Genomic DNA, 42,001 nt, shown 5'->3' with positions numbered 1-42,001 from the left:
CGAGGCTTGCGATACTTGAAACGGTGTTTGCAAAATGACAAACCCTTGCCAAGTTTTTCCGTCGTTTTTATAAACTGATAGGTGGTGAGATCGGTAGTTAAGCGTTAATAAGAGCCTGCTGCAACTCGGCGACCGATTGCGGACGATTTTCCGGTTGTAAGGCCATTGCCCAATCAACCGCTTTTAACAGATGCTCAGGGAACTTGCGTTTAAACGCTTTAACTGCCGGAACCAGGGTATCTTGCTTGGCTCGATCAAGCGCAGGAACCGGCGTTTTATTTTCAAGGCAATTACGCATCGTTGCGCCCACCGCATAAATATCCGTCCACGGCCCCAACTGGGCGCTTAAATCATGCTGTTCTATCGGCGAAAAACCTTTAGTCAAAACCTTGCTTTGTTTACTCAAGTGAGATTTCGGAAAGCTTTGGATAGCGCCAAAGTCGAGCAATAACGCATCATAACCGGGACGTACCAAAATATTAGAGGGTTTAATATCCAGATGAACAAACTGGTGGCTGTGAATATGGCCTAAGCCTGCCAATAACGTATTGAACAAGCCGAATAAAAAATCTTCGGTCACAGAGAATGATTTATTTCTTAACAGCTTGTCCAGCGTAAGCCCATAGTCGTAAGTCATCACCATGTAAACAGTCGAATTAGCTTTAAAAAAGCCAATGACTTCAACAATATTAGGGTGCTTTAACTGAGACAAGACCTTGGCTTCTTCAAAGAACAATACCCTGCCGCGCTTGAATAAAGCGGCAGTTTCTTCACTGTTGGCGACAACCACATTATTCCAGGTTCGGTGAGCGAATTTTCGCGGCAGATATTCTTTAATCGCAACCTGAACCTGATCCGCTATTTGCCTGGCTAAGTAAACGGAACTGAAGCCCCCGTGCGCTAACTCCCTCTCTATGACATACTGGTCTATAATGGTGCCGGTTTGTAGGTAATTCCACTCTTTGGGGTAAGTTTGCGGATCGTAGTATTCAGCCATTGTGTTGATTGTTTTGTACTAGAAGCGCGTTAATTATAGGTGAAAAATGATTAGAAGCATGACCGCATTTGCCGGTAATGAGATAGAAATCGGCGACTTAACGATAAATTGTGAATTGCGCTCGGTCAATCACCGTTACTGCGATATTACCTTAAGATTGCCGGACCGGCTGCGTTTTGTTGAAGCCGATCTGCGCTCGGCTATAGCAGCAAAAATCAGCCGCGGCAAAATCGAATGCACCTTGAGCTATAAGAAACAGGCTAAAAACGGACCAAGCTTCGTCATTAATAGCGATGCGGTAACTGCGCTGCTTGCCGCGGCCGCCAGCATTGAGCGGCAAATGATGGGCCCCTTGTCGTTCTCGGCTCTGGATGTGTTGTCATTTCCCGGTGTTCAGCAGGAGCCGGATATTGATAGAGAGCAACTTGCATCCGGCATTACTGCTCTTGTTGAGCGGACCCTGGCCCAACTTGTGGAAGTGAGGGAAAGAGAAGGCGCGCAACTTAAACTGCTGATTGAAGAACGTTGCGCGAACATGTTGATTTTTGTCGTTTCAGCCGGCAAACGCATGCCGGAAGTACTATTACTGATCCGGAATAAACTGAAAGACCGCATTAGCGAGTTGGTCGAGCAGCCTGACTTTGACCGTTTGGAACAGGAGCTGGTTTTATTGGCTCAAAAACTGGACATTACCGAAGAGCTCGACAGGCTTGAAACCCATATCAATGAAGTGCTGCGAGTACTCCAGCAAAAAGTCCCGGTAGGCAGACGGCTGGATTTTTTAATGCAGGAATTGAACCGCGAAGCCAACACTTTGGGTTCTAAATCAACCGACAAGGAAATGACCAAAATAGCCATTGAACTTAAAGTGCTGATCGAGCAGATGCGCGAGCAAATACAGAACATTGAGTAGCCCGGCCAGACTCTCTTTTGGAGTTTTTACAAGCCATGAACTTCGCTATTCCAATACATTATTAATTAACCGAAGCGCCAAATTATCTTAGCGCACCTGAGTATTGGCCGCCGCGCCGTCCACATCTACAGCCCGCTCTCTTTACAGAACAGTGACAGCATGCGCTTTCATGGTATACTCGCAAGCACTTGATAACCCTATTATTAATACCATGCAAGTGCTTACAAAGAGAAGCTTAAGAAGAGCACCGTTTCATAGCACATTTAACATATGTAACGTTTATATTGCCCGCACTGCGGATATGCCGGTCCATTCGTTACGGCCGGCTCAGCGGATTAAATTTTCGACGGCGTTTTTTCAAGCGTATTGATATATAGTCTGTATAGCCTGAGTTTAAACAATCGGCAGACAGTCGTGACTGAATTCATTGAAACAAACATTGTCTTGAATTTTAGAAGAATTAAAAAAATCATCTTCACGTCATAATAAATGCAATTTATATCATTCCTCATGGCGGATTCACTAGGAACTAAAGGGGAAAAGACACAATGACGCCTCCCGACTACGCATCCCGATTCTCTCGCAGCCTTTGGCTGACGTTAGGAATATTTGTCATTTTCGCTATTCTCTTTGTTGTCTATGTCAAAGCAGAAAAGCAGATAGACCGCGCCAATGAGTCGCGGCTTCAATCGCACTTGCTGGCGGATGAGTTGCGCCAATCGTCAGATGATCTTTCCCGTATGGTACATAGTTACCTAATCACCGGAAATCCTATTTATAAGCAACACTACCTGGAAATTCTCGACATTCGCGACGGTAAAAAGCCGCGTCCCGCTAATTATCAAAATGTTTATTGGGATCTGGTGCTGGCGGATGATCGGAGGCCGCTCCCATACACTGAACAAAGGATTGCCTTATTGGACTTGATGCGGCAAGCAGGCTTTTCCGAGGAAGAGTTCGCTAAATTGGCACAAGCTAAGGCCAATTCCGACGCGTTGACCGCCACCGAATACAGCGCAATGAAACTAATCGAATCCACAGCGGTCCCTACTGACGCCAATCGCCTGAAAGCAAGCCAAATGCTGAGCGATACGGCTTATTATCAGGCCAAAGCTAACATCATGCGGCCGATCGGCGAGTTTTACCAACTGATGAACCAACGCACTCTAAATGAGGTTAACGCCGCTGAGCATATGGCTATGCTTTTACGCATGGTGTTCATTTCATCCGGCTTGCTGCTGTTACTTGTGCTGTGGTGCACTTACCGTACTTTATATAATACGTTGGGCTCATCGGTCGGCGAGCTGTATAGACATATCACCTGTTTAGGCCGGGGAGATTTTTCATCCGCTGTCCCTGTCGCACAAGGTATGGAAAACAGCATCTTGGGCTGGCTATCGGAAACGCAGGTCAACCTTGCCTGGAGCGATGCTCTGCGTAAGGAAGCTGAAGCAAGAAACCGGCGCATGACTCAACTTTATGCCGCTTTAAGTCAATGTAATCAAGCCATTGTGCGTTGCAACAATGAGCATGAACTATTTACGATCATTTGCCGAGACGCGGTCACTTTCGGCGGTATGACGATGGCATGGATAGGGCTGTTGGACGAACATAGCCGTCTACTTAAGCCGGTTGCCTCTTACGGTACCGGTACTGAGTATCTGGCAGGAATACATATTTCAACTGACGCAAACGAGGCAGCCGGGCGAGGCCCAACCGGAATATCCGTGCGTAAAGACCAGCCGTTTTGGTGTCAGGACTTTCAGAACGATCCTGTGACCGCGCCTTGGCACGAGCGTAGCGCAAAGTTCGGATGGCGAGCTTCCGCCGCACTGCCGCTGCATAAAAACGGTGCGGTTATCGGCGTTTTTACACTGTATTCCTCCGAAGTTAACGCTTTCGATGAAGCGGCCCGTAACCTGCTGATCGAAATGGTGATAGATATCGATTATGCGCTGAACAGTTTTGAGCGCGAGGCGCAACGCAGGCAGGCTGAAAGTTTACTCGCGGATTCGCACAAACTGCTTAAAACCATCATTGATACGGCCCCGATACGGGTATTTTGGAAAGATACGAATCTCCGCTATATGGGCTGTAATCCTGCTTTCGCCAAAGATGCCGGAGCAGCGTCCGCGCAAGATATCATCGGCAAGGACGATTTTCAGCTGATCTGGAAAGATCAGGCCGAACACTATCAAACCGACGATCGTTGGGTGATGGATTTAAATATTCCCAAACTTGCCGTAGAAGAGCTGAAAATCATGCCGGACGGGACCGGCATCTGGCTGCGAACCTCGAAAGTGCGGCTTCAGAATGAGGTTAACGAAACTATTGGCGTATTAGGGATTTACGAAGATATAACCGAACAAAAGAAAATTGAAGAACGTATTCACTATCTGGCCAATTTTGATCCTCTGACTGGGCTGCCGAATCGTACCCAACTGAGCGATCATCTTAAATATGCACTCAGTTTAACGAAGCGCAGTAACGGAAGTTTGGCTTTGATGTTCCTTGACCTCGACCACTTCAAGGACATTAACGACTCACTCGGCCATAGTACCGGCGATGCGTTATTGATTGAGTTGGCCAAACGCCTGTGCAAAGTGCTTCGGTCGGAAGATATGGTGACTCGCCTGGGCGGGGACGAATTCATTCTGTTATTGCCCGGTGTCGATGCAAACGGTGCCGCTCAGGTTGCGCAGAAATTACTGGATGCGATTGCCGAGCCTTATCTGATTGAACTTTACGATTTGAGTTTGACCGCCTCAATAGGCATTGCACTGTACCCGGAAGATGGCGAGGATTTGGAAGCGCTCTCCAAGAGCGCAGACGCTGCGATGTATCGTGCCAAACAGGAAGGCCGCCAATGCTATCGCTTTTTTACCCAGGAGATGCAAGCGCGTTCGGCACGCAACCTGCTGTTGGTGAATGCACTGCATCACGCACTGGAGCTTGGGCAATTGCAAATCTATTACCAGCCGCAGATTTCGATGCGCGAAGGGCATGTAATTGGAGCCGAAGCTTTACTGCGTTGGCAACATCCTGAACTGGGTTTCGTATCCCCGGCAGAATTTATTCCGGTTGCGGAAGGCTGCGGTTTGATTCTGCCGATCGGCGAATGGGTGTTGAGACAGGCCGTACGGCAGGCTAAGACTTGGATGAATCAAGGTTTGGGTTCATTAACTATGGCAGTAAACCTATCCGCGGTGCAGTTCCGTCATTCCGATTTGCCGGAACTGGTCACACGCATCCTCGACGAGGAGGACTTGCCGGCCGAGTATCTGGAGCTGGAGTTGACCGAAAGCGTGGCAATGCACAACCCGCAAGGCGCTATCGCCATTATGGATAATCTGTACGACAGGGGTATCCGGATGTCGATTGACGACTTCGGTACCGGCTATTCGTCGCTGAGCTACTTGAAGAAATTTAAAGTCTACAAACTGAAAATCGATCAATCCTTTGTCCGCGACATCACCACCGATCCGGAAGACAAAGCCATCGTTAGTGCCATTATCAACTTGGCGAAGAGCCTTGGCCTGAAAACCATTGCCGAAGGCGTCGAAACCGAAGGCCAGCAAGCATTCTTACACGAACAGGAATGCGACGAAATGCAGGGTTATCTGTTCAGCAAGCCGGTACCGGCTAAGCAGTTTGAAGCCTTATTGAAGCAATGCTTTGTGCCGGGATAACTTAATGTAGTTTGGAGTGAGCAAGCCTGAGGGGTAAAAAATACAACGAGGTGCTACATTGGCCGTGAAAGGATACTGAAAGGTTGTAATGCTAAACTAAAGGTCGCCCGCTAAAACGCATTCTGAGACATCCGCGAAATAGCAGCATTAGGTTGTGGACTTACCATTGCAGTCGGCCATAATCGGTAAAAAGTATTTATACCCAGAGGGCATAAGTTTCGTTGAGCAGACAAGCTGCTCAACTCAGCTTTATAGTTTACAATTGCCAAGCCTTGAAACTACCCGATAACAGAGCATAAGGAACACTAAAAACCATGGGGATACTCAGCATACTGCTCTGGACTCCGGCTGCCGGAGTCTTGCTCTTGGTCTTGACTCCCGGCCGGAATGTTCAATTAATCCGCTATATCGCGCATCTGTTTGCCGCTATCGCTCTGTTACTGGTTTGCTGGCTACTCAGTATTTATAACGCGCACGATGCGGAGTTGCAGTTTAACGAATACTTTCCGCTTAACCCTAAGTTGGGTAGCGCTTATGCGTTGGGCGTAGACGGTTTGTCGATGCCGATGCTGGCATTGGCGACATTACTGACATCAATCGCATTATTGGTCTCACTGCGACTATCCCATGGAGTTAAGGGTTATCACATCTGTATGCTGCTGCTCGAATTCGGCATGCTAGGCGTATTCCTGGCCCAGGATTGGGCGTTGTTCTATATCTTCTGGGAAGTGACTTTAATCCCGCTATTCTTCTTGATTGGCCGCTGGGGCGGCAAACGCCGGCATACGGCCAGCCTTAATTTTGTGCTGTACACGATGGGCGGTTCGATTTTCATGCTGATCAGTTTGCTGGCGGTCAGCCAATACGATCTCGAACACGCCGGTTCGTTAATGTCGTCGATGCATCAGGCCGCGCAGGACATGCCGAGAATCGAGCAGATTCTGGTTCTGCTGGGATTCGTGATCGGCTTCGGCGTCAAGATGCCGATTTTTCCGCTGCACGGCTGGCTGCCGCTGGCGCATGTTGAAGCGCCGAGCCCGGTCAGTGTTTTACTGTCCGGCATTTTGCTGAAAATGGGCGCTTACGGATTAATCCGGGCGGTGGTGATGTTGCCGGAAGCCGCGAAACTATTGCAGCCGTTCCTGCTTTTCCTGGGCCTGTTCGGCATGTTGTATGGCGGCCTGTTAGCTTGGCGGCAAAGCGATCTTAAAGCGATGGTCGCCTATTCTTCAATCAGCCATATGGGCCTTGTCTTGTTGGGCATTGCAACCCTGAACCAAATCGGCATTACCGGCGCCGTGCTGCAAATGACGGCCCACGGCTTGATCGCCGGGGCGCTGTTTCTGTTGGTCGGCCTGCTGTACGAACGCACCCATACCCGCAATATCCAGGATTACAGCTCACTGATTCAAGTGATGCCGCGTTTTACGCTATTCATGACGTTAACGTTGCTGGCGGCGATGGGGCTGCCGGGCTCGGTCGGCTTTATTGCCGAATTGCATACGTTGATCGGCGGATACACTTCAGTGGCGGGTATCGGTATGAAGATGGGCTTAATGGCGTTTTTTAGCGTGAGCATTCTAATCGGGGCAGCCTACGCGATGCGTACAATCGGCCTGTTATTTACAGGCCCTGTAAAACCGCAAATGCAACAAGTGGACGATTTGCAGGCACCGGAATTATTGGCGGCTGGAATGCTGGTTACAGGCATCATATTGTTCGGTTTGTCGCCCGGTCCGCTGCTGGACTTGTCAGCGGCTACCGTCAGCAAGATGAACGGCGTGATCAGTCAACGGATTTTGTAGCGATGACACGGATACAACTGATTGACACGGATTTTATAAAATTGCCACACGCTTGTACGGCGATAAGTGCTTATACGTTTAAATCCGTGCGCTGAATTTAAAATAAAAAACAAACAACACGATGCAAAAGCCAGACAATTTACGTGAGCAAATCATTACCGCACTAAATCATCTGGATCACGTTCTGCCCGGACAGGCGCCGATCCTCGATTTCGTGCATCACAATACCCTGCATGGCTTTCAACATCTGCCGTTCGATCAGGCGCTGGCTGAGTTTGAAGCGTTGACTGGTATTGACTGTTATCTTCCCGAAGAGAAAAACCGCGATTTTTACCGGCAGGGACGTATTACCGAAAGCGACTTGTGCGCCGCTTTTGCGCAATACCCGAACTTGCAGACGGAGCGAATCGTTTGCGCATTGAAAGATAAAGCGATCACCCGGCAGGATATTTACCGCATTGCGTTGTTATTCGATTTACAAGCAATTAGCGTCAGCCAATTGAATTGGCAGATAGAAGAGCTGGCCGCCCTGGAGGCGGTGCAGGCCGATGTGCCGGATTCTATTCATCAGCACTTGATAGCAGCCGGCGACAACGCTATCCGGCTTTTATGGGAAAGTATTTTAACCAAGCTCGGGCTCGACCAGGCGGCCTTGCATCCGGAAAATATGCTGGATTTATCGCTGGAACAAGCCGAGCAATGGCTGGCAGCGGAAGAGCCCGGCGCAAAGCAGAGCGAAGATAGCATCTCAACGCATGGGCAAATGCGGCAACACGCCGCCGGGACACTGGATCAATTATTGGCCGAAGTCGGCGTCAGCATTAGCTTGCGCGGGGTTATCCTGGCATTGAGCGGCATAGACATCCTCGATTCCGTTCGCCCGCAGCTGATACGTTTTTGTGCGTCAGCACTGGATGAAGGCGTAGCGGCATGGCAACTGCCCGAACGTAGCCGCTTGGGTCTCTACCCCAGTTGGCGCGCAACGGCCCAGTATGACGCCAATCCTTTTTTGCATGCATTGCCTGACTGGCAGCAGATCATCGCCGAATTGCCTGAAGATGCGGCCGATACGATTATCCTGCAACTGAGCCATCTGGAAATACCGCAAACGCAATGGGAAGGTTATCTTCGCCGTCTGGCGTTGGAAATCCCCGGCTGGTCTGGAATGATCAACTGGCGGCAGCATCACCCTAACTACCATCCTACCAATAACGCCGCACCAACCTTGGCCGACTATCTGGCCATAAGACTGACGCTGGACAGGCTCTGGCTAAACCAGGTCTGCCGCGATAATTGGAAGATTGAAGCCAAGCTGGGCTCAATTCGCAGCTATTTCCGCAAAAACCTGTCGGAATTTATGGTGCGTAACCTCCTATACCAAGGTCATTTGCCGGAATATCTGGCGCACTTGACCGAATCGCTGACCTTGCATGCCGGCTCAGAGCGCTATGACCGCAACGACTGGCAGCGGCTTGCAGACCTGATTTGGACCTGGCGGTGCAGTCCGATAGCGGATAAAGCTGAGCTGAGCGGCTCGTCCGCTCATGCGAAACTTATGCCCTTTGGGTATAAAGCTGAGCTGAGCGGCTTGCCCGCTCAAACCCTACTTATGCCCTCTGGGTGTAAACACGCTATAGCCGCTCACTCGCCGCATGACAACGGCTGGCGTTTGTTCCGCTTGTGCCAACATCTGGGGCTTACTAACACAGACCTGCAACAACTGGACGTTAACGATCTTCAAGCCATGTTGGCGGTGCTGGATGAATTTACCCCCGCTGAACGCAGTAAAATCTGGCTGATCGCTTACGAGCATCATTATCGCGAGAGCTTCTTTCAGGCAATACGCGCCAACCACCAGCGCGGCCGTTGGGCCGGACGCGTACAGCGTCCCGACGCGCAAATTATTTTCTGCATGGATGACCGAGAAGAAGGTTTTCGCCGTCATCTTGAAGAACTCAATCCCGCGATTGAAACCCTGGGAGCCGCCGGATTTTTCGGCATTGCGATGAATTACAAAGGGCTGGACGACGGCAAGGTAACACCGCTGTGCCCTGTCGTGGTAACGCCTGCCCACGAAGTTCAAGAGCGCGCCCAACCGGGCAATGAATCCGTGTTGCAAAGCCATAACCGTGGCCGCAAGCTGGGGCAGTGGTTCAGTAATCAGTTGCATCAAGGTTTACGCCGGAACCTGTTGCTGTCGCAGCCGGTCATTAATGCGATTGCACCGGTTACTTTTGCCGGATTACTGGCTAAGGCATTGTTACCCAAAACCCAACAAAACCTGGTTTCCGGCATCGCCAGACTGGCCGTCCCGGACGTTAAAACGCAACTGCAGTTTACCGCTACCGATGCCTCAACGCTTGCTACGCCGGAGCGCCCCAAATTGGGATTTACCGATACCGAACAAGCCGACCGGGTTGCAGGCTTTTTACGTAATACCGGCCTGACCTATGGATTTTCGGAAGTGGTTGTCCTAATGGGCCACGGTTCCATCAGCCAGAATAACCCGCATCTGGCGGCTTACGATTGCGGCGCCTGTAGCGGCCGGCACGGCGGGCCGAACGCCAGGGTGTTTGCCGCAATGGCTAATCGCCCTGAAATACGCGAATTGCTGGCGGAACGCGGCATCAACATTCCGGACGATACTTGGTTTATCGGCGCCGAGCATAACACTTGCAATGAAGAAATCAGCTGGTACGACCTTGATCAACTTCCAGTCGAGCGGCAGGACGGACTCAAGAAACTTCAGCAGGAACTACGGCATGCTCAACGGATGTCGGCGCACGAACGCTGCCGCAGGCTGGCGTCGGCTCCGCGCAAGCCGACGCCCGAACAGGCCTTGGCGCATATCCAGGAACGTTCCGCCGATTTCTCCCAGGTTCGCCCGGAACTCGGCCATGCAACTAATGCGGCAGCGGTTGTCGGACGGCGCTCGCTAACTCAAGGCGCGTTTTTCGATCGCCGGGTATTTTTGATTTCCTACGACCCGACTCAAGACCCGGAAGGCAAAGTGCTGGAAAACATTTTGCTGGCGGTGGCCCCGGTCGGTGCGGGCATTAACCTGGAATATTATTTTTCCACCGTTAATAACGAACGTTTCGGTTGCGGTTCTAAAGTACCGCATAACGTCACCGGTTTTTTTGGCGTGATGGAAGGGGCAAGCAGCGATTTACGCACCGGCCTGCCTCGGCAAATGATTGAAATACATGAACCGATGCGCTTGCAGATTTTGGTTGAGGCAAAAACAGCGGTATTGGAAGAGATTTATCATCGTCAAGCAAGCATACGGGAATTGGTCGCGGGCGGTTGGGTGCATTTGAGCGCTAAAGACCCGGACAGCGGCGAGATTTTCGTGTTCCAAGCCAATGCGGGTTTTGTGCCTTGGCGGGCGGAAGCAAAAGACTTGCCGGTTCGCGGAAACTCGCCGGATTGTTACCGCGAGCAAACGCTGCCGGTAGAGCCTGCCCTAATTAAACAGCCTATTATAGAGAGCGCTACGAATAGCCCTCTCCCTCTGGAGAGGGCTTTTTCTCCGCATTAATTGAACCCCCATCTACATGTCCTTGAATCTTAATTTAATATGGATGCATTAGTCGTTTTAATTCCGTTAATGCCGTTGATCGGCGCTTCGGTTATCGGTATCGGCCACCTGTTCGGCGCGATCGACGGTGAACAAAGCGAGACCGTCACAGCCGACATTGCCAGTTGGACGGTTTTTATGTCCAGCCTGCTGGCCTTGATTCTGCTGGGTGCCGACTTACTGGGTAAAAATACCGGCTTTTACAATGTAGGACAGTGGCTAAGCAGCTATACGCTGGACATACATATCAATTTTGTCACCGGCGGCTTTAATGTCCGTCTGGCGGCGTTGTTTTCGCTACTGTTGGCGATAGTCACCCATTTTTCGGTTAACTATATGCATCGGGAGGCCGGTTACCACCGCTTCTTCTTTACGCTGAGCCTGTTCTGTTCGGCAATACTGTTGCTGGTGCTGTCGGGCAATACAATCGGTACTTTTATCGGTTGGGAAGTCGCGGGATTGTGTTCTTACTTTTTGATAGCCTACGCTTACGATCGTCCGGTTGCCTCCGCGAATGCGACACGCGTTTTTATCACCAACCGTATCGGCGACGCCGCGTTCTTGTTGGGTTCGGGTTTAAGTTACGCCTGGGGCGGAGGCGTTAACTGGAACGCTATCAATACGTTAGCCGCGCAAATGAGTCCAGGTGAAGCGGCTGCAATTACGTTGTGTTTTTCGGTAGCCGCTTTTGCCAAATCGGCACAGCTGCCGTTCACGTCTTGGCTGGCCAGGGCAATGGAAGGGCCTACGCCATCGAGCGCGGTGTTTTACGGTGCGGTTATGGTACACGCCGGCGTCTACCTGATCATTTTGCTGAGACCTGTTTTTGAGCAGGCGCCGTTGGTGATGGCAATAGTTGCTATCGTGGGTTTGGTCACAGCCGTTTATGCTTTTGTGGTCGGCTTGACGCAAACCGACGTTAAAAGCTCGCTGATTTTTGCAACGTCCGGCCAGTTGGGCTTGATGTTTCTGGAATGCGGCCTGGGCTTTTGGCAACTGGCCGAATGGCATCTTTGCGCTCACGCGGTGGTTCGCTGCTATCAATTCCTGACGGCGCCGTCACTGATGCATAACATGCAAGGCCATTATATAGAGACTTCACGGCGCCAATCTTCCTCGCCTGCTCGCCGCCGTCATCTGCGCCGCGTCGGCGACGTTCCGCCCTGGGTTTATGTCGCGTCATTACAACGGTTCTGGCTGGACCCGATTATCGACTGGGCGCTGCTCAAACCGGTGCGCGGCCTGGCGCATGATCTTAGCTATTTTGACGATCATATCGTTGACCGCGTGATGGGGTCTCCCGCTCCGGCAATCAAAGCGATATCGTCACTGGCTCAACTGGAAGAGCGGAGAATAGGCGCTCACCTGGAAAGCGATTCGGATAAGTTTGCTCAAGGCAGCGGGCTGGCCGGAACACTGACCGAATGGACAGCCGCCGTCGTGCACTGGTTTGAAGATCATTTCGTATTACGCGGCATTGGCAGGAATACCGTCAATTACGGCCGCGAGCTTGGACATATCGCCAACATGTTTGAACAATCAGTGCTCAGGCCCCGTTATCTGCTGTTGTTTGTGTTTATAACATTGCTCGTTGCATTTTGAGGATCTGATGGATATTACGGTTACACCCTGGTCGGAATCGGCGGCCTTTCCTCTATTGACAGTGCTGACGCTGGTTCCGCTGGCAGCCACAATCGCTATCCTGTTTTCGCCGTCGTCGAAAGTTGCATTGCGTTTCGGTTTTACCGGAGCGGCACTGACGCTATTGCTGAGTATCTACCTGCTGTTTGTTTTCGATTCAGCGCTTCCGGGTATTCATCTGGTTGAGGATGTGCGTGTTGCAGGCCTGAGTTACCGTGTCGGCGTTGACGGCACCAATGTTTTATTTATCCCGCTAACGGCTGTTTTAACTTTCCTGGCGTTGATTTATACCTTAATCACCCGCCATGTGGGCGACCGTTTGTTTATTGCCTGTCTGCTAGGCTATGAGACTGTGCTGATCGGTGCGTTTGCCGCGCTGAACGTGATGCAGTTCTGGATATGGTGCGTGCTGGAGCTGATTCCCGTGGCGCTGTTGACGATACACGCCGGCACCGGGCAAAACCGGCGCTGGGTTGTCGCGCAATTGTTGCAATACTGGGTCAGCGGTTTGTTGATGACCTTGGCCGGTTTTTTATTGCTGGCCTTCGGCTTGATCGATTCCGCGCATCCGCTGACGTTCGACTGGCTGACGCTAAAACAGAATAACGCTTACCTAAACGATGAAGTATTGATTTTTGTGCTGCTGTTTTTCGGCTTCTCGGTTCGTATGCCTTTATTTCCGTTTCACGGTTGGCTGCCGGTATTGGCGGAGCAAGGCACGGTCGCCAGCGCGGTCATTTTTCTGGTGGGTTTGAAACTGGGCATTTATGCGCTGATTCGTTTCATTTTGCCGATGGTGCCCGGCGTTGCCGAGCAATGGTCCGGTTTCGTGGTCACTTTGGGGCTAATCAGCATTTTTTACGGCGCATTGCTGGCGCTGATGCAGATCAATATTCGCCGCTTACTGGCTTTTGCGGTGATCAGCCAAACCGGCATGTTGGTCATCGGCGCTTTCTGTTTTAACGAGAACGGCTTGGAAGGCAGCTTGTTGCTGTCGGTAGCCTACGGCCTGGCGACAGCCGGCATGCTGTTCAGCGTCGGCTTGATTTATGAGCGTTGCCGAACCTCCTATCTGCCGCGTCTGGGCGGGCTATTCGATACTAACGGTACGCTGGCGTTATTGTTCATGATTTCCGCCTTAAGCACGATGGTAATGCCCGGTACGCCCGGATTCGATGCCGCGCATTTGCTGGTCGAAGGCATTATTGAGGAAGACGGCTGGCTGCTTGCCATCGCTATTTTGATCGGCAACGTGATGTCCGCCGCGTTCCTGTTATGGGCTTTCCAACGGATTTTCATGGCGAGTCCGAAGCGCGCCAAACAGCCCTATAATTGCGCCCACCATCCGGTTTTGAAGGAGCGAATTATTACGCTGGTGATTTGCCTGCTGCTGATAGGCACCGGTTTTTACACAACGCCGTGGTTGAATTTCATCGACCAGGATGCAGCCGCTATCGGCAAACAATTTCCGATGCACGGTTCGCAGCAGCCGGCCGAGGGTTCGGGCGCCGGTACTAAGGATGATCAACATGAGTAATGCAAATTTTCCGATCCTAAGTTTGATCATTTTTCTCCCGTTATTGGGAGCGCTTGCGGTAGGCGTTATCGCTAATATCCGTCTGGCCAAGATTGCCGGATTAGCGTTTGCGGTGATCGAACTGATCGCAACAGCAATAGTGCTGCTGTTGTTTAATGCCGATATTGGCAATACCTTTCAACTGGTCGAACATCACGCCTGGATACCAAGCATGAATATCGAATACCTGGTTGGCGTGGACGGCATTTCGGTATTGTTTTTGCCGATGTCCGCCTTGCTGACCTTGATGGTGATCATTGCTTCATGGAATTCGGTACAGCATCAGGCCCGCTTCCATCTGGCTTTATTGCTGGCTTTGGAAGGCATCACCGTTGGCGTATTCCTGGCGCTGGATATGGCGTTGTTCTTTTTATTCTGGGAACTGACCTTACCGCCGATTTTCTTTTTAATCGGTTTGTGGGGAGTAGGTTCAGGGCGGCGCGGCGCGGCGATAAAATATACGCTGTTCATGCTGTTTAGCGGCGTGCCGCTACTGTTTGCGACTATCATACTGGCAGTCAATCATGCCGCTTCGGTAGGCGGCGGTATTCCTCAAAATCTGGCTTTCAGCCTGCCGGTATTACTGGAAACGCCATTGCCCGATAACCTGCAGGCATTGGTGTTTTTATTATTATTGCTCGGTTTTGCCGTTAAAGCGCCGTTAGTACCGTTTCATACCTGGCTGCCCACCGTGGCGATGGAAGGGCCGACGCAAATGGCGGCCTTGTTGGCCGGCTTGAAACTTGGCGTTTTCGGCATTATTCGTTTTGCGATGCCGCTGGCCTCTTCGGCCGCCGTTCAATACAGTTGGATGTTAGGCATACTCGGCGCGATTACGCTGGTTTACACCGCATTGATTGCGTTGCAGCAAACCAATCTGCGCCGTTTGTTGGCTTACGCCAGCGTCAGCCATGTGGGCTTGGTGATTGTCGGTATCGCATCCTTGAATATGCCGGGTTTTCAGGGCGCTATTTTCCAACTGTTGAATTTTACGATGATTGCGGGATCTTTGATGCTGGCGGCCGGATTTATCCAGCATCGTTTGGGCAGCACCGAAGCGATTCATCTGGGCGGTTTGGCTAAAGCCATGCCGCGCTTGACCAGCTTTTACTTTTTATTCGCGCTGGCCAGTATAGGTTTGCCCGGAACCAGCGGGTTTCCTGCCGAATTATTGTTGATTATCAGCACCATGCTCGCGCATCCGAGTATCAGTATTGCCGCCCTGAGCGGCGCGATACTCAGCGCCGCCTATATGCTGTCTTTTACCCGCCGCGCTTTCTTTGGTCCCGTTACTCAGGCCGGCGTTAAACAGGTGCAGGATTTGCGCCCCAGGGAATTGGCCTTATTGTGCGTACCGGCATTGTTGATATTGGTCTTTGGTTTTTTTCCGAACAGCGTGTTGAAGATCAACCGCGAAACGGCGGAGACTTGGTTGTCAAGGCTGTTGGATCAACCGGTATTGGCTAACGATGTTCAGCGGAACTAGAGTATTTCTTTATTACTTAAAGAGCCGCTAAAGCGACGTTTATTTGAATCGGGGTCTCGCCCCCCGAAGGCGAGATACTTTTCGCTACGAAAACCATCCGTGGTTTTCGCCCTGCGGGCCAGCCTTATCGGCTGTTCAAATTCGCTCCTGGCGAATTTGTGCTCCGCCAAAAGAAAGTATTCAAAGAAAAGGCGGCCCGTTGTCGGTGCTCGGCGCGGCAAACGGGATTCCATCCTTGCCAGAATAAGCTTCTATTGCTTAACAGAAAGGGTTAGCAGTGGATTAATTCTAATTAATCGAGAATTGCTCTAAATGAAACTTTCTTCCTAAATCGATGAATATCTACCTATTCAGGAGGCTTTTAAAAATGAAAAAGATCGTCAAATTAGCGGAGGGTTATTTGCCGACGATTGCCGCTGTCGTTGCGACAGCTTGCTTTCAAGCCGGTCAAGTTTACGCCGGCGATACAATCGACGGCCAGAGCTTGAATTTGCCGAGCGTGGACATAGCCGGCAAAATCAATCCGACCGGTCCTGCCGGCATATCGTATTATCAAGTTTACGCGGTCGGCTCATCCAATGCCGGCTGGGAATATCTGAAAGACCTGCAAACCGCAACAACGCAAGATCATGGCGGCTCCCGGATAACCGTAGTGACTTTTCAATACGGCTACGGCCAAGCGAGTGGCGGCACGCTTAACGCTGCGGCCGGAACTCATGAGAAAGTCAGCGTATGCGGCCCTTCCGCGGCGCTGTATTATTGCGGAACCGGGGACAAGATCACCGGCTATCTCGATTATTATTCATTCGATGGCGCGCAAAACGGGTATTTTACCGGCAGCGCATCATCTTCAATTCCGCCCCTAGGAACTTGGACCGATAGCGTTTATATACAGTAAGCCAGCATATGCAATATCGCGCTGGGTTTGAAATTATCGTTTCAATACTTCAAACTTTGTTGTAGCATTGAAAAATGGATAAAAATACTGCAACCTCAATTTTTGAATCGCTCTCATCCGGCGTCCGTCTGGATATTTACAGGCTGCTTGTAAAAGCCGGACCGTTCGGTTTGGTAGCGGGCGAAATCGCAACGGCGCTGGAACTGCCGCCAACCAATTTGTCGTTTCATTTAAAGGCGATGACCCACGCCGCACTGCTGAGCGTAACCCAGGAAGGCCGCTTTCAACGCTACCGCGCCAACCTGCCGTTGATGCAGGATTTGATTGTTTACCTGACCGAGGAGTGCTGCTCCGGCCATTGCTTTTCCGAAGCGCCGGAACCCGGCTGCTGCGGCACTGAAACGGATAGCGATCAAATACCATGAATGTCTTTTTTCTTTGTACCGGCAAATCCGCCCCCCTGTTACCTTGAACTTTAAGAGGCCAAACGTGTCCGACTTATTGAATGACTTACCCAACATCGAGCGCGGCCTGTTCCGCGTCCCGGACCTGCCCCAGTTGCGGCCGGCGGCGCCTGCCACGCACGCTCCGCGCTTCCTGCTGTTGTACGGCTCACTGCGCGAACGCTCATTTAGCCGCTTGCTGGCTGAAGAAGCCGCCCGGCTGCTTCGGGCCATGGGCGGCGAAGTGCGGATCTTCAACCCCAGCGGCCTGCCGCTGCCTGACGATGCGCCCGAGACGCATCCCAAGGTCGCCGAATTGCGGGAACTGACCCAATGGGCCGAAGGCATGATGTGGTGTTCACCGGAACGTCACGGCGCCATGACCGGCATCATGAAGACCCAGATCGACTGGATTCCGCTGTCGATTGGCGCCATCCGCCCCACCCAGGGAAAGACGCTGGCGCTGATGCAGGTGTGCGGCGGCTCGCAGTCCTTCAATGCGGTCAATCAAATGCGCGTGCTGGGCCGCTGGATGCGCATGCTGACCATCCCGAACCAGTCGTCCGTCGCCAAAGCCTTTATGGAATTCGACGATAATAACCGGATGAAACCCTCGGCTTATTACGACCGGGTTGTGGACGTAATCGAGGAATTGTTCAAGTTCACGCTGCTGACACGGGACGTGGCGCCTTATCTGGTTGACCGTTACAGCGAACGGAAGGAAAGCGCCGAAGAACTGTCCCGGCGCGTTAATCAAGCGGCTATCTAATTGTTATTGACTGTGTTTAATGGAGGCTCCTATGAAAATCATCCAAGTATTCGATCCGGCGTTGTGTTGCAGCACCGGCGTCTGCGGCGTTGATGTCGACCAGCAATTAGTCGACTTTTCCGCCGATGTCGATTGGGCCAAACAACAAGGCGCACAAATAGAGCGCTTCAATCTGGCCCAGCAACCGATGGCTTTTGCTGAGCGCGCGGTCGTAAAAAGCTTCCTTGAGCGCTCCGGCGCCGAGGCTTTACCGCTGATCCTGGTCGACGGCGAAGTGGCGTTGGCCGGCCGCTATCCTAGCCGTGCCGAACTGTCGCGCTGGGCCGGGATCGTCAAACCGGCGATTGAAATCAAACCTGCAGGCGGTTGCTGCGGCGGCAGCAGTTGCTGTTAAAAAATAGCAGAGAGCCATGGCTGCTATGAAATTTCTCGACCAAGCCCCGCGCTTCCTGTTTTTTACCGGCAAGGGCGGCGTCGGCAAGACTTCGATAGCCTGCGCGACCGCAATTCAACTCGCGGATGCCGGCCGGCAAGTGCTGCTGGTCAGTACCGATCCGGCTTCCAATGTCGGGCAGGTGTTCGGCACCGCCATCGGCAACCGAATCACCGCGATTGCCGCCGTGTCGAATCTTGCCGCGCTGGAAATCGATCCCCAGGCTGCCGCCCAAGCCTACCGCGACCGTATCGTCGGCCCGGTGCGCGGCATGCTGCCGGAAACGGTCGTGGCCGGCATCGAAGAACAACTGTCCGGCGCCTGCACGACCGAGATCGCGGCGTTCGATGAATTTACCGCGCTGCTGACCGACTCGGCATTAACCTCCGATTACGACCATATCGTGTTCGATACCGCGCCGACCGGGCATACGATTCGGCTGTTGCAACTGCCCGGCGCCTGGAGCGGCTTTCTCGAAACCGGCAAGGGCGATGCCTCTTGTCTCGGTCCTCTGGCCGGTTTGGAAAAACAGCGAGCCCAGTACAAAGCGGCGGTCGAGGCCTTAGCCGATACGCAACGCACGCGCTTGATGCTGGTGGCCCGCGCGCAACAGGCGACTTTGCGGGAAGTCGCTCATACTCACAAAGAACTGGCCTCGATTGGGCTGTCGCAGCAATACCTGATCGTCAACGGCATCCTTCCAGATAGCGAAGCAGAAAACGACCCGTTGGCCGCCGCGATCCACGAGCGCGAACAAGCCGCCCTGAATGCGGTCCCGGCGGTTTTGCAGCAACTCCCTTGCGATTATGTGCCGCTTAAACCCTTTAATCTGGTCGGCCTCCCCGCCTTACGGCAATTACTAAGCGCTACGCCGGCGCAAGCCCAAGCTTCTATCGATCCGGCAGTTGAACTCGATGAACCCGGCTTGCCGGAATTGATTGACGGCATTGCAAAGAATGGGCACGGCTTAGTGATGCTAATGGGCAAAGGCGGCGTCGGCAAAACTACGCTGGCTGCCGCGATCGCCGTCGAACTGGCCCGTCGCGGCTTGCTGGTGCACCTGACCACCTCGGACCCGGCCGCTCATTTGAGCGAAACCTTGAACGGAACAATCGGCAGCCTGAACGTAAGCCGGATCGATCCGCATACGGAAACCGAGCGCTACCGGCAGCATATTTTAGAGACCAAAGGTGCCAAGCTGGACGCCCAGGGCCGGGCCCTGCTGGAAGAAGACCTGCGTTCGCCGTGCACCGAGGAAATTGCGGTATTCCAGGCTTTCTCGCAGGTCATCCGCGAGGCAGGCAAGAAATTTGTAGTGATGGACACAGCGCCAACCGGCCACACCTTGCTGCTGCTCGATGCAACCGGCGCCTATCATCGCGAGATCAACCGCCAGATGGGAAGCTCCGGCTTGCACTACACGACGCCGTTGATGCGCTTGCAAGATCCCGAGCTGACCAAAGTGCTGATCGTCACGCTGGCGGAGACTACGCCGGTTCTGGAAGCGGCCAATCTCCAAGCCGACCTAAACCGTGCCGGCATAAAACCTTGGGCGTGGATTATCAATAACAGTATCGCGGCGACTTCAGTCACTTCGCCTTTGCTGCGCCAACGAGCCATGAATGAGCTTCGCGAAATCAACGCGGTCGCCAATCAGCATGCCCGGCGTTATGCGGTGGTTCCGCTGCTTCGGCACGAGCCGGTAGGCGTCGAACGCCTGCTCGCGTTAACCGGCGAGAATAGCAGGCATAGCGAAAGCTAATTGGAGTGCAAGCTCTGCTTGCATAGCCCGCACTCCGGCATTGAAACAAAAGTTGAAAACGTATATTCAGCTTTATACATTTAAGGAAATTAATGCCTAACCAATATCAACTAAAAAAAATCATCCTGATCGACAGCTTTTGGCCGGGCAAAACGGTTTTGCTTAAACTGGAAGGCCACACCAACTTGAGCGGCACCAATGGCGCCGGCAAGACCACTTTTTTACGCTTGATGCAATTATTCTGGGGCGAGCGCCCCAGCAATATCGTCGGCGGCAGCGGCAGTAAAAAAGGCTTTCTGGATTATTACCTGCCGCGCGCCAGCAGTTACCTGGTTTACGAATACCAACGTATCAATGAACAGGTGTGCCACGTCATGGTGCAAAGCGACGGCCGTGCGGCCAAATACAAATTCATCGACGCGCCGTACCGACAAGATTATTACATCAATGAAAACGGCTACCCGCGCGATGCACACAGTGTCGAGCGCCTGTACCGTCCGACGGCGGAAGTCTCCAAGTTCGTCGCGGTCGACGACTATTGCAGCGTCATCCAATGCCATCAACTGAGCGGCGGCAAAAAAGACCTTCGTCTGTTGCAAAGCCGCTACGCGATGGCCTCCACGCCGATCAATCACATCGAGAAAGTCATCGGCTCGGTGATCGAGAAAATCGGCGATTTCGACGTGATTAAACAAATGCTGATCGACATCTCGCGCGGCAAGCTCAGTCAGGCATTCTTCCAAAACGAAGACGAGCAACAGCCTTTCCAACTAAACAAACAACACATCGACGCCTGGCTGGCCGACCTGAACGCGTCCAGGGAAATCGAAGCCAAGCTCGGCGATTTCGACCGTTTGCTGCAAACCGTAGCGGAATTGAAGCAAACCTTGAAGTCTTTGTCGCATCTGCATTTTCTGGCGCAAGGCCAATACAAACATTGCGAGCAGGAAGCCAAAGCGCTGGACAACAGCATCAAACAGTTAAGCGGCCAGCGCGACCAACTGCACCAAGCTCACAAGCAACAACTGGAGCCTAAAGACGATGAGTTGATCGAAGCCAACAGCCGCCTGAAAGACTTAAGCCACCAGATCGGCATGCTGGAAGCGAAAAAACTGGATTTTGAAGAGCAAGGCGCCGAAAGCTTTACGCTGAAAGCCGCCAAAGCCGAGCAATACGCTAAAGAACGGCAAGACATCCAGGCCGAGCTGGAAGCGCTGGAGCACAAAGCCCAGGAAATCAAACGCTTCTACGAAAAACAAGCAAGCGAATTGCAGCACCGGCACGAAAAACAAATCCAGCTCTACCAACAGCAGCGTTCCGACGCGCAACTGCGGCAAAGCCAGCACTTACGGGAAGCGGATGCCGAATTCCAGCAGCGCAAGGAGCGTTTGTTTCAGGATAAAGAAGCGCGCCTGCATCCTGTCAAAGAGCAACGCGGGCAATTTTCGACCGAGTTCCAAATCAAACAAAATCAACAGAAAAATCCGCCGGTTCCGGCCGCGTTGGCCGAACAACAGCAGAAAAACCGGGACGCGTTGGAAGCGGCCGGCCAAGCCACCAAGCAGGCTTATCAAATCCAGGCCAAAGCGCAAAACGATTACCAACAGACACTGAGCCATTTCCAGCAAACCGAACAAGAGCTTAAGGACAAAAAAATCGAACTGAAACGCAGCCGCGAGCTTCATGCCGACTGCCAGAAACGCCTGCGCCCGGAGCCCGGTTCGCTGCAATATTTCCTGGAACAGGAAGCCGAAGGCTGGCAACAGAACATAGGCCGGGTCATCGCGCCGGAATTGCTGGACCATAGCGGCCTGAATCCGCACTGGAGCGGCCAGCCGGGCAGCGACTTTTACGGACTTAGCATCAACCTGGAGGTTTTGGCCGATCGCAGCTATTTGACGGCCGACAAGGCGCAGTTGGAACAACAGGAAAAAGCCCTGTTCGAGCAGGTGACTAAACTCGGCAAGGAATGCGACGGGCTCGAATCCGGCTTGCATGCCGCCAATAAACTGCGCGAGCAAGCCAAATCGGCATTTGACGCCGCGCAACAGCGCGTGAAGCAGGCCGAGAGCCAGGAAGAAACCTTGCGCAACGAAGCCAATGCGCTGGCCGACCAGGTCAAAGCCGAAACCGAAAAAGCCCGGCAGCAACTGGAACAGGAAATTAACCGCTTGTCCGCCGAAATCAAAACCTGCGACCAAGCCCTGGCCGGCATCGAAGCCGAACACAAGCAGGCGCTGGAAGCCTTGCAGGACGAGCATCTGGCTCGCAAAGGCATCATCGAATCCGACTGTAAAAACCTGCTGGAGACGATAGCCGAGCACATCGAAACCGATAGCGTGCAGTTCAAGCAGGAGCAACAGCGCATCGAGCAACAACTGAAAAGCGATTTAAAAGCCAGCGGCAGCGACGATACCGTCGTTACATTGAGCGCCAAACTGAAGGAAGCCGAGCGCCGCGAAAAAGAAGCGCGAAGTTTCCAACGCAAAGCCGAAGAGTACCAAGACTGGCTGCAAAACCGCTGGCAACAACATCCTGAACTGTGCCGGCAGCGCGACGACTGCCAGCGCCGAATCCGGCAGTTGCAGGACGAAATCGAGCGGCTGAAACAGGATTATCAACGGCAACGGGCGCAGTTGAATCAACAAATCGGCATCCAGGAAGAGCAACTAAAGAAAAACAACAGCCTGTTGGCGCAACTGGAGCAATGTACCGATCAATTGCGGGGCTGCGCGCCGATCCGCGCGGAGGACCAGCCCGAATACGCGCCCGGCACGCTGCCGCGGCTAACGCAGGATACCCTGAAAGCGCGCAAGCGCCAGGAGCGCGACATTCAAAGCGGCAAGCAAGCCTTGGTGCAACTGTTCAACAAACACCAGCGCAGCCAATTGGCCGAAGCCTGGTCGGAAGCGGTCAATGCGGCCGCCCACGGCAGCGAACTTCCACAAGCCGAAATGCTGAGCATCGAACAACCTTTGCTGAACGTGCTGCAAATGGTCGGACATGTCAAACAGGCCACCGCTCAGCAGATCGAATTGCATGCGTCCAGCGTCAACAACTTCTACCAGCACTTGCATAACTTCGAGAACGCGATCAGACATACCGGCAGCGAGTTGTCGAAATACGTCAGCGAGGAACGCTATTTCGCCGCGCTCGGCGAAATCACCGTCAACGTGCGCTCTAAAATGAGCGACCTGGAATATTGGCAGGCATTAAAGAAATTCGGCGACCATTACGGCCAATACCGCGACAACGCCGACTTGATCGGCCATAACGACGTTCCGGACGCGCTGGTGCAAGCCATGGGCGAGTTGACCGCATTGCTGCCGGCAACCGGCGTCAAAATCAAACATTTGGCGCTGTTCGATATTGAATTCAGCATTTCCGAAAACGGCCAACTCAAGCACGCCCGCAATGCCAAGGAGCTGAAGGACGTCAGTTCCACCGGCCTGTCTTACCTGGCCTTGATCACATTCTTTACCGGCGTTACGTCGATGTTGCGCAAGCAAAGCCCGACAGTAGTCTGCTGGCCGATCGACGAACTGGGCGACCTAGCGCCGGAAAACATCGAAGCGATGATGCAACTGCTGGCCAAACAGAATATCCAAATTTTGTCCGCGACGCCGACTGCGGACCGTCACGTGCTGGGTCTGTTCAAGCGCCGCTATTTGATAAACCAGCAAAAACTGCACGAAGTGGAATTGCCGCAAAGCAAGTTGGATCAACTGCTGAACACCTTAGCCAAGGAGACCGCCGATGTTTAAGCAAGTCGTGGAAGCGTTACTGAACGGTCAATTCATCTGCCCGACCGCGTTCCCGGATGCGTTCGAGTATTTATCGCACGCAACCAATGCCGACAAGATCAATACCTTCCTGAAGCCGCTGGACCGGGAATTGCTGAATCTGGACGGCGAACTGTTTTACGCCGCTTACACCGTGGTCGACGACAGCAATCGCGCCGCGATCCGGGACGCGTTTTCCGAAGTGCGCTCGCAATTGCGGCCGGTCGTCGAATGGATGGATATGGTCATGACCGCGTTGGGCCAGGACATGCCGATCCGCGCCCGCGACGAAATCCGCCTGCATCAATTGCTGCAAGCGATAGAGCATGAACCATCGCTGTCGGAACAATTGAACCGGCTGACGCAGTTGACGCTGTTCAAGACCAACAGGCCCGGCTTGAACGAGCAATTAGCCTGGGTGCTGCAAAAACTGGAACAAGCAGGTTACCTGGTCCGGCCCAATCCCCAGGCCTCGGTTTATATCGCGACCGGTAAAATCAACTACCTGCACGGCCTGATCGCCTTTTTGAACGATGCCGAAAGCCTGGATTTGGACCAGCACGCCGCCGGCAATAACGACGGCGAGCAGCAGGAACTGTTCTTATGAGTTTCGACCATGACCAAATTGCCGGCCTGATCCGCAAGCTGGCCGGCGCCGATCAATTGTTGGCGCAAACCTATATCAACGGCAGCGTATTCGCCGGCGACGATAACCGCGCTGCCATCGACGGCCTGAAAAAATCCGGCCTGTTGCGCACCGCCGACGCCAGCGACGAATATCGCTTAACTTCCGACCTGAAACGGCTGATCGACCGCATGCTGCTGCGCAACCAGCGCTATCAGCAAAACCTGAACATGGCCAAGTTGATCGCCAGCGTCGAGGAAGGTATCGACGACTACCGCCGAGCCTTGGAACAAAACCAACAAGACGAGGCCCAATACCATCTGGAGCAAATCGACGACACACTGTACGAAGCGGTCGAAGCCTTGGAAAACAGCCTCGGCGTGATGTTTGCCGCGATTACCAGCCAGTTCGGCTTCGTCAGTTCGTTGAACGGCAAAATCAGGCAGAATCAACGGGCGCTGGCCTATGCCCAACAACTGGTGCAGGAACTGAACCACGTCCGCATTGACGAGTGCTACGACTGGCTGAGCTGGACCGCGATACCGCCGGAGCTGAGCCGCAAGATCATCCGGTTTATCGATCAATATAAAAGCATCGTCGAACGCCTGACCGGCATCGTCGGCCGCATGAAGGCCCTGTTGTTCAAATTAAGGCAGCAGGAGCAAACCGCCAACCGCTGCCGGGCGATGGCCCAGTTCTTGAGGCAACATCCTGAATGGTCGCCGCTGGACTGGAGCGCCGAAGCCGCCGTTCCCGATTTGTTGCGGCGAGGAACAGGGCTGAAGCTTGAGCCCTGCATTAACATGGCCAGCCCTGCGTTGCAGGCCGAGCTGACCGCGATCGTCCAGGAACTGCGCCGTCAACCCAAACCGGTCGCACCGCTGGCCAGGGACCACTCAACATCGCCTGTGGACACGCAGCCTCCGGGGCAAATCGAATACCAACGCGACCTTTACGAAAGCCATATCGAAAACCTGTTTGCGCATGCGCTGGAACAGCAAGGCCGCAAGGTTTCGGCCCTGCACTACTGGGGCGAACAAGGCCTGGAGGTTAAAGCCGAACTATGGCTGGACATGGTGTTCGCGCAATACTGCTGCCTGCCGCAGCGCATGCGCCGCGCGCTTGCATTGAATATGCAAGGCGAGAAACTGGAAGGCTTCGACGGCAATCAAATCATTGAGGAAATTTTGTTGCAACGGGTGGCCTGAGAAATGGATCAGCGAAAGATGTATCAATGGATCAGCGCATTGGTCAGGGACAAACCGGATCAAGACAGTAAACGCCGAACCAGTCCGCTTAGCCAAGAGGTGATGACGCGTTATGGTTGCGGCTATGTCAGCAAAAATAATGCGATCTTCAGTGCCGAACACAAACGCCGCCTGCGTCAGCAGGTCATCGATGAACTGGGCCTAGATCCTTACATGATCGAGCAATTGCCGGACGACCGCCTGGAAATGGCGAAATACCATCACAACGAAAAACTGGCGGCCAAGACGGCCGGCAACGATCATCTTTTGCTGAACAGTGCCGACGGCGTGCTGCGCATCAACGGCCTGGAAATGCAGCTGTATCCGGAAAGCATAAGTTCCGCCGGCCTGATGTGCCTGAATTCCGGCATCCGCTCGGTCGAACACGATACCGTCGTTATCGTCGAAAACCTGGCTATCATGTCGTTATGCCACGACTGGCAAATTCCGGCCATCGATAATCATAGCTTATGGGTCTATCGCGGCGACTATAAAACCGGTGCCACGGCCGGGACTTGCTGCGACTTTATCAAACGCTTCGGCGACGGCAAGACGGTCGTCGTTTTTAGCGACATGGACCCGAAAGGACTGGAAATTGCCCTGACCTTCCCTTTTGCGAAATTCTGGCTGGGTCCCTGCGAGGCTTCCCGGCGGCAGTTGCTTAACACCCGCTATGCAAATCCCGACGGTTATGACGAGCAATCCGCAGCCGTCAGCTATCTGCTTCGGCAATCGGACTCGAATTTATTATCCGAGCCGTTTAAAGACCTTATTTCAGTGATACGCGATCAGCACAGCTCGTTCCGGCAAGAACAGACTTATAGTCATGATGTGCCGTTGGAACTGGTTTCGATCTGGGCATGAATACCAGCGTTAAATAGACGCCATTGCCCGCTCTTCGTTCCCACGCGCCGACAATTCCGTACTGGGCGTTGGGAGAGAAACAGACCTTCTAGGTTTTACGACTGCCATGGATGGTGGAAGTGCTGGGAGCCGCCGGGAGCGGCTCCAGTAAAAACCTGGAAGGTCTAACTCGCGCAACGCGTGGGCACGAAATAATATCAACAAGTGGTGTGGATACTTATGACCAGGAGAAGACTCAAACATGTTGTCGCCAACTGAGCTGGATGCTACTGCAACAGTTTTCATCGGACTGGCGTGGGTATTTTTTGTTGCAGGCGGCTTTATCTGCGTGCTTAATTTCAAGCTGTTTCTTGACTGGGTCGTCTATCGAATGAAGAAACTTCCCGAAGAATCTTACAAATACATATCGCCCATCCCGATTTTAGGATCGCTGTTCGTAGCCCTGACGCTTGGAACGCTAGCATCGATTCAGGCGACCAAGATAATCGGAGCGGTTTTAATTGCCATGGATATGGGTGGAATTCACTGGATGGTTTTGGGTATTTGCTATCAAATGTTGCGCTCGGCGTATAGGCGAATCAGGAAGTGAAGTTGTTCATGGAACTCGGGTAATGATATAGACGTATCTCGTCAAGGTTGGCGAATAATCGGCTCCCAGATCTTGTTGGCGGATTCGCCGTTAGGCAATCCGTCACAATAGCGAACGTCTGTCATCGGTGTTGTACGTGTGTGGCGGTTTGCTACGCGAAACCACCTTACAGAGTTTTACATCCAAATGGCTTGCCCTACTACGTTGCGTAAACGTTGTATCCACTTATCTCCAATACCTTCTAATGATTTCAATTGTTCGTCACTTGCGTCCGCTAATTTCCCAATCGTATCAAAATTCGCCTCTTTTAAGGTTTCAAATTTACCATCTGTAAGTCCGTAAGGATAAGCTTTAGATTTTTTTAGTTGCTCTATACCTGAATTCAAAATAGCGGGCTCCTTTTCTTTGGGCAGCTCAGGTAATTGCATTTTTAACGTGTTGCTATTTCGGTGTATTTCTGATGTTTCATTTTTTTGTTTCCATGCATCAAATAAATCTATAGAAAGACGAGCCCCTGAGGTTTTTTCTAGCAAATTACACAGATTTAAAATGTATCGTGAGCCTCTTCCTCCTGATTTCATTGCCCGAGAAACTTCTCTTCTCGAAATAAAACCCGTGTATTCAAGAATTTCAAATAACTTTGCATATTCTTGTACTAAGTCTCTATGAATTAATACAGAGGTTACAACATCAGTTGCTTTTTTGTTATCAGTAACATAAGCAAATAACTTTTCCGCTAACTCTCTGCTTGGTTCTATTAAGGATTCATAAATACCTAATTTTGGTGATAGCTCCTCAAGTAAAGGCCAATAATAATCAGAAGCTAGAAATAGTAAACATTGCGTTAATTGTGATAATTCAATTTTGTTATTGTCTTCCGTTAATTTATTACATGCAAAAACTAAAGCTCGCATATTCCCAGCAACTGTTCTTCCTAGAAACCACGCTAGCGCATTATCTTTTTGCAGGATTGACGAGGTATTTTCTAATAATTGAGGATAACGAGCTTTAATTACATCCTCGAAGAAAATACTGAAATCAGGCATCCTCTCATCTCTTGCAATATCTATAACTGTGGCATCATTATAGACATCAAATCTAGTGCCAAATTTTGTGACACCTGGATAGATAGCTGCCTTACAAGCAACAGTACTGCTTGAAAGTGTTCTAAAAATATCGAAAAATTCGGCTAATGAAGTTTCACGACCTATATGTGCCGCATCATCAAAAAACAATATAATTCGCTTTTTTAATGTACTGCTTAATTTAACTAATGCTTGCTGAACTTCTCCTACATCGGGATTTACAGATAAATCAAATCGTTCTAAACGCTGTTTCTCTATTTCTTGTGTAATTGATTGCAACAAAAGACGGCAAAATATTTCCTCATAATCTTTTCCTTGACTACGCAATAAAGGTAAATGTCTTAAACTCAGGTAAACACTAAAAATAGTACTATACGAAGCTTTAATTTGATTATGAGCCTTTATAAGTAAAGCACTTTTACCGCTCCCTCGCCCACCTCGAATTAAAACAGGGCCATGCGCAATTAAACTTCGAATTATTTTCTCCTCGTATTTTGAAAAAACATGAATTTCATCAAAATGATCAGGGCTACAATCCTCTGCCGCTAAAATAAATCTATATTGTTCTGTTTGATCTTCAGCCATTTTAAGACATATCTCTTTGTTCAATATCAGTTAAAAATTCAAGAAGTTTTTCTTTATTTATTAATGCAGCAGACGTAGGAATATAATGGCTTATCAAAGCTAATCTAGTAACCAATATAACTGTTCGTTGCAATAAATTTTGTACTGTGATTGCATCGTAAGCTACTGCATGAGGAATAATAAACTCTTGGTGGATTCCTTTAGATAAAGAAGAATAAAGTTCTTCAGCCTCTTTTCTTAAACTTTGACAAATACCTTCTGGTGGGATGCTTGCCAAATCTCTTAAATAAGTATGGCTTTCGTCTACTGTATCATCTAACAGACGTTTAAAAGCTGGTATCCAATATATATCCCACATATAGTCAGATAATAATGGACTCGTTAAATTCTTATCTTCTACTTTATTCCATAGCTGATCTTTTGGTACTGTATTTTTAGGTAAAATATCTCCCTTCCATTCAATTGATATTTTATGACGAATACCTAAATCAAAAGTAGGTTGTTCTTGATAACGCTTTAAAAGCAGCAAGCGGTAAGGCGTTATTCTTCCAATTAATGCTATACAAGATGCTTCCAACAAAGCTCTTCCACAATAAGCCCCTAACGTAACAATATCTTCTGATTCTTCTCGCTGCAAAAAATCAAAACATCTTGTTGAAAAATCATCTATCGTAGAAGCGAGAAGATCAAGAACTTCAGATAATTCACCTAAATCTCTATAGTCTCCACATAAAAGCTCACTAAGTTTGCTCATATTCTTTAGCAACTTCCATTCTATTTAAATAAGATTACTGGTCATTTTTATAGCTGTTCATCCTCGAACGGCGATTTGTTAGCGCAAAATCGCCGTTCGAGGTACGGTTACTACGCTTAACCTCTTTTAGTCAATACACGTCTGCTATTGCTCATCAAACAAACGTTTTCTGGACAAGTTAAGAAAATCAGCCGCTATTACGTGTCGCAAATGACGCTATATAAATATGCCATAGTTCACCAAGAACACGACATTTACTTTGCTAACTACCAGCCTCAGCCAAAATTGCCCGAATTGTTTCCATCGTCATAAACAAAGTCATCGGTTGTAAAGGCGATTCCACGAAACCTCGTGAAAGGTAGAACTGCTTGGCTTGGTCGGAAAGCGCATGAACCAATAGCGCAAAAACACCGGCATTACCGGCGACATTGACTGCCCGTAGCATCGCATCGCGCAGCAGCGCCTGCCCGATTCCCTGATTGTGGTAACGCTTATCGACGGCAAGCCGTCCCAGCAGCAAGACCGGCAACGGGTTGGGCATGTTGCGCCGCATCGTCTTGGGTGCGGCCTCGTGGCTGATCGCTCCGGCCGATAGGCTGTAGTAAGCAATAACATCCGCGCCTACGCATAACACAAAGCAGCGGGAAGCGCCGGAGGCATGATTCTTAAACGCGCGCTTTTTGAGCCACTCGTTCAGGGACGGTTCGCCGCTATCAAAATCGGCCAACACATGGTCAGCCTTAATCGGCGCGGGCGGCGTGAAATCAAGCGCGCTCATTTCTCCCAGGGCACTTTGGTTTTGAGCAAACGGCGTAGCTTGTCTGTCGGCGGCAATGGCTGATCGAGCAGTGCCTGAAATTTAGCAAAGGTGCCTTCATCGACGGTAAAGAATGCTTGGTCGAGCAGCACGTCTTCCGCTTCACGGCAGGCGGCTTCAAGCATGAAATCCGAGCGGCTGCGGCCCAGGCGATTTGCGGCTTGGTCGATCAGATCGCGCTGTTTGGCCTTGGCGCGGATGTTGATGGAAACGGAAGCTGCTTCTTTGGTTTGTACATTTGGCATGGCTATACTCCTTTGTATATAGCCTGAGAATACATTGTTGTACAACTTGTAACAAGTAACTCTGCTAATAACAGGAAATGCTTTTTAACGTTTTCCAGCAAGTTGCGCCAATGCGCTTTCAATCCAGCTAAACCCGATCATTTCTTGTTCCAGGCGAAGATTCTTGCGGATGCGATTATCGCGCAGGTCGTTGAATAAATCCCGTTCGTCCGCGGTCAGCAGCGGCAAGTCGTGCAGCACTTGATTGTCCTCCGTCCCCCACAAGGGCTCGTGCGCCATCAGCGTGGCGCGATCCATCATGAACGATTCGACATGGGCGAATTTGCCGCGCAGTTGGTTCAAAATCGCGAAGCCGTGGGTGTCGATGTCGCCCCAGTAATAAACGACGCAATCGGCCAGCCACCGGGCCTCGGCAAGATTATCCCAACCGTAGCCTTTGCCGAAGATCACCAGGCTGTCCGCCAGGGGCGGGAATGCCAAGAAGTTGGTCTCGTTTTCGGTAATGAAAATCCGGCCGGCAAGCGCCGGAAGTTCGGCAAAGCTGTTGCTGTCCAAGGTAATGTCAGGCATGCCGATGCCGGCTATCGGCGATTTGGCCGGGTCCAATACCCGGAAACGTATGCGGGCCGGTTTGTCCAAAAAACCGTAGCGCGCGGCGAATTGGCCGGCCCCGGTCGCGCCGGGCTGTATGGAATCCGGCGGCAAGCTAAGGTCGAACAGTTCCGCCAATACGCCTTTATGCGCTTCGATGAATTTGCTGTGCACGCCCGGCACGTCGACTTGCCGCAAATAAACGCCCGGACGCGGATGCCGCTGCATCCACTCGACGATATCGAGCAGTAAATGCCAACGCTCGCCCAGTTCCAGTGCTTTCAGCGGCCGCTTGGCCAGCCAGCTCAGCAACGCAGGCTGCCGTTGTCCGGTCAAGTCGAGCAGAGCGCGAAAACGGGCGGCTTCGTTGCGCTTGCCGAGCATGGCCAGCGCATCGTCCAAGCTATCGATCCAGGCCTCGGCGGGAATCGAGTTGAAGCCGACGACGCGGTGGGCAAACGAGCGCAATTCGATCCGGCAATAAGGCGCGGCCATGATGTCTTTCGCCCACAAGCGCACGGCTTCGTAGCGGTCGGCGATCTCGGACGAAGTCGGGCCTTTCAGCGTCAACCGCTTCGGGAAGCCGCTATCCGCATCCTGCATCCGCGCCAGCAGCTCGCCCCGATCCCAACATTTTTGCAGCTGGGCGCGCAAATCGGCCGGGCGGGTCCAGGCCGGTTTCATGCGTTTTGCCTGCGCGCGTTTTCCTCGCGGTATTCCTCGATCGATAAATTGCGCAGTTGCGACGCACGGCCCTGGTCGTTATAGACGAAGCCGACGCTGGAAACATGCGGTTCTATGATGTGGATTTTTTGCAGCGGCGTGACGATCAACAGTTGCAGGTTCAGCTTCTCGAACAAGCGCAAACCGTATTGCGCCGACTCGTCCGAACCCCGGCCGAACGCTTCGTCGATGACGACGAAACGGAACGAACGCGAACGCAACGCGCCCCATTCCAAGCCGAACTGGTAGGCCAGACTCGCGGCCAGGATGGTGTAGGCCAGTTTCTCTTTTTGCCCGCCGGATTTGCCGCCGGAATCGGAATAATGTTCATGCTCGGTGTCGTCGGCGCGCCAACGTTCGCTGGCGGCAAACACGAACCAGTTGCGGACGTCGGTCACTTTCGCGGTCCAGCGCTTGTCTTCCTCCGAACGCCCGTCCCGGCCGCGGAAGCGGTCGATGATGTTTTTCACTTCGAGGAATTTGGTTTCGGAATATTGCGCGTCCTCGGAGCCGGTCAGCGAACTTTCGGTACAGGTTCTGAGGTCGCGCTGGAAATCGCGAATGTCCGCATCGGGGCTGGCCTGGGAGACGAGCACGATGTAACGCCCCTGGTTGTAGTCGATCTGGGTCAGCGATTCGTTGATGCGCTCGATCCGCTCCTTGATAGTCTCGCGTTCGCGCGCCAATTGCGCGCTGAAGTTGGCGATTTCGTTGATGGTATTGACGTTTAAGAGTTCCTTGAAGCGGGCTTCGAAACGCGGCAAGTCGTCGCGTCCGAGCTTGTCGAGCAGGTTTTGATATTCGAAAGCCGCTTCGATGTTAGCGTCGAATTCGGCGGTTTCAAGTTTGTATTGCTCCTTGAACGCCATCATCGCCTGGATGATTTTATCGCTCAGCCGCTTCAGTTTGCGATCCTCGCCGTCTATTTTGTCCTGCAACCATTTGCGCGTTTCCTGCTCGCGGTTGTCGCAGGATTCAACGCTGAGTTGGTGATCGCCCAACGCTTGGCCGCGTATCTCGTCCAGCCTGCCGAGCAACGCCGAAATGTCGCCGGCCGCTTGCAGCGCGGTCTGTTGCTTCAAGCTATCGGCATCCTGTTGCTTTTGTTCGGTCTTAGAGCGTTTGTCCTTGGCGGTCTCAAGTCCCATTTCGGTCGCCGCTAATTCGTTCTGCGCCTGTTTCAGTCGCTCGGTCAGTTGGCGCAACAAATCCGACGCCGATTCCAGACTTCGCAGCTCTTCGCTTAGCCGGGCAATGTCGGTAGCGGCCGACGGCCAATCCAGGTCTTCGTAATTGCCGAATTCTTCCAGCCGCGTTAACGCTTCCAAGCGCGTTGCCAAGGCTTGCCGCTGCGCCTGGAGTTTGCCGATTAGGCTTCCTGTCTCGGCCATCTTACTTTCCAACTGCCGGGCCTGTGCTTCCAACGCGGCAATTTTGGCGGTATTGGTCCAGCCGAGCACATAGCGGCTACGATCGTCGAGCCGGTGGCGATCATCCTTTTCATGGCGTCCGCTCGGGTCCTTGATTTGGCCGGCCATGGTAATGGCCCGGGTTTCCCGCCGGAATTGCTCTTGCGTTATGCAGCAAGCCACGTCGAAACGATACGCCAATTCGCGCTCCAGCCAATCGTAGAATGGCGAGTCGGGCTTAATCGAGAGCTTCCGCACCAGAGAATCGCGATGCAAATCGGGCAAGTCGCCGCGCCGGTTCGGGCGGACATGGAAATAAACCAGGCGTCCTTTCAAGTGATTGCGCTCCACCCAATCGACGACGGCCGCGTAATGAGCATCCGGCACCAACAGCGACAGACCGAAACCGCGCAGCAAGCGTTCGGCCGCGCCTTCCCAGTCGCGCTCTTGTTCGTGGACTTGCAGCAACTCGCCGGCAAACGGCATTGCGTCCTCGGACAAATCCAGCGCCTGGCACAAGGCCGCGCGAATCCTGATCTGCGGTTCGTCGATATTGCTGCGCCGCGTTTTCAGGCCGGCAATTTCGGCGTTCAAGGCTTGATGTTGTTCGCGGCAATTGCGAAACGCAAAATCGTGCTCGCGCTCCCGGTTTTCGACATCGGCCGCGCTTTGTTTAAGTTCTGCAACCAACGCCAACCATCGTTTGCGTTGCGTCAAAAACGCCGGCTCGTCTTCCGCCGGACTTTCGCCGACTTTTTTCACCAGTTCGGCATAACGGTCGAAGCGTTGTTTACGCCGGTCGCGGATTTGCTCTTTCTGTTTGATTTCGGCATGCAGGCGTTCCAACCGGTCGCCGCCGTTTTCGGCCACGGCGGATTTCAATTCGTCGATCCCGATACGCTGCTCGTCGCGGCGGTTTTCCAGGCGCTTGACCTGGCTGTCCTGTTTTTCCCAGTCGTCTTTTAACAACGTGATGCGCTTGTTGAGCAACGCCAGTTTCAAGCCGGCAAAATAGCTGCGCAAGGCTTCCCGCGATTGCCTCAGCTCATCGATGTCTTGCGCCAGGCCGGCATGATGCTGGCAATCGGCGATCAACGGCGTCAGCAATTCCACTTGCCGCTTGGCTTTCAAGACCGCTTCGTGAGCGCGGTTAAGATCGTCGAAATGCGTGATCAACGCGCCGATGCGGGAGCTGACGTCGAAAGGCTCCAGCATGTGACTGCGCACGAAGTCGGTTAAATTGCCGACCGATTTCATCGACACGGTTTGATGGAACAGTTCCAGGGCTTGTTCGTTGTCGATGCCGAAACGGCGCCTGAACCAAGCGCCGTACTTCGGGAAAGTGTCCTCGATTTCTGCGCCGATGCCGCGCAATTTTTTCCGCAATTGCCCAATGTCGGAACCGAAGCGGGAGAAGTCGCCGGCGATGGACAACTCGCGCTCGATGCCGACAAAGAAGCGCGCCGGCTGGCTTTGCGCGTCCTTGAGCCAAAACACTTGCGCCAGGGTGACGGTCTGGTCGTAACCGGCGTTATGGAACACGCCCAAAATCACCGAATAACTGTTCGGGTCGCGTAGCGGCACCGGTTTGGCGGTACCGGTTATTTCGTTGCGTTCGGACTTATAATGGCCGAGCACGTAAGAGCGCAACGACCGCTCCTTGCTGTCGGCGCCGGCGGCCTTGTTATAAGCCACCCGATTGGCCGGCACCAGCAGCGTCGTTACCGCATCGACCAAGGTCGATTTGCCGGAACCGATGTCGCCGGTCAACAGGCCGTTTTTGCCGTCGAGCTGCAAGGTCCAAACGCGACCGTCGAAAGTTCCCCAGTTAAACACTTCCAGACGCTTCAGCCGGAAACCGGACAAGGCGTCGTCGGCGACAAAGTCCAATTCGAGCGTGTACGGCTCGTTCATAAAGTTTCTCCCTCTACACTGTCCTTGCCGGCCAGTTGCTGTTGATAAACCGCCAATCGGGCATCGAAATCCGCGAGCCATTGCGCATCGACAAAGGCTTTTAAAATGCGCCTGACTTCATAGCCGGCCGGCCCGCTAGCCGTTTTCAGCCGGCGCAAAAACCCAAGATCGACCACTTTATTGATATGGGTTTCGATTTGGTCGATCAGCCGGGCTTCATTGCTGCTGTCCGGCAAAAACACCCGGACCAGTTCGACAATTTCGTCGCGCGACAAGACCAGGCGAGTATCGCCTCCGCCGGCGTCGAATTCGGCCAGTTTCTTGCGCAGCAGCACCAGCACTAAACTGACCGGAAACGATAACGGCCGGCGCGCGATCAAACGCGGCAATTTATCGGTTTCGGTTTCGCCGTCCTCCGCTTTGGCTTGCAGGAAGGCATAGCCTTCGGCTTCATCCAGCACCAAAGCCAAGCCGAGCACGGCCATGTAGTCGCGCACCTGGGCTTGCAGATTCAGCAAGGCCAGCCACAGGCGTTCGTCGGCCTCGCGGTAGATAACGCCCTTGAGCAAAGTAATGGCCAGCGCGGACAGCCCTGTACTGTTGTCCGTCGTGGACTGTTGTTGATCCATCGTTACCTCACGAAAATGACCCGCGGCAGGCGGGCGCGTTTGCTACGAACGGCGCCGTCCGCAGCGATGCTTGTCCAAGCGATCGACTCGGAAGTGTCTTCGTCGACCACGGTTTTGAATGTTTCGCTGCCCAATTGCAGGTAAGCGACCAGCTCGGCCAGACCCTGGCGCAAAGGCTGCATTTCGGTCAAGTCGCGCAACGTAACTTGCGTTTTGTCCTGCAACGCATGGCGGATGTGCCGGATCAATTGCGCTTTGTCGATGACGACCTGCGAGTACAGCGCGTCGATGTCGACGTCGGCATCGCCGGTTTCGAGTTCGATGTTCGCAATCACCGGCTTGACGGTCGGCGCATGGAGCGGGCGCTCCATCGGCAATTCCGGTGCGGCGGCGGTATCGGCAATAGCCGCTATATCGCCGGCCGGCGGCGTGTCGCGCAAGGCCAAGGCCTTGGCTTCGATATGATGCAGAATGTCCATGATGCGGCGATTCTCCAGCCAGGCTTGGTCGTCCAGAAATCGCCTGAGCTGCTGCGACAACTGGGCTATCGTGCGTTGCGTATGTTCTCCGGCTTCCAGCCAATCGTAATGGATGCGCCGCGTCCGAGCGTCGGGCTTTAACTGTTCGATCGGCGCCAGCGACAAGACTTGCGCGAGCAGTTCGGTCAGTTCTTCCTGGCGCCGGCTGGACATCAAAAAATCCCAGAATGCCCTAAAGCTCCTGCCCTGATCGGAATCGGCTATCGCATCGCGCTCGCCCATGATTTCTTCCAGCAGCGCGCCCTTGGAACCTTCCCACAACGCGATACGTTCGCGCACCCGCCGGTCCAGCAGCCGGAAATTATGTTCCACTTCGCGAAAGTCACTCAACAGCTCCCGCGCCAGTTGCATGAATTGCTGGAAACGGTCTTTTAACGCGGTATCGTCCAGCATCGCTACGTCGCCCGCCAGCACTCTGATGATCTCGGCATCGATGTCGTCGCGGCGTTTGTGCAACTCGGCGATGCGCTTGGCCGGATCGGCTTCGCTGCCTTCGCTGATCTGTTTGAGCAGTTCGAACAAAGTCAACAGGCGCGACTCGGTGCCGACAAAACTGCGCTCGGCCAACGTACCGAGCCAGGCAATCGCTTTTTCGGTTGACGGCGTTAAGTCGAATTGCGGCTCGTCGGCGCCGTGTTGATAAAATTTGCGCAGCCAGCCTTTATCGGGGTTAGCCCAATCGTTCAGGTAATCCGCCGCCGGCTTTGGAAATACGTCCTGCCCCAGCCTTTCCCGTAAAGCATAAAGCTCGTCTTCCAAGGCTTCGGCCAGGTCGGCCGCTGCAATGACCCGTTTGTTAGGCGCGACAAACGTTCTATGCAAAAAGCTGGCAACCAGTGGCGCATGATCCGAACGTAAAAGGCGCCATGCCGGATGGTGGTTGCGCAGGGCATCCAAAGTAGAGTAATCGATGGTCATGTTACGGCTTGCAAGGCCACTCTTGTGCAAGCGCCGCCTTAACCAACGCTTCGCCGCTAGAATCCAACGATTGCGGATGCTCGTTTAAATACTTAGTCACAACGTTTGCGGCTTGGTCTGACGATATGTTTTGCGGACAAAACAGGCCCGAGCCGATATTGGAATCGATAACGCCCATGATGTAATACACATACGCCCCAGCATCGTATAAGTCGGCATCGTCTATATCGCCGCTCTTATAAGCCCTGGACTTGCCTTGCAGCTTATGCCCATCGATAAAAGCGTTGAAACCGGCGTTTGCCGACATGGGTATCAGCATTGCGGCTATCAGGATTAGCTTTACGGCTTTCATGTTTGCACTCTATATATTTTGTTCATAAAAAATTTTATGCTTGGATTATTACGTAGCGATAACCACGCCATCCAGAAGCTTGATGAAATTCCGCTTGGGCTTGAAACGGGCTCGTAGCTCGGCCAAGTAATCGCCGAACTCGCTATGACGCCATTTATGATCGTTCCAACCTTATTGATCAACTTTATTGCCTCGGCATAAGCCGTATTATTGGTTTGATCGACGATGGCCGGAATCACGCGCCTATAAAGGATCAAAGCGTCGTTCGGACGCGTCCGCCCCAGTTTACCGGCCAATATAATCAGTAAGTCCTGTTTGCAGCTGCCGGCATGTATAGCCTCCCAGGCAGCATCAAAATCATTCTCCCATAGAGCGATTTCAAGCCGCAAAGAATAATAGGGTATCGAAGACTTCGGTTTCCAGAAAGTCGTAAAAGCGGCCTGGGCGGCAATGACTTCATCGACTTTCGCCAAAGCGCGCTTGCGCTGTTCGGGCCATATCCCGAGTTGTTCAGCTACGGCATGCAGTTTTTTATAATGCGCCAGCGACGCCGATTCTTCGAACTGAACCCAAGTCAACGCTAAAGCTTCATCGTCGCGCTTCAGTTTCAGGTAAGCCGCGACCAAAAAATCGCGCAAGCGGTTGTCCGACCGTTCAGGAAAAGCTCGCAACCCTCGCTCCGCCCAATCCAGCGCCTTATCCTGCTGTCCGGCCTTGCCCCATATTTCGGCAATAATCAAGTAATGATACGGCAACGACAAATCGCGCGACTTGATTGCCACCAATTCCTCCACGTCGCCGCTGGCCCTGGCCAGGGACTCCATGACGGAGGTAATACGATACCGACGCGCGTCGTAACCACTATCGTCCTGCCGCGGTTTAACCGTGGCCCACTCGGCTTCGGCCAACTCCCGGTAGCGGCGCAGGCCTTTGTCACCGAGAATATCTTGGTAAGTATTAGCATCGAAACTGCAAATCCCGAAAGCCGACGTCATCTCCAAGCGAAACAGGCGTTCCGCCAGTGCGATAGGCTCGGGTCTCGCCAACTCACAGGCGCGAAGATGCAAATCGCCTAAATTTTCCACGATAGCGCCGACTTCGCCGTCCGAATCATCAATCATTTCCAAAGATTTTTCCAAGCGTTGAATGGCGAATTCGGTTAGCTCGACCAACATCCCGGCGCTATCCGGCGTCAGCAGTTCCTCCATGGATTCGACGACCTGCTCGAGATTATCGGTAAAATTGCCGAACCCACCCCATTCCATAAAATCGGTCACGCTCGTTGCCTGTTCTATCGACTTACGGAAAACTTTGACGACGTCAGTTCCTCCGGCCGCGCGCTCGGCCTTTAGCAATAAGGATCGATACAAGCGGTCGTCGCGTTCGGCGGTGTCCAGCAACAGCGCTATCAATACTTCCGGCGCTTGCGTCGTCAAATAATCGCGAATATCGCGCCACGGATCGCGGCGTTGTTTTTTAGCGGCGACAGCAGCGCCGGATTCCGTCTGTCCGGCAAGCCAAGCTAAGCCGACCGCCACGCAATGCTTGCAGAAATAACCGTCGGCCGCGCGCGGGCAACTGCAATCGTAATCGAGGCCTCCCTTATCTTCCCGTAAACTAACCCGGTAAGTTTCCGTGCCTTCAACGCGAGCGCTGAGCTTGTTGCCGGTATCGCGAAGCGCTCCTACCGAACCTGCGGAAAAATAATCCATGCCGCGTTGAAAAGCCGCCGTACCGGCTAGGTTCTCAAGCGTTTTACGAGTGATCAGTTATCTAACATGGTCAATTCTCAAATTGTTATTCCGAAAGCTCTTTGCCGTTTCCGTTTGTACCACAAGCGGTGGCACAAATGCCAAGGTTGGATACTCACGGTAGAAGGCCAGCATGCGCTTGATGTTGCGCTCGGAAAAGCCTTTTTCTTCGGGCAGTTGATTGCGCAGGTCGTGTACCAGGCGGGGAATCACGCCAGTCCCCCAGCCTTCTTTCTGTTGCCGGCTCCCAATAGAGGCGGATCAACTCGGCATTCACCGCCAGCATTGTCCGTGTCTGGACATGCCGGAGCGTTGCTTGATGATCAACAAGCCGGCATACTGAATGGAAAAAGACGCGTCTGTGTTCATGTCAAAGTCATTCATATTTCAAACCCGCCAACTATTTTCTAATCTCAACTTTCCAATCCCGCAACTGATTGAATAAATTGTCCAAATTATCGTTAAAGGTTTCCATCTTCTCGGCAAATTGCTCAGGCGCAATATCGACATAGCCGATTTTAACGTCGAAATACTGGCCGGCGCTCAACGAATAGTTCTTACCCCCGATTTACTCGTAATCGACCACGACTGAAAAATCTTCCTCCTGCCGTTGGCCGTTGAATACGTCGATGATGCATTGTTTTTCTTGCCAAGTCAGCACGGTTTTCTGTTTTTTGCCGTCCTTGATTTTTTCGCCCAAATCCGAAGTATTGATCAGCACCATGTTACCTTGGTTGCCGGCATCGATAAACAGAATAGATATGTTAGATCTGTAGGCGGATTCGCTGTTAGGCAATCCGTCACAACAGCGAGCGTCTGTCATCGATGTTGTGCGTGTGGGGCGGTTTGCTGCGCGAAACCACCTTACAGCGTTAATCATAATGATGCCCTATGGATTAGGTTAAGGTTTTGTCGGCCGGTAAACTCAGTCTGATGGCTCATGGGCGTTCGATTGATGATTGAATAGTTACTTGGCTGTTCATTAACATCGGCAGGAGCCAATCGTGAAGTTCGATTAACTGCTGATTTTCGGAACTAGGTTGAAAAATCATTTTGTTGTAATTTAGCGTGATTGCATCATAGCATTTTAAAAGTGCATTGTCTGGATAGGCAAGCTTCAACGAATGAAGATTATGGGAGGAGGTCAATCCCGAAGACGGCTCTCACCAAATACTTTCGATTACGGACAATGCCGATGGAACAGTCAAACAGCACCTTTTGGGCACCTACTTCACTCTTTGCAGCGGCGGCAGGGCAATCGGCGAAGGTAAATTGCCCGCATGGGTTTGCTTGTCGGCTATTGCTTGTTTGTTGGGCATGGCAATCTCTTTAATGATATTAAATTGTTGATCCAGGCTAATAGATACATATCGCCATTACCGGAAGTATTGCCGCTGTCTGGCGGCCGGAACCGGTACCCGTTGCCCGTGCTCGGCGCCACAGCGCCGGACTGGTCGGAATGGCTTTACAAAGCAACGGGGCAGTATGTTAGACATCGCACCATCCTCATTACCTTCTGTTTGGTTGTTTGGCTTGCTGTTCGGGCTTTGGCTGTGAGATTGGCACCATGTCATCGCCGTCTTTTGCGCCGTCGGCGAGTATTGGGTAACCGGAGCGTTGGTGTTGGCCCGCGTGGGCTTTGCCGCAGTCACCCGCAACTTTGATGCTTTCGGCTACAGCCCGTTTTTCTGGGATTATGCCGATTATTATCACCCAGGCTGATCGATGGCCACGAGTGGAAACAGAACCGGTTCCGGTAGCTATGAATTTTTAACTGTGCTAAGGTCGCGAATATTACAACCTTTTATAAGAAACCAAAATTATGGCAAAAACGATTAACACGGGGATTAAACTCGATGAAACCCTGCATACACGCCTTAAAGCCCTAAGCACTATTAAAGCACGTAGCCCCCATTGGCTGATGAAAGCCGCCATTGAAGATTATGTGGCACGGGAAGAGATTTACGAACAGGAAAAACGCGAAGACCAGGAACGCTGGCAACGCTATAAGCTATCGGGTCAGGCTATTCCCAATGAAACGGTTAATAGCTGGCTGGAATCCTGGGGCAGTGACTGCGAATTACCATGCCCGAAGTAGTCTGGCTACCGGAAGCCCTGGAAGATGTCCAAAGGCTACGCCTGTTCTTAGCAGATAAAAATCCAACGGCCGCCGCCCGTGCCGGCCAGATTTTACAGGGCGGCGCAAAGCTGCTCGCCAGTTTTCCGGAAGCGGGTTACCCGATGAATGACGGCACCGATCGCCGCGAGTTGTTTCTGCCCTTTGGCGCAAGTAACTATGTGCTGCGTTACATCATTGATACTCAAGTAGTGGTGGTTCGGGTATGGCACGGGCGGGAAAATCGTAAAGAACATTAAAAGCAACAAACAGAAGGATAAAGCCAAAATGTCCGGCAACGCATTTTTAAGAAGCTGTCTGGTAAAACATTAAAGGCATTTTGCCAGGGTCATTTTTAACATTGCTAGCCCAGTGTACGCAAATCTATAGAACTGAATGAGATAAAAGCTCATCCAGAAAATGTTCCAGATCATGACTCATTAGATTTACATCTGATTCCACCATGTCCAACAT

Annotated in this window: 33 protein-coding genes; 19 read left to right on the top strand and 14 right to left on the bottom strand. The window is 52.3% G+C overall.

Going from position 1 to position 42,001, the window contains the following annotated elements; translation table 11 throughout:
• Positions 1–97: 97 nt before the first annotated feature.
• Complete coding sequence (locus tag EKO24_RS10155) at positions 98–997, bottom strand: serine/threonine protein kinase (RefSeq protein ID WP_127030572.1); 900 nt, start codon at positions 995–997, stop codon at positions 98–100.
• Positions 998–1,043: 46 nt separating this feature from the next.
• On the opposite strand from EKO24_RS10155, the gene EKO24_RS10150 reads away from it, so the two are divergent.
• From EKO24_RS10150 to EKO24_RS10070, 17 genes are all read left to right on the top strand, one after another.
• The gene (locus tag EKO24_RS10150; protein ID WP_127030573.1) at positions 1,044–1,910 is read left to right on the top strand and encodes a YicC/YloC family endoribonuclease; all 867 of its coding nucleotides are present in this window, start codon (positions 1,044–1,046) and stop codon (positions 1,908–1,910) included.
• A gap of 548 nt (positions 1,911–2,458) precedes the next feature.
• Entirely contained in the window at positions 2,459–5,599 is a 3,141-nt protein-coding gene (locus EKO24_RS10145) for a bifunctional diguanylate cyclase/phosphodiesterase (protein WP_127030574.1), read from the top strand.
• A 314-nt stretch (positions 5,600–5,913) separates the two neighbouring features.
• Positions 5,914–7,404, top strand: a complete 1,491-nt coding sequence (locus EKO24_RS10140; protein ID WP_127030575.1) for a complex I subunit 4 family protein — start codon at positions 5,914–5,916, stop codon at positions 7,402–7,404.
• A 121-nt stretch (positions 7,405–7,525) separates the two neighbouring features.
• Positions 7,526–10,945 carry a DUF2309 domain-containing protein gene (locus EKO24_RS10135; RefSeq protein ID WP_127030576.1) on the top strand — a complete coding sequence of 1,140 codons (3,420 nt, stop codon included), beginning with the start codon at positions 7,526–7,528 and terminating at the stop codon, positions 10,943–10,945.
• Positions 10,946–10,984: 39 nt separating this feature from the next.
• Positions 10,985–12,586 (top strand): NADH-quinone oxidoreductase subunit 5 family protein, encoded by a 1,602-nt coding sequence (locus EKO24_RS10130; RefSeq protein ID WP_127030577.1) that lies wholly within the window; start codon positions 10,985–10,987, stop codon positions 12,584–12,586.
• Positions 12,587–12,593: 7 nt separating this feature from the next.
• Positions 12,594–14,162: a complex I subunit 4 family protein gene (locus EKO24_RS10125; protein WP_127030578.1), complete on the top strand. Its 1,569-nt coding sequence runs from the start codon at positions 12,594–12,596 to the stop codon at positions 14,160–14,162.
• Positions 14,155–15,687: a complex I subunit 4 family protein gene (locus EKO24_RS10120; RefSeq protein WP_127030579.1), complete on the top strand. Its 1,533-nt coding sequence runs from the start codon at positions 14,155–14,157 to the stop codon at positions 15,685–15,687. The genes EKO24_RS10125 and EKO24_RS10120 overlap by 8 nt, the downstream gene beginning before the upstream one ends.
• A 367-nt stretch (positions 15,688–16,054) precedes the next feature.
• Positions 16,055–16,585, top strand: a complete 531-nt coding sequence (locus EKO24_RS10115; protein ID WP_161990594.1) for a DUF4879 domain-containing protein — start codon at positions 16,055–16,057, stop codon at positions 16,583–16,585.
• A gap of 74 nt (positions 16,586–16,659) precedes the next feature.
• Complete coding sequence (locus EKO24_RS10110; protein ID WP_127030491.1) at positions 16,660–17,010, top strand: ArsR/SmtB family transcription factor; 351 nt, start codon at positions 16,660–16,662, stop codon at positions 17,008–17,010.
• A gap of 64 nt (positions 17,011–17,074) precedes the next feature.
• Positions 17,075–17,797 (top strand): arsenical resistance protein ArsH, encoded by a 723-nt coding sequence (arsH, locus tag EKO24_RS10105; RefSeq protein WP_127030492.1) that lies wholly within the window; start codon positions 17,075–17,077, stop codon positions 17,795–17,797.
• A gap of 31 nt (positions 17,798–17,828) precedes the next feature.
• Positions 17,829–18,191 (top strand): arsenite efflux transporter metallochaperone ArsD, encoded by a 363-nt coding sequence (gene arsD, locus EKO24_RS10100; RefSeq protein WP_127030493.1) that lies wholly within the window; start codon positions 17,829–17,831, stop codon positions 18,189–18,191.
• 16 nt (positions 18,192–18,207) lie between these two features.
• Positions 18,208–19,992: an arsenical pump-driving ATPase gene (gene arsA, locus EKO24_RS10095; protein WP_479680439.1), complete on the top strand. Its 1,785-nt coding sequence runs from the start codon at positions 18,208–18,210 to the stop codon at positions 19,990–19,992.
• A 92-nt stretch (positions 19,993–20,084) separates the two neighbouring features.
• On the top strand, positions 20,085–23,756 hold the full coding sequence (locus EKO24_RS10090) for an ATP-binding protein (protein ID WP_127030494.1): 3,672 nt from the start codon (positions 20,085–20,087) through the stop codon (positions 23,754–23,756).
• A complete protein-coding gene (locus EKO24_RS10085; RefSeq protein WP_127030495.1) occupies positions 23,749–24,381 on the top strand; it encodes a condensin complex protein MksE in 633 nt (210 codons plus the stop codon). Before EKO24_RS10090 ends, EKO24_RS10085 begins: the two co-directional genes overlap by 8 nt.
• Entirely contained in the window at positions 24,378–25,607 is a 1,230-nt protein-coding gene (locus EKO24_RS10080; protein WP_127030496.1) for a hypothetical protein, read from the top strand. Before EKO24_RS10085 ends, EKO24_RS10080 begins: the two co-directional genes overlap by 4 nt.
• A 3-nt stretch (positions 25,608–25,610) precedes the next feature.
• Positions 25,611–26,510, top strand: a complete 900-nt coding sequence (locus EKO24_RS10075) for a DUF7281 domain-containing protein (protein WP_127030497.1) — start codon at positions 25,611–25,613, stop codon at positions 26,508–26,510.
• 241 nt (positions 26,511–26,751) lie between these two features.
• Positions 26,752–27,099: a hypothetical protein gene (locus EKO24_RS10070; RefSeq protein ID WP_127030498.1), complete on the top strand. Its 348-nt coding sequence runs from the start codon at positions 26,752–26,754 to the stop codon at positions 27,097–27,099.
• 176 nt (positions 27,100–27,275) lie between these two features.
• Here EKO24_RS10070 and EKO24_RS10065 read toward each other — a convergent pair whose 3' ends face one another.
• From EKO24_RS10065 to EKO24_RS10010, 13 genes are all read right to left on the bottom strand, one after another.
• Positions 27,276–28,769, bottom strand: a complete 1,494-nt coding sequence (locus EKO24_RS10065) for a DEAD/DEAH box helicase (protein ID WP_127030499.1) — start codon at positions 28,767–28,769, stop codon at positions 27,276–27,278.
• Position 28,770: 1 nt separating this feature from the next.
• A complete protein-coding gene (locus tag EKO24_RS10060; RefSeq protein ID WP_127030500.1) occupies positions 28,771–29,523 on the bottom strand; it encodes a hypothetical protein in 753 nt (250 codons plus the stop codon).
• A gap of 262 nt (positions 29,524–29,785) precedes the next feature.
• A complete protein-coding gene (locus tag EKO24_RS10055; protein WP_127030501.1) occupies positions 29,786–30,301 on the bottom strand; it encodes a GNAT family N-acetyltransferase in 516 nt (171 codons plus the stop codon).
• Complete coding sequence (locus tag EKO24_RS10050; RefSeq protein ID WP_127030502.1) at positions 30,298–30,585, bottom strand: type II toxin-antitoxin system TacA family antitoxin; 288 nt, start codon at positions 30,583–30,585, stop codon at positions 30,298–30,300. The genes EKO24_RS10055 and EKO24_RS10050 overlap by 4 nt, the downstream gene beginning before the upstream one ends.
• 84 nt (positions 30,586–30,669) lie before the next feature.
• Positions 30,670–31,860 carry a DUF3322 domain-containing protein gene (locus EKO24_RS10045; RefSeq protein ID WP_127030503.1) on the bottom strand — a complete coding sequence of 397 codons (1,191 nt, stop codon included), beginning with the start codon at positions 31,858–31,860 and terminating at the stop codon, positions 30,670–30,672.
• Positions 31,857–35,222, bottom strand: a complete 3,366-nt coding sequence (locus EKO24_RS10040; protein WP_143733210.1) for an ATP-binding protein — start codon at positions 35,220–35,222, stop codon at positions 31,857–31,859. Before EKO24_RS10040 ends, EKO24_RS10045 begins: the two co-directional genes overlap by 4 nt.
• Positions 35,219–35,851: a DUF4194 domain-containing protein gene (locus tag EKO24_RS10035; RefSeq protein ID WP_127030720.1), complete on the bottom strand. Its 633-nt coding sequence runs from the start codon at positions 35,849–35,851 to the stop codon at positions 35,219–35,221. Before EKO24_RS10035 ends, EKO24_RS10040 begins: the two co-directional genes overlap by 4 nt.
• A 2-nt stretch (positions 35,852–35,853) precedes the next feature.
• Positions 35,854–37,308 (bottom strand): DUF3375 domain-containing protein, encoded by a 1,455-nt coding sequence (locus EKO24_RS10030; protein WP_127030721.1) that lies wholly within the window; start codon positions 37,306–37,308, stop codon positions 35,854–35,856.
• A gap of 1 nt (position 37,309) precedes the next feature.
• Entirely contained in the window at positions 37,310–37,660 is a 351-nt protein-coding gene (locus EKO24_RS10025; RefSeq protein WP_127030722.1) for a Rap1a/Tai family immunity protein, read from the bottom strand.
• Positions 37,657–39,372 (bottom strand): SWIM zinc finger family protein, encoded by a 1,716-nt coding sequence (locus tag EKO24_RS10020; RefSeq protein WP_206667254.1) that lies wholly within the window; start codon positions 39,370–39,372, stop codon positions 37,657–37,659. The genes EKO24_RS10025 and EKO24_RS10020 overlap by 4 nt, the downstream gene beginning before the upstream one ends.
• A gap of 57 nt (positions 39,373–39,429) precedes the next feature.
• Entirely contained in the window at positions 39,430–39,624 is a 195-nt protein-coding gene (locus tag EKO24_RS23615; RefSeq protein ID WP_206667253.1) for a DUF1016 N-terminal domain-containing protein, read from the bottom strand.
• A gap of 187 nt (positions 39,625–39,811) precedes the next feature.
• Positions 39,812–39,958: a hypothetical protein gene (locus EKO24_RS22370; RefSeq protein WP_154671589.1), complete on the bottom strand. Its 147-nt coding sequence runs from the start codon at positions 39,956–39,958 to the stop codon at positions 39,812–39,814.
• Between the two features lie 21 nt (positions 39,959–39,979).
• Positions 39,980–40,234, bottom strand: coding sequence for a hypothetical protein (locus EKO24_RS10010; protein ID WP_127030723.1), 255 nt, complete (start codon positions 40,232–40,234; stop codon positions 39,980–39,982).
• A gap of 999 nt (positions 40,235–41,233) precedes the next feature.
• Here EKO24_RS10010 and EKO24_RS10005 point away from each other — a divergent pair.
• Both EKO24_RS10005 and EKO24_RS10000 read left to right on the top strand, forming a co-directional pair.
• Complete coding sequence (locus EKO24_RS10005) at positions 41,234–41,509, top strand: CopG family ribbon-helix-helix protein (protein WP_127030724.1); 276 nt, start codon at positions 41,234–41,236, stop codon at positions 41,507–41,509.
• Positions 41,497–41,787 (top strand): type II toxin-antitoxin system RelE/ParE family toxin, encoded by a 291-nt coding sequence (locus tag EKO24_RS10000; protein WP_127030725.1) that lies wholly within the window; start codon positions 41,497–41,499, stop codon positions 41,785–41,787. Before EKO24_RS10005 ends, EKO24_RS10000 begins: the two co-directional genes overlap by 13 nt.
• The last annotated feature ends 214 nt before the right edge of the window (positions 41,788–42,001 follow it).

Source organism: Candidatus Methylobacter oryzae (assembly GCF_003994235.2).
GTDB lineage: Bacteria > Pseudomonadota > Gammaproteobacteria > Methylococcales > Methylomonadaceae > Methylobacter_A > Methylobacter_A oryzae.
Note: the sequence above shows the minus strand (reverse complement) of the source record. Positions and strands in the feature narration are given on the sequence as shown.

Excerpts from the sequence above, each read along its gene's own strand:
- EKO24_RS10155 (WP_127030572.1), bottom strand. The coding sequence starts at position 997 with ATGGCTGAATACTACGATCCGCAAACTTACCCCAAAGAGTGGAATTAC.
- EKO24_RS10150 (WP_127030573.1), top strand. The coding sequence starts at position 1,044 with ATGATTAGAAGCATGACCGCATTTGCCGGTAATGAGATAGAAATCGGC.
- EKO24_RS10145 (WP_127030574.1), top strand. The coding sequence starts at position 2,459 with ATGACGCCTCCCGACTACGCATCCCGATTCTCTCGCAGCCTTTGGCTG.
- EKO24_RS10140 (WP_127030575.1), top strand. The coding sequence starts at position 5,914 with ATGGGGATACTCAGCATACTGCTCTGGACTCCGGCTGCCGGAGTCTTG.
- EKO24_RS10135 (WP_127030576.1), top strand. The coding sequence starts at position 7,526 with ATGCAAAAGCCAGACAATTTACGTGAGCAAATCATTACCGCACTAAAT.
- EKO24_RS10130 (WP_127030577.1), top strand. The coding sequence starts at position 10,985 with ATGGATGCATTAGTCGTTTTAATTCCGTTAATGCCGTTGATCGGCGCT.
- EKO24_RS10125 (WP_127030578.1), top strand. The coding sequence starts at position 12,594 with ATGGATATTACGGTTACACCCTGGTCGGAATCGGCGGCCTTTCCTCTA.
- EKO24_RS10120 (WP_127030579.1), top strand. The coding sequence starts at position 14,155 with ATGAGTAATGCAAATTTTCCGATCCTAAGTTTGATCATTTTTCTCCCG.
- EKO24_RS10115 (WP_161990594.1), top strand. The coding sequence starts at position 16,055 with ATGAAAAAGATCGTCAAATTAGCGGAGGGTTATTTGCCGACGATTGCC.
- EKO24_RS10110 (WP_127030491.1), top strand. The coding sequence starts at position 16,660 with ATGGATAAAAATACTGCAACCTCAATTTTTGAATCGCTCTCATCCGGC.
- arsD (WP_127030493.1), top strand. The coding sequence starts at position 17,829 with ATGAAAATCATCCAAGTATTCGATCCGGCGTTGTGTTGCAGCACCGGC.
- arsA (WP_479680439.1), top strand. The coding sequence starts at position 18,208 with ATGGCTGCTATGAAATTTCTCGACCAAGCCCCGCGCTTCCTGTTTTTT.
- EKO24_RS10090 (WP_127030494.1), top strand. The coding sequence starts at position 20,085 with ATGCCTAACCAATATCAACTAAAAAAAATCATCCTGATCGACAGCTTT.
- EKO24_RS10085 (WP_127030495.1), top strand. The coding sequence starts at position 23,749 with ATGTTTAAGCAAGTCGTGGAAGCGTTACTGAACGGTCAATTCATCTGC.
- EKO24_RS10080 (WP_127030496.1), top strand. The coding sequence starts at position 24,378 with ATGAGTTTCGACCATGACCAAATTGCCGGCCTGATCCGCAAGCTGGCC.
- EKO24_RS10075 (WP_127030497.1), top strand. The coding sequence starts at position 25,611 with ATGGATCAGCGAAAGATGTATCAATGGATCAGCGCATTGGTCAGGGAC.
- EKO24_RS10070 (WP_127030498.1), top strand. The coding sequence starts at position 26,752 with ATGTTGTCGCCAACTGAGCTGGATGCTACTGCAACAGTTTTCATCGGA.
- EKO24_RS10065 (WP_127030499.1), bottom strand. The coding sequence starts at position 28,769 with ATGGCTGAAGATCAAACAGAACAATATAGATTTATTTTAGCGGCAGAG.
- EKO24_RS10060 (WP_127030500.1), bottom strand. The coding sequence starts at position 29,523 with ATGAGCAAACTTAGTGAGCTTTTATGTGGAGACTATAGAGATTTAGGT.
- EKO24_RS10055 (WP_127030501.1), bottom strand. The coding sequence starts at position 30,301 with ATGAGCGCGCTTGATTTCACGCCGCCCGCGCCGATTAAGGCTGACCAT.
- EKO24_RS10050 (WP_127030502.1), bottom strand. The coding sequence starts at position 30,585 with ATGCCAAATGTACAAACCAAAGAAGCAGCTTCCGTTTCCATCAACATC.
- EKO24_RS10045 (WP_127030503.1), bottom strand. The coding sequence starts at position 31,860 with ATGAAACCGGCCTGGACCCGCCCGGCCGATTTGCGCGCCCAGCTGCAA.
- EKO24_RS10040 (WP_143733210.1), bottom strand. The coding sequence starts at position 35,222 with ATGAACGAGCCGTACACGCTCGAATTGGACTTTGTCGCCGACGACGCC.
- EKO24_RS10035 (WP_127030720.1), bottom strand. The coding sequence starts at position 35,851 with ATGGATCAACAACAGTCCACGACGGACAACAGTACAGGGCTGTCCGCG.
- EKO24_RS10030 (WP_127030721.1), bottom strand. The coding sequence starts at position 37,308 with ATGACCATCGATTACTCTACTTTGGATGCCCTGCGCAACCACCATCCG.
- EKO24_RS10025 (WP_127030722.1), bottom strand. The coding sequence starts at position 37,660 with ATGAAAGCCGTAAAGCTAATCCTGATAGCCGCAATGCTGATACCCATG.
- EKO24_RS10020 (WP_206667254.1), bottom strand. The coding sequence starts at position 39,372 with ATGGATTATTTTTCCGCAGGTTCGGTAGGAGCGCTTCGCGATACCGGC.
- EKO24_RS10010 (WP_127030723.1), bottom strand. The coding sequence starts at position 40,234 with ATGACAGACGCTCGCTGTTGTGACGGATTGCCTAACAGCGAATCCGCC.
- EKO24_RS10005 (WP_127030724.1), top strand. The coding sequence starts at position 41,234 with ATGGCAAAAACGATTAACACGGGGATTAAACTCGATGAAACCCTGCAT.
- EKO24_RS10000 (WP_127030725.1), top strand. The coding sequence starts at position 41,497 with ATGCCCGAAGTAGTCTGGCTACCGGAAGCCCTGGAAGATGTCCAAAGG.